Source organism: unidentified bacterial endosymbiont, assembly GCF_918797525.1.
GTDB lineage: Bacteria > Pseudomonadota > Gammaproteobacteria > Enterobacterales > Enterobacteriaceae > Enterobacter.
The window spans coordinates 3272034-3329704 of sequence record NZ_OU963893.1; the positions used below are offsets into that span (position 1 = coordinate 3272034).

Sequence of the window (57671 nt, forward strand, 5' to 3'; positions counted from 1 at the left end):
TCCGCGAAGTGCACCCGAAGGTGCTGGAGATAACCGGCCCGCACAGCTATGAGCAAGTGCTGGAACATGTTCATCACTATGTGCCCAAGCCAAAGCACAACCCGTTCCTGAGCCTGGTGCCGGAACAGGGCGTGAAGCTGACGCCGCGCCATTACGCCTACCTGAAAATTTCGGAAGGCTGTAACCACCGCTGCACCTTCTGCATTATCCCGTCGATGCGTGGCGATCTGGTGAGCCGTCCGATTGGTGAAGTGCTGGCAGAAGCCAAACGTCTGGCCGATGCGGGGGTGAAAGAGCTGCTGGTGATCTCTCAGGATACTTCTGCCTACGGCGTGGACGTTAAGCACCGCGCCGGGTTCCACAACGGCGAGCCGGTGAAAACCAGCATGGTTGGCCTGTGCGAGCAGCTCGCTAAACTGGGTATCTGGACGCGTTTGCACTACGTCTATCCTTACCCGCACGTTGACGACGTGATCCCGCTGATGGCCGAGGGCAAAATTTTGCCGTATCTGGATATCCCGCTCCAGCACGCCAGCCCGCGCATTCTGAAGCTGATGAAGCGTCCTGGCTCTGTTGACCGTCAACTGGCCCGCATTAAACAGTGGCGTGAAATCTGCCCTGATCTGACCCTGCGCTCAACCTTTATCGTCGGCTTCCCGGGTGAAACCGAAGACGATTTCCAGATGCTGCTCGACTTCCTGAAAGAAGCGCGTCTGGACCGCGTAGGCTGCTTCAAATACAGCCCGGTAGAAGGCGCAACGGCCAACGAACTGGCGGATCAGGTGCCGGAAGAGGTGAAAGAAGCGCGCTGGAACCGCTTCATGCAGTTGCAACAGCAGATCTCTGCAGAACGTCTGCAGGAAAAAGTGGGCCGCGAAGTTCTGGTGATCGTCGACGAAGTGGACGAGGAAGGCGCGATTGGCCGTAGCATGGCGGATGCCCCGGAAATCGACGGCGCGGTCTATCTCAACGGTGAAACCAACGTTAAACCGGGTGATATCATTCGCGTGAAGATTGAAAACGCCGACGAATATGACCTGTGGGGAAGCCGGGTTTAATACAATAGTGCCTTTCTGATGCGCTGAACAGACACCCACCCGGCCGGCATCGCCGGGTAGGTCCCTCTACCCCTTAATCCTCGGATCCAGCGCGTCGCGCAACCCATCCCCCAGCAGATTGAACGCCAGCACGGTCATAAAAATCGCCAGACTCGGAAAAATCGCCACGTGCGGCGCAATCACCATGTCCGCCCTCGCCTCGTTCAGCATCGCGCCCCACTCCGGCGTTGGAGGCTGAGCCCCTAAGCCCAGAAAAGAGAGGCTCGCCGCTGAAATAATCGACACGCCAATACGCATGGTAAAATAGACCACGATGGACGATACCGTGCCCGGCAAAATATGGCTGAACAGGATGGTGCTATCGCTGGCCCCCATGCTGCGGGCAGATTCAATAAAGGTCTGCTGCTTGAGCACCAGCGTGTTGCCACGCACGAGACGCGCAAAAGCCGGTATAGAAAACACCGCCACCGCAATAATCACGTTTGCCATACCACTGCCCATAATCGCTACCACGGCGATCGCCAGCAAAATGCCGGGAAAAGCAAACAACACATCGCAGATGCGCATGATGATGCGATCCCACCAGCCTTCGTAATACCCGGCAACCAGCCCCAGCACGGTCCCGATTGCCGCGCCGATCAGTACCGCAAAGACGCCGGCTGCCAGCGATATCTGCGCCCCCACCAGCACCCGGCTGAAGATGTCGCGCCCGAGAGAGTCCACGCCGAACCAGTGCATCATAGAAGGACCATCGTTAAGACGGTCGTAATCAAAGTAGTTTTCGGCATCGAAAGGAGCGACCCACGGGGCAATAACCGCCACCAGGATCAGCAGCAGGACAAAGAGCCCTGCCGTCATCGCGACGGGCTGGCGACGAAAACGCCGCCAGAATTCACCCCACGGCGTGCGGATATGGTCCGGCTTAAGCTCCGGCATAGCGTTTAAAAAAGCCTGACGACGCCAGTTCAACAATCGCATCTTACTTATACCTGATGGCCGGGTTAATGGCGGCGTAAAGCACATCCACCACTAAGTTGATAAGAATAAACTCCAGCGAGAAAAGCAGGACTTCCGCCTGAATCACCGGGTAATCTCGCATGTCGACCGAATCGACCAGCAAACGCCCCAGCCCCGGCCAGTTGAAAACCTTTTCCACCACAATAGAGCCGCCCAGCAGGAAGCCAAACTGCAGCCCCATCATCGTCACCACCGGGATCATCGCGTTGCGAAAACCGTGCTTGAGGATGACCCATTTCTCGCTTACCCCTTTCGCCCGCGCGGTACGGATGTAATCTTCGCTCAGCACATCCACGAACGAGGCGCGGGTGAAACGAGCCATCACGGCCGCAACGGCAGCGCCCAGGGTCATGGAAGGCAAAATATAATGTTTCCAGGTATCGGCTCCAACGGTCGGTAGCCAGCCCAGCTTCACCGAAAAGATCTGCATCAGCAGCATCCCCAGGGCAAATGCCGGGAAGGAGATCCCCGTCACGGCCAGCGTCATGCCCAGCTTATCCGGCCAGCGGTTGCGCCAGACGGCGGCGACAATCCCGGCCCCAAGGCCAAACAGCACGGCCCAGGCCATACTGGCAAGAGTTAACCAGAATGTGGGCATAAAGCGGCTGGCAATCTCTTGCGAGACGGGACGCCGTGAAACCAAAGAGGTGCCAAAATCCCCCTGAACAACATTGCCAATATAGTGCAGGAACTGCTTATACAAAGGCTGATCGAGGCCCAGCTGTTTACGCACCAGTTCAATGACGGTTGCATCCGCCTCTGGCCCTGCCACCAGCCTGGCCGGATCGCCCGGCAACATATGAACAAATAAAAACACCAGTACCGCCACAATCAGTAGCGTTGGGATCAACCCCAGCAGGCGTTTACAAACATAATTCAGCATGCCTTTCCCTCTCACCCCGCAGGCCGTCGCCTGCAGGCATGAGTTTTATTTTATCTCTGCGTCATCGAAGCTAAAGCCCGTATCCGGCATGATGTAGAACCCGGTCAGCGCCTTGTTATGTGCCGAAACCAGTTTTTCTACCACCAGCGGCACCCACGGCGACTCTTTCCAGATGACATCCTGCGCATCTTTATAGAGGCGCGCTTTCTCTTCCTGGTGGGTGGTTTTCAGGGCATCAGCCAGATCCTTATCCACCTGCGGATTGCTGTAGAAGGCCGTGTTGAAGAGCGTGGGCGGCCAGTTCTGTGAGGCAAACAGCGGCGACAGCGCCCAGTCCGCTTCACCGGTGGATGCCGTCCAGCCGGTGTAGAACATTCTCACCCCGCTCTCTTTCTGGCCTTTACCTTCCACCTCTGCCGCACGCTGTCCGGCATCCATTGCGGTAAGCTGCGCCTTAATACCAACCTGCGCCAGCTGTTGCTGGGTGAACTGCAACACCTTCTGCGCGGTACTGTGATTATGTGACGACCACAGCGTGGTGCTAAAGCCGTTCGGGTACCCCGCCTCTTTCAGCAGTTCACGCGCTTTGGCCGGATCGTAAGGCCATGGCTGATAACGTTGCGCGAATTCTATGGACGGCGGCACCACGCCCGTCGCCGGGGTGGCATAGCCCGCAAAGGCCACCTTCACCAGCGCCTGGCGGTTAATCGCGTAATTGATAGCTTCCCGCACCTTCGGATTATCAAACGGCTTTTGCGTGACATTCATGCTGATATAACGTTGCATGATAGACGGGCTGGCCACCAGCTCCAGCTTGCTGTTTTTCGCCAGAATCGCCGCCTGCTCATAGGGGATAGGGAAAGCGAACTGCGCTTCGCCGGTTTGCAGCATTGCCGCACGGGTATTGTTATCCACCACCGGACGCCAGGTAATGGTATCCAGCTTCGGCAACCCCTGCTGCCAGTACCCGGCAAATTTCTTCACCTTAACATAATCGGTCTGGTTCCAGGTCTGCAGCTCATACGGGCCGGTGCCGACCGGGTGGAAGCCTATCTCCTTACCGTATTTTTTCAGTGCCGCCGGTGAAATCATCGCCGTCGCCGGATGCGCCAGAATATTGATAAACGCCGAGAACGGCTCTTTCAGGACGATCTTCACCGTCGACGGGTCAACGACCTCGGTGCTGGCGATGTTTTTATACAGGTTGTAGCGCTTAAGGCTATTTTCCGGGTTACTGGCGCGATCGAGGTTCACCTTCACCGCTTCGGCGTTGAAATCGGTACCATCCTGGAACTTCACCCCGGTTCTAAGCTTAATGGTGTACTCCAGCCCGTCATCCGAGACGGCGTAGCTCTGCGCCAGCACGTTTTTTAGCTTCATCTCTTTATCCAGGCCAAACAGTCCCTGGTAAAAAGATTTGGCGACCGCCTGAGAGAGCGTATCGTTGGCGTCATAGGGGTCGAGGGTAGTGAAATTAGACCCGACTGCGATAACCACGTCTTTGGCAGCGAACGCGGGGGCGGCGGCCATGGCTGCCGTTACACTCGCGGCGAGTAGCCATGTACGAGCAACAAATTTAACCATTGTGTTCTCCTGCCTGTTGTAAGTTATAACCGCGAGAATGCATTGTCCTGCCGCGGGGGAGCGACAAAATGACCGGGACCCGCTTCACGTAGCGTCACCCGCTCCATTAGCTCGCCACGTTTACGAATATTGCCCGGCATTTCATCCTGCAACAGCACGCGCTGGCCGGGACGATGCGCAGGATCGGCAACCGGCACAGCGGACATCAATTTGCGGGTGTAAGGGTGCTGCGGGTTTTCGAATACCGCCCGTCGTGGGCCAATCTCAACGATTTGCCCCATGTACATCACCGCAACCCGGTGGCTGATGCGCTCAACCACCGCCATATCGTGCGAGATAAACAGGAAGGCAAGCCCCATATCTCGCTGTAAATCGAGCAATAAATTGATGATTTGCGCACGGATAGAGACATCCAGCGCTGAGACCGACTCATCGGCAATGACCACTTTCGGGTTCAGCGCCAGCGCCCGTGCAATACAGATACGCTGGCGCTGGCCGCCAGAAAACTCATGCGGATAGCGCCAGGCGTGTTCCGGTTTCAGCCCTACCCGCTCCAGCAGCCAGGCCACACGACGCTGCGCCGCGTCGCCGTCGAGCAGGTTATGCACCCGCAACGGCTCCATGATGGAATATCCCACCGTATGGCGCGGGTCGAGAGAGGCGTAGGGATCCTGAAAAATAATCTGAATGTCCCGGCGCACCGCCTGCAGCTTGCTGTCAGACAGAGTATCGATCCGCTCCCCGTCAAACGTGATGCTCCCCTCCTGGGACTCCACCAGCCTGAGCAGCGCCCGTCCGGTTGTCGATTTACCGCACCCGGACTCCCCCACCAGCGCCAGCGTCTCACCGGGCCATAAATCGAAACTGACATTTTCCACCGCGTACACTTCGCGCTTCACACGGTTCAACACCCCGCTGCGCAAAGGAAAACGGGTGACCAGGTTTCGCACTTCGAGAATAGGCCTCCCCTCTACCACGGTATCCTGCTCGGCTTCCTGAGGCCCCGCCTCTTCTGAAGCGGAGAGGGGAAAACGACGCGGCAAATCGCTGCCGTTCATCGCCCCAAGACGCGGAACGGCCGCCAACAGCGCACGGGTATAGGGGTGAACCGGCGCGTGGAAAATCTGATCTACGCTGCCCGTTTCCACCGCATTGCCCTGATGCATCACCAGCACCCGGTCGGCAATATCGGCCACTACGCCCATATCGTGGGTGATAAAAATCACCCCCATATCCATCTCCTGCTGCAACACTTTGATAAGCTGCAGGATCTGCGCCTGAATGGTTACATCCAGCGCCGTGGTGGGTTCATCGGCGATCAGCACCGCCGGACGGCACGACAGCGCCATGGCAATCATCACCCGCTGGCGCATGCCGCCAGAAAGTTGATGAGGATAACGTGCCAGAATGGTTTGCGCCTCCGGGATACGCACCCGCTCCAGCATCCGTTTAGCCTCGTCAAGCGCCTCATCGCCGTTCAGCCCCTGATGCAGGCGGATAGACTCGGCAATCTGCTCTCCTACCGGGAAGACCGGGTTCAGGGAGGTCATCGGCTCCTGGAATATCATGGCGATATCCGCCCCGCGTACACTCTGCATCTGTGAGGCGCTCATTTCAGGGAGATCAATCACCTGATGGTTACGGCGGCGTAGCAGCATTTTTTCGCAGGTGACCTGCCCGCCCGTCTGTTCAAGCAGACGCATCAACGCCAGAGCGGTCACCGACTTACCGGAACCGGATTCACCCACAATCGCCAGCGTTTCGCCACGATGAAGCGAAAACGATAAATTCTGTACTGCGGGGATGAACTGCCGCTCTTCCTGAAACGCAATATTCAGTTGATGGACCGCCAGCACTTCACGATTGTCCAGCTCTTCACTGTGCGGCACGTTTTGCCCTCTTGTTCACGATAAATTCCCGGACCGGGTTCATCCCCGTCAGCCCGATTGGCGGCTTTTTCTATAAATATCATTATCGTCGATGAATCATCAGATGATTTTTGAATATAGAAAGACGTAACAGTGATGTAAAGCGTACGCCCATCGGGTCATACAGTTAGCCGCACTTTTCTGCCATAATGAGCGCTTTCGTTGCTATTTTGCAGGAGCCCCCCATGGATTTTACCGCCGGACTGATGCCACTTGAGACGGCACTCACGCAGATGCTCGACCGCATTTCCCCGCTGCAAGATGTCGAGACGCTGCCATTGGGGCGCGGTTTTGGTCGTATCGCCGCGCGCGATATCGTCTCCCCGCTTAACGTGCCGGGGTTCGATAACTCGGCAATGGACGGGTATGCGGTACGCCTGGCGGATGTTGCAACGGGCAACGCCCTGCCGGTTGCGGGCAAAGCCTTTGCGGGTCAGCCGTTTAACGCTGCATGGCCTGTGGGCACCTGTGTACGCATCATGACCGGCGCGCCGGTTCCGGCGGGCTGTGATGCGGTGGTGATGCAGGAAGAGACCGAACAAACTGACGGCGGCGTGCGCGTTACCGCCAGCGTCAACGCGGGGCAAAACATCCGCCGTGCCGGAGAAGACATAACCCTCGGCACGGTTGTTTATGCCGCCGGGCAAAAGCTGACGGTAGCCGAACTGCCGGTGCTGGCTTCACTCGGCATCGCGGAGCTTGTAGTGGTTCGTAAAGTGCGCGTCGCCATTTTTTCCACCGGCGATGAACTGCAGCTTCCCGGCCAGCCGTTGCAGGAGGGGCAGATTTACGATACCAACCGTCTGGCAGTGCATTTGATGCTGGAGCAGTTGGGCTGCGAGGTGATTAACCTGGGCATCATTCCTGACGATCCGCAAAAACTGCGCGCCGCGTTTATTGAAGCGGACAACGCCGCTGATGTCGTGATTAGCTCCGGCGGCGTCTCCGTGGGCGAAGCGGATTACACCAAAATTCTGCTTGAGGAGTTGGGTGAAATTGGCTTCTGGAAGCTGGCCATCAAACCGGGCAAGCCCTTCGCCTTTGGCAAGCTGGCGCACAGCTGGTTTTGCGGCCTGCCGGGTAACCCCGTCTCTGCCGCGCTCACCTTTTATCAGCTGGTGCTGCCGATGCTGGCGAAGCTCTCTGGCAACACCGCCAGCCCGCTGCCGTTACGCCAGCGCGTACGGGCGGCGACGCGTCTGAAAAAATCTCCGGGTCGTCTCGATTTCCAGCGCGGCATTCTGACGCGCAACGCCGAGGGGGCGCTGGAAGTAAGCACCACCGGCCATCAGGGTTCGCACATTTTCAGCTCCTTCAGCCAGGGCAACTGTTTTATCGTGCTGGAGCGCGAGCGCGGCAATGTAGAAGCGGGCGAGTGGGTCGAGGTGGAGAGCTTTAACCACCTGTTCGGAGGCTAAGATGAGCGTGGAATTGAGCGACCAGGAGATGATGCGTTATAACCGCCAGATCGTTCTGCGGGGTTTTGATTTTGACGGCCAGGAGGCGCTTAAGGCGGCGCGGGTGCTGGTCGTCGGGTTAGGCGGTCTGGGCTGCGCTGCGGCGCAGTACCTGGCTGCAGCGGGCGTCGGCGGTATGACGCTGCTGGACTTCGATACCGTGTCGGTGTCAAACCTGCAGCGCCAGACGTTACACAGCGACGAGACGATTGGCCAGCCGAAAGTGGCATCTGCCCGCGCGGTACTCGCGCGGATTAACCCCAATGTTCAGTTCACCCTCATTGACGCCATGCTGGATGACAAAGCGCTGTTTGCGCAGATTGCGCAACACGATCTGGTGCTGGACTGCACCGATAACGTCGCCATCCGTAACCAGTTGAATGCAGGATGTTTTAGCCATAAAACGCCGCTGGTTTCCGGCGCCGCCATCCGCATGGAGGGGCAAATCAGCGTATTTACCTGGGCCGAGGGCGAACCCTGCTATCGCTGCCTGAGCCGCCTGTTTGGCGAGAACGCGCTCACCTGCGTGGAAGCCGGGGTTATGGCCCCGCTGGTCGGCGTGATTGGCTCCCTGCAGGCGATGGAAGCCATCAAGATCTTAACCCGCTACGGCACGCCTGTAGCGGGAAAAATCGTGCTCTATGACGCGATGACCTGCCAGTTCCGCGAGATGGCGTTGATGCGCAATCCGGGGTGCGACGTTTGTGGCCGGTAAAAAAGCCGGGTAGCGGCTTCGCCTTACCCGACAACCGCATCAGAGAGACGTCCGCCCAAACGCCTCCTGCCAGTCCTGCTCAAACTTCACCATCGCCGCATCCACCGCCGGTGAGGCAATAAACTGTTGCGCGACGTCCAGCGGCAGCGTGATGGACTGACACCCTGCCAGCAGGCAGTCCAGCGCCTGACGCGGCGTTTTAAAGCTCGCGGCCAGCACTTTTGACCGCGGCGCGTGCAGCGTAAGCAATTGCTGCAACTCAATAACCGTCTTGATCCCGTCTCCGCCCTGCGCGTCCACGCGGTTAACGTAAGGCGCAACATATTCTGCCCCCGCCAGCGCGGAGAACATCCCCTGGGCGGCGCCGTAAACTGCCGTACCCAGCGTCGGGATCCCTTCTGCTTTCAGCATCTTGATTGCCGCCAGCCCTTCGGCTGTGACCGGCACTTTTACCACCAGATCGTGGATTATCGCGCGCAGTTTACGCGCATCTTCCACCATCTCCTCGGCGGTGGTGGCCATCACCTGCGCAAACAGGCGTCCTTTCCCGCCCAGCGCGTCGTGTAGCTCTGGCAGCAGTACCTCCAGCGGCGTTTTTCCCGCCGCGACAATGCTTGGGTTAGTGGTCACGCCTGCCAGCGGAAAGATACGCGCCAGCTTTTTGACTGCCGCAACATCAGATGTATCGAGATAAAGTTCCATAAAGCGATCCTCAAAATTTGCCTGCAATAACCCTATCATGACAAAACCTGCTCAAGAGTTGACCTGCATCAAGATAACTTTCATTCGAAAGTATTTTAATCTTCGTATGCAATTAGAGGGCGAAAAAATGATCTTCAATATTCAGCGTTACTCTACCCATGATGGTCCCGGCATTCGTACCGTGGTGTTCCTGAAAGGCTGCTCGCTGGGCTGCCGATGGTGCCAGAATCCGGAAAGCCGCGCCCGCACGCGGGACGTGCTGTTTGATGCCCGTCTGTGCCTCGAAGGCTGCGACCTATGCCAACAGGCCGCGCCAACGTGCATTGAACGTGCGCTGAATGGGCTGGTGATTCACCGCCAAAAACTGAGCGAAGAAACGCTCAATGCCCTCACCGACTGCTGCCCGACGCAGGCGCTCAGCGTCTGCGGCGAAGAGCAACAGGCCGCGGAAATCATGGCGACTGTGCTGCGCGACAAGCCGTTTTACGATCGTAGCGGCGGCGGTATTACCCTCTCCGGCGGAGAGCCGTTTATGAACCCCGACCTGGCCCTGGCGCTGTTCAAACTAAGCCATGAGCACGCTATCCATACCGCCGTCGAGACCTGCCTGCACGTACCGTGGCACTATATCGAGCCCTCATTACCCTATGTCGATCTGTTCCTCGCCGACCTCAAGCATGTCGATGGCGCGATTTTCAAGCAGTGGACGGATGGCTCAGCAAAACGGATCCTCGATAACCTGAAACGCCTGGCGGCAGCCGGGAAAAAAATAACCCTGCGCGTACCGCTGATCCCAGGCTTTAACGCCGATGAAGCCTCCATTACCGCGATCACCAATTTCGCGGCCGACGAACTCAACGTTCACGACATTCATTTTCTGCCGTACCACACGCTGGGCATGAACAAATACGCCCTGCTCGGTCAACCTTACTCTGCTCCTGACAAACCGCTGGATAACCCTGCGCTACTGGATTTTGCTCAGCAATACGCCTGCCAGAAAGGATTAACCGCGACCTTACGAGGATAAAATTATGACGACCCTGAATCTCAACACCCTCAGCGAGCGCATTAAAGCGCACAAAATGGCGCTGGTACACATCGTTAAGCCACCGGTCTGTACCGAGCGTGCACAGCATTACACCGAAATGTACCAGCAGCACATGGATAAGCCGATCCCGGTACGTCGTGCCCTGGCGCTGGCGCATCATCTGGCGCAACGCACCATCTGGATCAAACACGATGAGCTGATCGTCGGGAATCAGGCAAGCATCGTGCGCGCCGCCCCGATCTTCCCGGAATATACCGTCTCCTGGATTGAGAAAGAGATCGACGATCTGGCCGATCGCCCTGGCGCAGGCTTCTCAGTGAACGAAGAGAATAAGCGCGTTCTGCATGAGATTTGCCCGTGGTGGCGCGGTCAGACGGTTCAGGATCGCTGCTACGGAATGTTTACCGACGAACAAAAAGGGCTGCTGGAGACCGGCATTATCAAAGCCGAAGGCAACATGACCTCTGGCGATGCGCACCTTGCCGTTAACTTCCCGCTGCTGCTGGAAAAAGGTCTCGACGGCCTGCGCGCGAAAGTGGCCGAGCGCCGCTCACGCATTAACCTGACGGTGCTGGACGACCTGCACGGCGACCAGTTCCTGAAAGCGATCGCTATCGTGCTGGACGCCGTGAGTCTGCATATTGAACGTTTCGCCGCACTGGCGCGCGAAATGGCCGCCGCCGAAACCCGCGAAAACCGCCGCGATGAGCTGCTCGCTATTGCCGAAAACTGCGACGTTATCGCTCACCAACCGCCAAAATCGTTCTGGCAGGCGCTGCAGCTCTGCTACTTCATCCAGTTGATCCTGCAGATTGAATCCAACGGCCACTCCGTGTCGTTTGCCCGCATGGACCAGTATCTCTATCCCTACTACCGCCGCGACGTGGAACTGAACCAGAGCCTCGATCGCGAACACGCTATTGAGCTGCTGCACAGCTGCTGGCTGAAGCTGCTGGAAGTGAACAAGATCCGCTCCGGCTCGCACTCAAAAGCGTCAGCCGGTAGCCCGCTGTACCAGAACGTCACCATCGGCGGCCAGACGCTGGTGAACGGTGAGCCAATGGACGCGGTGAACCCGCTTTCTTACGCCATTCTGGAATCCTGCGGCCGCCTGCGCTCCACCCAGCCCAACCTGAGCGTGCGCTATCACGCGGGCATGAGCAACGATTTCCTTGATGCTTGCGTGCAGGTGATCCGCTGCGGCTTCGGCATGCCCGCGTTTAACAACGATGAAATCGTGATCCCGGAATTCATCAAGCTGGGCATCGAAAAAGACGATGCCTACGACTACGCCGCCATTGGCTGTATTGAAACCGCCGTGGGCGGCAAATGGGGTTATCGCTGTACCGGCATGAGCTTCATTAACTTTGCGCGCGTGATGCTGGCAGCGATGGAAGGCGGCCGGGATGCCACCAGCGGCAAGGTGTTCCTGGCGCAGGAGCAAGCGCTCTCTGCGGGTAACTTTGCTAACTTCGAGGAAGTGATGGCGGCCTGGGATACCCAGATCCGCTATTACACCCGCAAATCCATCGAGATTGAGTACGTGGTGGACACCATGCTGGAGGAGAACGTCCATGACATTCTCTGCTCCGCGCTGGTAGATGACTGCATCGAGCGGGCGAAAAGCATTAAGCAAGGCGGCGCGAAATACGACTGGGTCTCCGGTCTGCAGGTCGGCATAGCCAACCTCGGCAACAGCCTGGCGGCGGTGAAAAAACTGGTCTTCGACCAGGGCATGATTGGCCAGCAGCAGCTGGCCGCCGCGCTGGCGGATGATTTCGACGGACTGTCGCACGAGCAACTTCGCCAGCGTTTGATCAACGGCGCGCCGAAGTATGGTAATGATGACGACAGCGTGGACATGCTGCTGACCCGTGCGTACACGACCTACATTGAAGCGCTGAAGCAGTACCACAACCCGCGCTACGGCCGCGGTCCGATTGGCGGAAACTACTACGCCGGGACATCATCCATCTCCGCGAACGTGCCGTTTGGCGCGGCGACCATGGCCACGCCGGACGGACGTAAAGCGCATACCCCGCTGGCGGAAGGGGCAAGCCCGGCCTCGGGTACTGACCACCTTGGCCCCACGGCGGTGATTGGCTCAGTGGGTAAACTGCCGACAGAGGCTATCCTGGGCGGCGTGCTGTTAAACCAGAAGCTAAACCCGGCAACGCTGGAAAACGACAGCGACCGCCAGAAGCTGATGGTGCTGATGCGAACCTTCTTCGAGGTGCATAAAGGCTGGCACATTCAGTACAACATTGTCTCACGCGAGACGCTGCTGGAAGCGAAGAAACACCCTGACCAGTATCGTGACCTGGTTGTGCGCGTAGCGGGTTACTCGGCGTTCTTTACCGCCCTGTCACCGGATGCGCAGGACGACATTATTGCCCGCACGGAGCACACACTTTAAAAAAACGCCCGGTGGCGTTGCGCTTACCGGGCTTTTCCCTTTCATTCGAAATTAAATTTGTGCTCCCCGTCACCTTGTTATTAGAATGTTTCAAACGCAGTGACTCAGGAGCGCAATGTATGACCATTAAAGTTATCGTCACAGACATGGACGGAACTTTCCTTGATGATGCCAAGCAGTACGACAGGGACCGCTTCGAGGCACAGTTTGAGCAGCTTAACGCACGCAATATTGAATTCGTGGTTGCCAGCGGCAATCAGTATTACCAGCTCATCTCCTTCTTCCCGACGCTGAAAGAGCAGATCTCCTTCGTGGCGGAAAACGGCGCGCTGGTGTTCGATCACGGCGAACAGATTTTCCACGGTGAGCTGACCCGCCACGAATCTCAAACGGTTATGGGCGAATTGCTGAAAGACCAGGCGCTTAACTTTGTGGCCTGCGGGCTGGAGAGCGCCTACATCAGCGACAAGGCACCGGATGATTTCGTGGCGCTGATGTCGAAGCACTATCACCGCTTAAAACGTATTAGTGATTATCGCGAGATTGACGATGTGCTGTTCAAGTTCTCCCTCAACCTGCCCGACAGCAATATCCCGAATTTGATCGACAAGCTGCACGTCTCGCTGGATGGAATCATGAAGCCGGTTACCAGCGGTTTTGGGTTTGTTGATTTGATCATCCCCGGCCTGCACAAAGCCAACGGTATCAGCCGTTTGCTGAAACTCTGGCAGGTCTCGCCACAGGCGTGTGTCGCAATCGGCGACAGTGGCAACGATGCAGAGATGCTCAAGCTGGTGAAATACTCCTTTGCGATGGGCAACGCGGCAGAGAGTATCAAAGAGATCGGCCGCTATAGCACCGACGACAACAACCGGCAGGGCGCGCTGAATGTTATTCAGGCCGTGCTCGACGCCCGGCCGCCCTTCGACGTCTGACCGCATTCCCGCCGGAGCACCACTCCGGCACCCCACTCTTTTTCCAGCCTGTGCTGCGCATCAAGTTTTTAAACTTGCATTCACCTATTTTTAACTTAAAGTATCATTTGTAGATACTTTTACTTTCGTATGAAAGATGCGAGGCGGTTATGACTTTTTCCAGTGAAATTTTGCCTGCGGACCACAACGCGGCAATCCGTCAGATGAAACGTGAGTTACGCGCGCAGATCGGCGACGTTCAGGCGGTGTTCGATAAGCTTAGCGATAACATTGCCACCCATGTGGCCGAAATTAATTCCCTGAAAACCCAAGGGGCGGATGTGTGGCCGGTTATCCCGTTTGCGGATGTGGCAAACGGCACCCTCACCCAGGCACAGCGCGAAGCGGTAAAAAGACGGGGCTGTGCGGTGATTAAAGGTCACTTTCCGCGCGAACAGGCGTTAGCGTGGGATCAATCGATGCTCGACTACCTTGACGTCAACCGGTTTGATGCGGTCTACAAAGGCCCGGGCGACAACTTCTTCGGTACCTTAACGGCCTCCCGTCCGGAGATCTTCCCGATCTACTGGTCGCAGGCACAAATGCAGGCACGCCAGAGTGAAGAGATGGCGCAGGTGCAGTCATTCCTGAACCGTTTATGGACATTCGAGAGCAACGGTAAACAGTGGTTCAACCCGGACGTGAGCGTGATTTACCCGGACCGTATTCGCCGTCGTCCGCCGGGAACTACCTCTAAAGGATTGGGCGCCCATACCGACTCCGGCGCGCTGGAGCGCTGGCTGCTGCCCGCATACCAACAGGTTTTCGCTCGCGTATTTGACGGCAATGTTGAGAAATACGATCCCTGGAACGCCGCGCACCGTACTGAAGTGGAAGAGTACACCGTGGATAACACCACTAAGTGCTCGGTGTTCCGTACCTTCCAGGGCTGGACGGCGCTGTCCGACATGATCCCGGACCAGGGCTTGCTGCACGTAGTGCCCATTCCGCAAGCGATGGCCTATATTCTGCTGCGTCCGCTGCTGGACGATGTGCCGGAAGATGAACTGTGCGGTGTCGCACCGGGACGCGTACTGCCGATTTCTGAAAAATGGCACCCGCTGTTAATCGAAGCCTTGACCAGCATTCCGGCGCTGGAAGCGGGCGATTCCGTGTGGTGGCACTGCGATGTTATCCACTCAGTCGCACCGGTTGACAACCAGCAGGGCTGGGGCAACGTAATGTATATTCCTGCCGCCCCGATGTGTGAAAAGAATCTGGCCTACGCGAAGAAGGTGAAAGCGGCGCTGGAAACCGGCGCGTCGCCGGGTGATTTCCCGCGTGAGGATTACGAGAAAAGCTGGCAGGATCGCTTTACCCTGGACGATCTGAATATTCACGGCAAGCGCGCCCTGGGAATGATTTAACTGTCATAAAGCCCCTCCCGCTCAACGGCGGTGCGTCGTTTCCCCTGACGTATCCGCCGTACTGACTCCCGCACGGTCAGCGTTCCATTAAGCAATAACGTTCCCACCGGCGCGTCCGGGCGCATAAGCCGCTGCTGGAGCATATGCACCGCTTCAGTGCCCAGCTCATCGCGCGGAACATGCACTGCCGTTAACGGAACATCCTGAATCGCCGCCAGATTAAAACCATCAATACTCATCACCGAAACGTCCTGGGGTACGCGTAACCCCTGCTTTTGCAACGCGCTGATGGCGCCCGCCGCCATAAAGTCGCCGCCAACTAAAAAGGCGGTGGGTAAGTCCTTTCCCTGCCGCTGGCTGAGCCAGATGCTAACCAGGTGCTCCGCTTCACGCGCGCTAAAGCTTGGCGCCACCAGCAGGTCCCGGTGGTCATTGAACGTCAGGTTATGCGACTGCCACGCATCACGGATCCCTGCCAGACGCAACTCCATGGTGTAACGCCGCAGGCAGAGCACCGTCATCACCTCACAGTGCCCCATTTCAAACAGGTATTCCGCTGCCCGCTCGCCGATGGCGCGGTGATCGGGTGTGATGGCGGGCAGACGCATGCGCCGGTCGCGGCAGTTAATGAGCATGCAGGGTTTACCGACGTCGACCGCTAAATCATGTATATGCGGATCGTCGATACCGAGAAGGATCGCCGCCTGGGTATCCGCTTCATTCATTCGCGCCAGGAATAGCTGTGCATCGCTGTCATTCTCTTCCAGCGCGCAGAAGCGTAATCGCACCTCATGCGACGCCAGTCCTTTACTGACGCTCTGAAGAACGCGGTAGTAAAAGATGTCGGACCGCTCGTCAAATGCCCGCTGCGGCGCAAATACCACCAGACTATTGAGCAGCAGGCGCCCCGCCGCGAGGCCGTCCATTACGCCTAACTCTCGCGCGCATTCCAGCACTTTCTGGCGTGCTTTTTCGCTAGTGTTGGCCTTCCCCGCCAGCACGCGCGAAACGGTGCTGATTGAGAGCTGGGTACGAGCGGCAATTTCAGTGATTTTTAGCCTTTTGTCCATTTTGTGATCTGGCTCCCTTTGCGAAATGACAAAATTTTCATAGCGTATTTATCAGGTCAGAGCTGATGTTCAATGCATCATGCCAAATGATTGATGTTAGTTATGAGAAATCTTGCACAAAATCCACTATTGCCCGTCCATTTTCTCCCTTAAGGTGAACCTGTCACACAGCTTCCATACTAGTTGTATGCCAAAGTAAAGCATTAAAACAGATAACTATCAACGTCATATAAATCTGTGTGATATCTGAACCGTCTGTCCCCTACCGTCCGTCTTGCGGAGAGTAAAATGAGTCAGGACATCAATAACACCGTTGCGACAAGCAAAACCCGTCGCGTCATTAAAAACCTGCGCTGGTATGTGCTGGTGCTGTTCTTACTGGGCGTGACTGTCAACTACATCACCCGAAACTCGCTAGGTATTCTCGCGCCGGAGCTGAAAGAGAGTCTGGGGATCACCACCGAGCAATACTCCTGGATCGTCGGCGCTTTCCAGATTGCGTACACCATTTTCCAGCCGCTGTGCGGCTGGTTGATTGACGTCATCGGCCTGAAAATTGGCTTTATGGTTTGCGCCGGGATATGGGCGCTGATGTGTATTTTCCACGCGGGCGCCGGAAGCTGGCTGCATCTGGCGATCCTGCGCTTCTTTATGGGGGCTTCAGAAGCCGCCGCCACGCCGGCAAATGCTAAAACTATTGGCGAATGGTTCCCGAAATCGGAACGTCCTGTAGCGGCCGGTTGGGCTGGCGTAGGCTTCTCTGTAGGTGCAATGCTGGCGCCGCCAATCATCTACTTCGCACACGCGTCGTTTGGCTGGCAGGGCGCATTTATGTTTACCGGTGTGCTGGCGCTGCTGTGGGTGATTTTGTGGTGGGCGTTCTACCATAATCCGGAACAACATCCGAACCTGGGCAAAGACGAGCTGGCGTTTATCCAGCAGGATAACGAACCGCCTGCGGTTAAACTGCCCTTCCTCACCGCCCTCAAAACCGTCTCCAGGAATAAACGTTTTTACGGTATCGCCCTCCCGGCCTTTATGGCAGAGCCAGCCTGGGCAGTGCTGAGCTTCTGGGTGCCGCTGTATCTCGCCAAAGAGCACGGCATGGATCTGAAGCAAATAGCCATGTTTGCCTGGCTGCCGTTCCTCGCCGCCGACCTCGGCAGCGTGGCGAGCGGCTATTTGACTCGCCTTTATACCCACATGTTCGGCTGCTCCCGCGTGAACGCCGTGGTTGCCAGCTCCGTGACCGGCGCGTTTTTGATGATCTCATTAGCCATTGTCGCCATTACCCGCGACCCGTACATCACCATCGTGTTGATCTCCATCGGCGGCTTCGGGCATCAGATAATCTCCTGCATGCTCAGCGCCCTCGTGGTGGAGTCGTTCGATAAAGGCCAGATGGCGACCGTTAACGGCATGCGCGGCTCGGCGGCCTGGATCGCCAGCTTCCTGTTCTCGCTTTTGATTGGGGTGACCGCCGATAAGATAGGCTTTAACCCGCTCTTCATTGCCATGGGGTTCTTTGACCTGATTGGCGCTGTTTTCCTGGTAGCATTTATTGCTGAACGTCGCGCCAAGCGCGCCTGATAGTGGATGTATTGCATATGAAAACCCTGAAAAACTGGACCCTGGATAAACAATCAGCCAACCACCTGGAACTGCTGGTCGATAATCAGCATCGTCTGTGCCTGTATGTGCTGGAAGAGAATCTGTTCCGCGTGCTGATTAAACGCCAGGGGGAATTGACGCTTGACCGCACCTGGAGCATCGCCCCGGATAAAGATGTGCCATGGGAAGGCCGCCATCGCGATGACGTGAGCGGTTTCTCCTGCCCGGCCTGGACGCTGGCGCAGCAGGATGATGTGTTGAGCGTCGCAACCGAACAGTTGCGCGTCACCGTGCATCAGCCGCTGTGGCTGGAGTGGCACTACCGCAATGAGGCCAGTGAGTGGCAGCCGCTGGTGACCGACCGCCCCACCAGCGCGTATCTGCTTAACGCCCACGGCGACGGGGTGGCACACTACCTCAGCCGCCGTCAGGACGAGCGTTTTTATGGGCTGGGAGAAAAGGCAGGTCATTTGCAGCGCAACGGTAACCGTTACGAGATGCGTAACCTTGACGCGATGGGCTATAACGCCGCCAGCACCGACCCGCTGTACAAGCATATTCCGTTCACCATCACCCGCCGCGATGACGTGAGTTATGGCCTGTTTTACGACAACCTGAGCAACTGCTGGCTGGATCTGGGTAATGAGATTGACAACTACCACACCGCCTATCGTCGCTGGCAGGCGGAAGCGGGCGATATCGATTACTACATATTTACTGGCAAACGCGTGCTGGACATCACCAAAGCCTTCGTGCGCCTGACCGGGAAAACGCTTTTCGGGCCGAAATGGAGCCTGGGGTATAGCGGTTCGACCATGCACTATACCGATGCACCGGACGCGCAAAACCAGCTGATGAACTTTATTCGCCTGTGCCAGGAGCACGCGATCCCGTGTGACTCGTTCCAGCTCTCGTCCGGCTATACCTCGATCAACGGCAAACGCTACGTCTTTAACTGGAACCACGACAAAGTGCCGCAGCCGAAGCTGATGAGCCAGGCGTTCCACGATGCAGGGCTGAAACTGGCGGCAAACATCAAGCCGTGCCTGCTGCAGGATCACCCGCGCTACAACGAAGTGGCGGAAAACGGGTTATTCATCCGGGATTCAGAAACCGATGCGCCAGAACGTTCCAGCTTCTGGGATGACGAAGGTTCCCACCTTGACTTTACCAACCCCAAAACGGTGCAGTGGTGGCAGGCGGGTGTAACCACCCAGCTACTGGAAATGGGTATCGACTCTACCTGGAACGATAACAACGAGTATGAGGTGTGGGACGGGGAAGCGCGTTGTTACGGCTTCGGCAAGGAAATTGCTATCAAGCATATTCGCCCGGTGATGCCGCTTCTGATGATGCGTGCCTCGCTGGAAGCGCAGCAGCGCTTTGCGCCGGGTAAACGGCCTTATCTTATCTCCCGCTCTGGCTGTGCCGGGATGCAGCGCTACGTGCAGACCTGGAGCGGTGATAACCGTACCAACTGGGACACCTTGCGTTTTAATACCCGCATGGGGCTGGGGATGAGTTTGTCCGGGCTGTTTAACATCGGCCACGACGTTGGCGGCTTCTCCGGCGATAAGCCGGATGCCGAGCTGTTTGTACGTTGGGTGCAGAACGGCGTGATGCATCCACGCTTTACCATTCACTCGTGGAATGACGACCACACGGTAAATGAACCGTGGATGTATCCGGGCGTCACGCCAGCCATTCGCAGCGCGATTGAGCTGCGCTACCGCCTGCTGCCGTATTTTTACACCCTGCTCTGGCAGGCGCACGTGGATGATGAACCTATGCTACGTCCGACCTTCCTCGACCACGAACACGATGTTCAAACCTTTGAAGAGTGCGATGACTTCCTGCTGGGCCGTGACGTGCTGGTGGTCAGCGTGGTGGAGGCCGGGCAGCGTGAGCGCCGAGTCTGGCTGCCGGATAACGAAAGCGGCTGGTATGATTTCTACACCCACGCGTGGTTCGCAGGCGGCCAGTGGATTGTCCTCAACGCACCGCTGGAAAAACTGCCGCTGCTGGTACGCGCCGGTGCCGGTCTGCCACTCAGCGAGCGCATCACCCACGTGAATGCTGCAAAAGATGATACCCGCGAGCTAAAACTGTTCCCGGTAAAAGGCGTGGGAACGACCTCTGGCCTGCTGTTTGAAGACGATGGCGAAAGCTGGGGCTACCAGAGGGGCAATGCGCTGTGGGTGGAGTGGGAAATGGTATGTGAGGGGGCAACCATCAACCTGAAGGTCCAGGCGCGCGGAGATTATCGCCCGGCATGGAAAGCGCTGAAGGTGTCATTACCGGCAGGAGAAAAACGGACGCTGCGGGTGAATGGTGTTAAAGGGGGTGAGTGGGTGATGTCATAGCCCCTCCCCCAGGAGCGAGGGTGAAAACCGCACTGAGCAGTCCCCTCTCCCCTATGGGGGGAGGGGAATTATTTTAGTTATCGATACCTTTACTGCGCAGGTAGTCTTCGTAGTTGCCGGTGAAGTCCACCACGCGCTCTGGCGTAATTTCGATCACGCGAGTCGCCAGCGAGCTAACGAACTCACGGTCGTGGGAAACGAAGATCAGGGTGCCCTGATACATCTCCAGCGCCATGTTCAGCGACTCGATAGATTCCATATCCAGGTGGTTGGTAGGTTCATCCATCACCAGAATGTTAGGTTTTTCCATCATCAGCTTGCCGAACAGCATGCGACCTTTTTCACCACCAGAAAGCACTTTAGCAGGCTTTTTAATGTCGTCCTGGCTGAACAGCAGTCGCCCCAGAATGCCGCGCACCGCCTGCTCGTCGTCGCCTTCCTGCTTCCACTGGCTCATCCAGTCGAACACCGTCAGGTCGTTTTCGAACTCAAACTCATGGTCCTGCGCGTAGTAACCAATCTGCGCATTTTCAGACCATTTCACGGTGCCGTTATCCGGCTGCAGTTCACCGACCAGGGTTTTCAGCATCGTGGATTTACCCACGCCGTTAACCCCCAGAATGGCAATTTTCTCGCCCACTTCCAGCAGCAGGTTGACGGTTTTGAACAGCGGGCCGCTCTCGAAGCCTTTCGATAACGCTTCCACTGCCAGCGCGTTACGGAACAGTTTTTTATCCTGCTCGAAGCGAATGAACGGGTTCTGACGGCTGGAGGCTTTCACTTCGTCAAGTTTGATCTTGTCAATCTGACGCGCACGAGAGGTTGCCTGGCGCGATTTAGACGCATTGGCGCTAAAGCGGCTGACGAAGGACTGCAGGTCAGCAATTTGCGCTTTCTTCTTGGCGTTATCGGCCAGCAGACGCTCACGCGCCTGGGTGGCTGCCGTCATGTATTCATCGTAGTTGCCCGGATAAACGCGCAGCTCGCCATAGTCCAGATCCGCCATATGCGTACAGACCATGTTCAGGAAGTGACGGTCGTGCGAGATGATGATCATGGTGCTGTCGCGGTCGTTCAGCGTCTGCTCCAGCCAACGGATGGTGTCGATATCCAGGTTGTTCGTCGGTTCGTCGAGCAGCAAGATATCCGGGTTAGAGAACAGCGCCTGGGCCAGAAGCACACGCAGCTTCCACCCCGGCGCAACTTCGCTCATCGGGCCGTAATGCTGCTCTACCGGAATACCGACGCCCAACAGCAGTTCACCGGCGCGCGATTCCGCAGAATAGCCGTCCATCTCGCCGTACAGCACTTCAAGATCGGCCACTTTATAGCCGTCTTCTTCGCTCATTTCAGCCAGGGCGTAGATGCGGTCACGCTCTTGCTTCACTTCCCACAGCTCCGCGTGCCCCATGATCACGGTGTCGAGCACGGTGAACTCCTCGAAGGCGAACTGGTCCTGACGCAGCTTACCGATACGCTCGTTCGGATCGAGCGATACGTTGCCAAGCGTCGGCTCTAAGTCGCCGCCGAGGATCTTCATAAAGGTGGATTTACCGCTACCGTTGGCACCAATCAGGCCGTAACGGTTGCCGCCGCCAAATTTGACGGAAATGTTTTCGAACAGCGGCTTACTGCCAAACTGCATAGTGACGTTGCTGGTAACTAACACGGGGAGATTCCTGCGAAAAGTGTGATAAACACGGCATTATGCCACAATTCCGAATTGAGATCCCGTGTTGCAGCTTTCCACTAAACTTTAACAAAACTGAAAAAAATGTGATTTCGTACACATCTGAATTCCCTGTTAACAGGAATGCACATATAATGCGCTCCCATCACAGATTCAGACTTATCAACCAATCGCCAGAGTGGCCAAGATACCTCGCATAACATGAACATGAAATTAACAACGCTTTTTGCGGCGGCGTTAGCCGTAGTAGGTTTTTGTAAGACTGCGTCAGCGGTGACGTATCCTCTGCCGACTGACGGAAGCCGTCTGGTAGGTCAAAACCAGGTTGTCACCGTTGAAGAGGGTAACAGCCAGCCGCTGGAATATTTTGCCGCGCAGTATCAGCTCGGCCTGTCCAACATGCTGGAAGCTAACCCGGGTGTCGATCCCTATCTGCCTAAAGCGGGAACCGTGCTGAACATTCCTCAGCAACTAATCCTGCCGGATACCGTTCATGAAGGTATCGTTATCAACAGCGCGGAGATGCGTCTGTATTACTACCCGAAAGGCACCAACACCGTGATCGTGCTGCCAATCGGTATCGGTCAGTTGGGCAAAGATACCCCGCTGAACTGGACCACCAAAGTTGAGCGTAAGAAAGCCGGCCCAACCTGGACCCCAACCGCGAAAATGCACGCCGAGTACATCGCTGCCGGTGAGCCGTTGCCAGCCGTCGTTCCGGCAGGCCCGGATAACCCAATGGGGCTGTACGCGCTGTACATTGGCCGCCTGTACGCAATTCACGGTACTAACGCTAACTTCGGTATCGGCCTGCGCGTCAGCCACGGCTGCGTACGTCTGCGTAACGACGATATAAAGTTCCTGTTCGATAACGTGCCGGTAGGAACCCGCGTCCAGTTCATCAACGAACCGGTAAAAGCGACCTCTGAGCCAGATGGCAGCCGTTACATCGAAGTACACAACCCGCTGTCTACCAGCGAAGACCAGATTAACAACAATGAAATCGTCCCTGTCACGCTGAACAGCGCGGTGCAGGCCGTGACGTCTCAGGCGGATGTGGAAACGACCATTGTTGACCAGGCCATTCAGAACCGCTCGGGTATGCCGGTTCGCTTGAATTAATCGCCTAAAATCACCAGGCGGGCGTTGATGCCCGCTTTTTTTATCCGTTATTGACGATGACGATCCCGCCGTGGTCGTACCGATAATGACAGTGGGCGTACTCCAGCGGCGTGCCATCTTCCAGATAGATAACCTGCTCCACCTCCAGCACCGGATCGCTTTGCTCACAGATCAGGTGCTGCATATCCAGCGCGTTCGATTTTAGCGCCCGCACCACCCGATACGACCCCATAATCTTTAGCCCCAGCGTCTCCTGCACATAGCCAAACACCGAGCTTTCAAGATGGCTTTTGTTCAGGCCAGGCACCAGGTTCAGCGGCATAACGGTTGAATCCAGCGACATTGGCTCGCCGTTAAGCAGGCGCAGACGAATAAAGTCATAGATCGGCGCATCTGCATTGATCATCAGCGACGCTTGCTCTTTTTCATTCGGAAAACGCAGTTCAAAATGGACCACCTGGCTTGTGACCGTGCCCAGATGCGCCCAGGTTTTGGTAGCGCCAAAGTAGTCGCTGCCGGAGAGATCCCACTGCGAGAGCTGCAGAAAATTTTTGCGGATGAACGTTCCCTGCCCCTGACGGGTATAAACCAGCCCTTCGACAATCAACTGACGCATGGCCTGCTGAACGGTCATTCTGCTGGTGCTGAACTCTGCCGCCAGCGCGAACTGGTCCGGAAGCGGTTCACTGGCGGCATACTGCTGGCTGATAATGCGTTTTTTAATTTCCCGCGCTATGGTGATGTACTTCGCCGCCATCGTCCCTTCCTTTAATTAGTTTCTATCCCACTGTTTTTTATAGCCACTCTCTCGGCAATTTTGAGGAAAGGCAGGTAGAAGAATACACCAAATATAATGATTGCCAACTGCACCACCACCGCTCGCCAGTCCCCCGCCGTGGCAAGCCAGGCGCTCAAAATGGGCGGTGTTGTCCACGGGATCATCACCACACAGCGCGACATTAACCCCAGGGTGGTACAGAGCCAGGCGACATAAATGCCAATGGCGGGCAGCAGAACAAACGGGATCATCAGCGGCAGGTTAAAGACCACGGGCAAGCCAAAAATCACCGGCTCGTTGATATTAAACAGACCCGGCGCCAGCGACAGACGCGCTACCTGTTTCGCCGATTTCTGCCGCGAGAAGATGAATATGGCAATCAGCAGCGAAATCGTACTGCCAGTACCCCCGACCATGCCAAACGTCGGTACAAAGATATTGTTGATGATATGCGGGATCGGCTGGCCGTTGGCAAAGGCCAGCATGTTCTCGTTGGTGTTGATAAGCAGGAACGGCTCCAGCACCACACTGTTAACGACCGACTGATGAATGCCCAGGGTGAACAAGAAGTTACCAAAACTGTAGATAAAAATCGTACCCGGCAGGCTGGTGTTAATCAGACGCAGCGGCTGCTGGATAAAGGTCGTGATCAGATGGATCAGATCCGTATGCAGCACGTTCGCGAGCACCGCCGCCAGAATAGCAAACAGAGAGAGCGTGAGCAGCGTTGGGATCAGCGCGGTAAAAGATTGACTGACCGCCGGCGGGACGTTGTCCCCCAGTGAAATCTGGAGTGCTTTGAGCCGGGAGATGGCGATAAACAGCTCCGTTGAGAGTAAGCCAATCAGTACCCCCGGCAAAAATGCCGGTCGAGCCGATATTGGCGAAGGTGAGCACCTAGGTCATATTCACCGCGGCGTCGCTGCCGACGGGGGTAAGCTGTAAGCGCATCGGCATCATGATGATAAAGCTACTGATGGCGATAACCACCGCCGAAACCGGGTTGTCGAAATCCTTGTTACGCGCCAGCGACCAGGCAATCATCGGGGCCAGCAGCAGTGCGGCAATATTCAACGTACCGTTGATAATCGCCTCACCCCAGACCTTAAACTGTATGAGCGTGTCGCCTTCAAAGATCCACGGGAACACCACGTTGTTCACCAGTACCGCCAGTCCGGCGAGGATAAAAATCGGCATTACCGTGGCGAAGGCGTCGCGCAGGGAACGAAGGTGCACCTGGTTTGCCAGGCGCGCCGAAAACGCTACAAATCCGTCGACAAAGGACTGCATCGCAGGTGTGATTTTTGTTTCAGACATAGCGGAACTTCCTGTTAATCAGTCACAAAAACGGCCCGGCAGCGTACGGCTTACATCTCGCGTCCGTTGGTATGGATAACCTGTTTCAACCACGCATAGCTTTTCTTCGGCACACGCTTCAGGTCTTTCAGGTCGTGATTTTCCCGGTTGACGTAGACCACGCCGTAGCGCTTGCGCATGTCGCCCTGTGAGCTAAGAATGTCGATCAAGCCCCAGCCGAGATAGCCGATGACCACTGCCCCGTCCTCAAACATCGCCTCTTTCATGGCCTCGATATGTGCCCGGTGATACTCAATACGGTAGGTATCCTCAATCGGGTTAACGCCATCCCAGGATTCAATCACCCCAATGCCGTTTTCAATCGGGAATACCGGCATTCGCCAGTCGTTGGCATAGCGGGTGATGATGGTACGAAAGCCCAGCGGATCGATCTGCCAGTTCCACTCCGTGGCGTTCAGATATGGATTGTTTTTCTCGCCGTGCAGCAGGTAATAATTAACCGGCGTCCCTTCAGGAATGGCATCGCTGTCCAGGGTTTTACTGGCGTAGTAGCTGAAGGCCATGTAGTCGTTTTTAGTGCGTGCCAGAAGCTGAAGGTCTTCAGCGCGGTAAATATCAGCGAACCCTTGCTGTTCAACAACCGCCATCACCGCCGGGCTGTATCCCTGGCCAGCAAAGACGCGCAGCAGGTTCTGGTTGAGGAATTCGTCGTATTGCTGGGCACAGAAGATATCGCGCGGTTTGCAGGTGGCCGGGTAGATCAGCTGATGCGCCAGCATTCCGCCCATCAGTTGGCCCGGTTTGGTCTGATGGAGATAGTCAGTCAATGCCATGTGCGCGACCATGGTGTGATGCTGCAGCTCGTACAGCTCGCGCAGGGTTTTCTCCCCTTTCATGTAACCTGAAATCCGGAAGGCTTCCGGCATATGGAAGATGTTTTGTTCGTTGAAGGTCAACCAGTACTTAACACGGTCACCAAAACAGTCGATCATTTTTTTACCGTAGCGAATGAAGGCATCCATCACCCGGCGATCGTTGAAACCGTTATACTCCTGCGCCAGCGCCAGGGGCATATCGAAATGGTAAAGGCAGATCATCGGCTCAATGCCGCGGGCAATCAGATCGTTAATAAAACCATCGTAAAAGGCGATCCCTTCGTCATTAAAGTCGCCGTCGCCCTGCGGGCAAACGCGGCTCCACGAGATCTGGAAGCGGTAGCAGTTCATGCCCAGATCCTGCATTAAATCGAAATCTTCACGATAGCGGTGGAAGGCGTCAGTAGCGACTTTCCAGTCAGAAATATTTTCCCCGGCTTCGCGGATGTCGTACACCGACATCCCCTTTCCGCCCTCATTCCATGCCCCTTCCGTTTGCATGCTGGATACCGAGTTACCCCAAAAAAATTTGGCTGGCAGTGTTAGCTTCATGGTCGCTCCCTATATGACTAGTCATTTAATATTCATGACTAGTCATATAAGTGAGGATGCAAAATCAAGCAAAGAGAAGGATCGTTTTTTGTGAGATGGACAGGAAAAAACCGGGTGAGGTGGATACCGGATTTCGTTATTGACGGCGCCTGGGAAGTCATTCATAACTCAGAAATCAAATGCGGCTGTCTGGCAGGACAAAACTGTATTATCGTGCCTTCCCCTGCACCTGGGCCAAAAAATGACTCTTCACAGCAGGTGACGCTGACAATAGGCCTGTTTTTTGATGGCGCAGGACAGCGCAATTATCGCCGCCATTCGTCAGGGGCTGCCGGGAAAAGAGGATTATTGATTGGCTAATTGACCACGACGATACTCGCCCTGCCGCTCCAGCATCCAGCCCGGATATTCGCGCGGTAAGGCGCTGACAGCATCCAACTGTTTACGCTCTTCCTCGCTTAAGCGGACATCCGTTGCAGCAATATTATCATCCAGTTGATCGACGCGTTTTGCGCCAATAATTACGCTGGTTACCGCTTTTTGATGCAGCAGCCACGCCAGCGCAATTTGTGCTACCGACACGCCCTTGCTCTCAGCAATGGTGCGCATCACCTCCACGTCTCCTTCACGCTGCTGATAATGTGATAACGCGAGCTGCCGCGCGAGTTCACTCCAGCGGTCCCCGTTTCGCCAAAGACTTTGGTGGCGACAACCACCTTTTTCACGCGGAATTTTCAGGTTTTTCAGCGCCTGGCCGACGATCTCCTCCGCACGCCCTTCGGAATAGACGTCAGCAGTGTCGATGAAGTTAATCCCGGCATCCAGTGCGCGGCCCACCAGTTGCTCGGCTTCGCTCTGCTGTAGCTGACCAATCTTACCCCACATACCGCCTTCGCCGCCGAAGGTCATGGTGCCAAGGCACAGCTCAGACACAAACAGACCGGTGTTGCCCAGTTTTTGATAACGCATAAGGTACTCCTCGCATGTCGATTGGGTATCCATTAGTTATACCCGCCCCACAGCCATTGCGAATGTGCTGTTCCTGTCCGTTTCTTGCCCAAATCTCTGAATCTTTATCCGCACGGGGCGTCGCCAAAGACGGGGTAATCCAGATCGCGCGCGCTCTGCTGGGCACGCGCCACCTTCACGCTGGAGAGCCAGGAAAGAAGCCCTTCGAACTTTCTGGCCAGTGGCAGCGGTCCTGTCAGTGAGCGGCATCACGCTATGCCGTTCACTAAAGCCAGGACGTTTGTACATTTACAGGAAAACGGACAAATAGCGCACTAAATGAGAAGAAATAGTCCGTAACCGACTGACGCGGCCCATAACAGCATCGGGATCGACCAGAGATGGAAGCGCCACCAGATGCGGCGGTCGTTAGCCATGCGCAGGGCAATCAGGTTCGCAAGCGACCCTGGCAGCAGCCCGAAGCCGCCAATATTGACCGCCCACGCCAGCAGCATGTTAGCGGGAACATAATTGAGCAGCAAAATCGTGGACGGGACGTTACTGATAAACTGTGAAAGGCCTATCGCCGTCAGCCACAATTCAGGCTGTGAAAGCCCGCTGACGCCGTGCAGAACGGTTTGCAAAACCGGTAGCTGAATGAGTAAATGCACATCGATAAACATCGCCACAAATACCAGCAATAGCGTCCAGTCCACGCTTATCAACACGCGTCTTGCCAGCACCAGGAAGCCTGCCGCCACCAGCAGCACGCCGACAAGCTCAACCTTCAACTCAAGCGCGGCAAGAAAGACGATGTAAAGCGCGAGGCAGCTCCAGACCAGATGGGGCTGCCACTGCGGGCCGGTGCTGCCGCTATGGTAATGCAGTTTTTTATCCGGGAATGCGAACCAGCAAACTACCAGTAGCGACATCATTATCACCAGCGCCAGCGGCGCCATCTGCCAGGTAAAAGCCGCGAAGGACAGCCCGGAGCGTCCCCAGAGAAGGATATTTTGCGGGTTGCCGATGGGGGTCAAAAGGGAACCGGCGTTCACGGCCAGGGCTTCGAAGATGATGAGCCAGGATACCGGGATCTCGCACAGCTTACGCAGCGTAAGCGTGAGCGGCACGATGATGAACAACGCCACATCGTTGGTCAGGAAGGTCGACAGCACCGCCGCCGCCAGCACCATAAACAGTGAAAGCCTGCGCTCGGTGGCAAACCGACGCACCATTTTGCGCCCCAGCACGTCAAAATACCCGCTCAGTTCCACCCCTTTGGTGAGCATCATCAGCCCGCTCAGGGTAATAATCGTGCGCCAGTCAATGGCGGCGGGCCAGTCGTGAGGGGCAAAGGGCACAAAGAAGCTTAACCCTGCGCCAATAATAAGTAACAGATGAAAAAAGCGATCGCCAGCCAGCGCCCGCAATCCAGGGATTGTCATTCAGCAGCAGGCCCGTACTTGAGAGTAAATTCACGGAATTTCACCAGCGTCTCTTCACTGACGTGGTGTTCCATCCCTTCCGCGTCCCGGCGGGCGATCTCCTGGCTTACGCCCAGCACCAGCAAAAAGTTTTCAACAATCTGATGACGCTCGCGGCTCTCCTGGGCCAGCTTCTCCCCTTGTGCCGTGAGAAATACGCCGCGCCAGGGGATCATTTCGATCAACCCCACCGAGGCAAGACGCTTTAACATCTTGGCGACGGTAGGCTGAGACACCCCAAGGCGCGCGGCCATATCTACCTGACGCGCCTCGCCGACTTCACGAATTAAATCGGAAATCAGTTCCACATAGTCATCAATCAGCTCGCGCCGGTGCGCTTCACGTACCTGGCGGAATCCTTCGACATGCTCTTCAACATTCACCAGTTGCGTCGTTTTTTTTGTTGTTGGCTTACCTGCGCGACGGTTCATTGTGGTTCCTCAGTGGGGGTGACGCTTCCAGCGCCCTGTAACGGAGCGCACAGTGTAAACCATAGCTCTGCAAGCACAAAAAATTAACGAATTAGCCGTAGCTATACAATATAGCCTGTGCTATATCTGTATGTAATGCAGTCACCCTTCATGGATCGAAGGGATCAAATATCAGGAGGTCCAATGAATGAATTCAAGAGGTGTATGGCCGTGTTTACTCACTCTCCTTTTAAAGTACGATTAATGCTGTTGAACATGCTGTGCGATATGTTTACTCACAAATCGCAGCAGGAGGATAATTCATCTCACTAAGCGGCGTCGCGGTACGCCGCTTCATCTTTGCGTCACATGTCCTCTGTAAACTGGCCTCTCGCCGCCTGATCCCCGATCTTTTTCACGGATTTGTAATCCCTCTCGCAAAACATACGTTTAACTTCTGTTGACCTTATTTCGCGCTCGCACTATCTTCTTGCAGCCCTGCACAATTTGCGGCTCGCTGAAGCGGACCCTCATGCCCTCTCCACGCACTGTCAGGCAGGTTATGACCCTTGGCGCCAGGGTGAGCACATGGCGTTTTCATGCATGATAGTGACCTATGAATTTAACCCTGATCGACACCGTTGTGACCCGCAGTCGGGCCTTGAACCCGTGGACGGGGTTCTACTTTCTGCAATCGTTATTGATTAACTTTGCGCTCGGCTATCCATTTAGCCTGCTCTACGCCGTTGCCTTCACCTGCATTCTGCATTTACTGTGGCGAAACGCGCCGGGCGTGCAAAAAGCGTTTCTCGGGGCCTGCTCTCTCATCGCGGCCCTCTACTTCCCGTTCAGCCAGGCTTACGGCGCCCCCAACTTTAATACCCTGCTGGCGCTGCACTCGACCAATATGGAAGAGTCAACGGAGATCCTGACCATCTTCCCGTGGTACAACTACGTTGTTGGCCTCTTTATCTTCGTCACTGGCGTCATTGCGGTTCGTCGCAAAGCAGAAGAGAAAAAAGCGTGGAGAAAAATTGAAAGCCTGTGCCTGGCGTTCAGCGTGGCGACCTTCTTTGTGGCGCCGGTGCAAAATCTGGCCTGGGGTGGCGTTTTCAGGCTAAAAGATACGGGCTACCCGGTATTCCGCTTTGTGAAAGACGTGGTGGTCAATAACCAGGAAGTGCTGGACGAACAGAGCCGTATGGCCGAGCTTTCCACGATGAAAGACACCTGGACGGTACTGGCGGTGAAACCGAAATACCATATCTATGTGATGGTGATCGGCGAAAGCGCGCGCCGGGATGCGCTGGGTGCTTTTGGCGGCCACTGGAATAACACGCCGTTTGCCAGTTCGGTCAACGGCACGCTGTTTACGGATTACATCGCAGCCAGCGGCTCTACGCAGAAATCACTCGGTCTTACGCTTAACCGCGTCGTCGACGGTAAGCCGCAGTATCAGGATAACGTTGTTACGCTGGCAAACCGCGCCGGTTTCCAGACGTGGTGGTTTTCCAATCAGGGACAAATTGGTGAATACGATACGGCGATCGCCAGCATCGCTAAACGGGCTGACGAAGTGCAGTTCCTGAAAAACGGTGATTTTGAAGCCGATAAAAACACCAAAGATGAAGCGTTGCTGAAGATGACCGCGCAGGTCTTCGCCACTCAGCGCACCCAGCCGCAGCTGATTATCCTGCACTTGATGGGGTCACACCCGCAGGCATGCGATCGTACCCAGGGAAAATACGCAGAGTTTGTGCAGTCCAAAGAGACCTCTTGCTACCTCTACACCATGACCCAAACCGACGATCTGCTAAGCAAGCTGTACGCCCAGCTTCGCAATACGGGCGTCACATTCTCGCTGGTCTATTTCTCCGATCACGGTCTGGTCTTTAAAGAGCGCGGTAAAGAGGTGCAATATCTGGCGCACGATGACCAATTCCAGCAGAACTTTCAGGTGCCGTTTATGGTGCTGTCGAGTAATGACAAACGGCATCGCATTATCAAAGCGCGTCGTTCAGCCAATGATTTCCTGCAGTTCTTCTCGCAGTGGACGGGGATTTCTGCCAGGCAGATAAAAAATGATTACCCATTTATCTCGGATAAGAAAGCTCCCCGGGCTTATATTACCAACTTTAAATTACAGAAAGTTGACTACACTCATCTTGGGATGGATGTGTTTGATGTTAACAACCAGTAGTCCGTGGGTGCTTCTCAGTAAAAAAAACGGGATAAACAGCAAAAAAAATCCGCCACGTTGGGCGGATTTTTATGAGCTCACCGAAGTGATTAGAAGCGGTAACCTACGCCTGCGATCCAGGTGCCAACGTCAACGCTGCGGATACGGCTCTGCTCATAGGAGAAGTCCAGAGCAACGTTTTCGATTGGGTTGAACTGCAGACCAGCGCCATAAGAGAAGCCGTAGTCGCTGGTGCTTGCAGTGCGGTCAGCAGAATCGTTAGCCGTCTGCTGGGTTTTACCGTAGCCAACACCCACAACACCGTAGATGCTTGCCCAGTCGTTCAGACGGAAAGCAGGACCTGCAGTGACGCCGTAATATTGAGCTTTGTTGTACAGGCCGTTATCAGAATCATTTTTTTCGGTGTAGGTGAAAGAACCGATCACGCCCAGCGGGTTGTTATCCTGCTCGTAACGATACTTCAGGTTGAAACCGCTAGCTTTGTTCATCACGCCCTGATAGTCGCTCTGAGCGTAACCACCAGTAACGGTAGAAGTAGCAGCTACTGCGGTACCTGCGGAAACGGCCATAACAACAGCCAGTGCTGAAAGACATGCAATTTTTTTCATAACCACCTCAAATGTGCTTCAAGTAAGTCCGTAAGTTTTAAATATATCAAAAAATCTTTTGAAACTCTTTGAGAATAGTAATGTCTAATGAAATTTTTCCTGTAACAAAATATTTCCAACATCAGCTATCTCTCTAAAATCTCGCAGATTTTCCTCTTTTAAATGCTGATTTTGCGCGTCAATGGCACCGCATTCATCCAGATTATTCCTAAACTGAACGCTGCGAAATCCACCAAAGCTTTACCATTCTACGCATTTAACCGCGTTTTTTTTCAACGGCGACTCAACCGTTGCAGCATATTTACATTACACTGCTGCTTTTACGTTGCCTGACATAAATTGACAGGAGAAAGGATGCCAGGGTTATCCCGCAAAACGCCGGTCTGGATGCCGGTTGCTATAATACTGATTGCCATGCTCTCCATTCAAAGCGGTGCCTCGCTGGCAAAATCGCTTTTCCCCGCTGGTGGGCGCTCCTGGTGTTACCGCGCTGCGTATCGCGCTGGGCACCGCTATCCTGGTGGTCATTTTCAAACCGTGGCGTTTACGCTTCAAAAAGGAACAGCGCGCGCCGCTGCTGTTTTACGGGCTATCGCTGGGTGGAATGAACTATCTGTTCTATCTCTCTATCCAGACCATCCCACTGGGGATCGCCGTTGCGCTTGAGTTTACCGGCCCGCTGGCGGTGGCGCTCTTTTCTTCCCGCCGCCCGGTGGATTTTATCTGGGTCGTGCTGGCCGTTCTCGGGCTGTGGTTTTTACTCCCGCTGGGCCAGGATGTCTCGCATATCGACCTGACGGGGGCCGCACTGGCGCTGGGCGCTGGAGCCTGCTGGGCGATTTATATTCTTTCCGGGCAGCGCGCCGGGGAAGAACACGGCCCGGCGACCGTCGCGCTGGGTTCGTTGATTGCCGCCATTATCTTTGTGCCAGTCGGTATGGCGCAGGCGACAGATTCCATCTGGCAATGGTCGATTCTGCCGGTAGGGCTCGCCGTTGCGATCCTCTCTACGGCTCTCCCCTACTCTCTGGAGATGATTGCCCTCACCCGCCTGCCGACGCGTATCTTTGGCACGCTGATGAGCATGGAGCCCGCCCTGGCCGCCGTTTCTGGCATGGTGTTTCTGGGGGAGACCTTAACGCTGACCCAGACGCTGGCGCTCTGCTCCATCATCGTGGCCTCTATGGGATCAACATTGACAATGCGCCCGGAGCCAAAAGTACAAAAAGTCGACATCAATTAATGCCGCCGCTTCTGCATGGCTTAACGGCCATGCAGAATAAAGGCCATTTCGGGCTTAATAATATTTACTTACAGGTGATGGGTTGTTTCTTAAATAGCCTCTGTACCAGCAGAGCGTAAAGTAAATTAAGATTGCTCTGCATCATATTCAATCATACATATAAAAATCATACAGTTATAAATTCAACAACCTTGACGCTATTAAACCAATAGGCGCCACCAAACCGCAGGCAAAAATTTGGTGCTATACTGAATCCCGTAATTACCTGGGACACTAACATCAAGAGGATATGAGATTATGAGTACCGCTAAACTGGTGAAAACGAAAGCGTCTAATCTGCTTTATACCCGTAACGATGTATCGGATAGCGATAAGAAAGCGACCATTGAGTTGCTGAATCGCCAGGTGATCCAGTTCATCGATCTTTCGCTGATCACCAAACAGGCCCACTGGAATATGCGCGGTGCAAACTTTATTGCCGTTCATGAAATGCTTGACGGCTTCCGCACAGCACTGGTGACCCACCTTGATACCATGGCCGAGCGTGCCGTACAGTTAGGCGGAGTCGCGCTGGGTACCACGCAGGTGATCAACAGCAAAACGCCATTGAAAAGCTACCCGCTGGATATCCATAGCGTTCAGGATCACCTGAAAGAGCTGGCTGACCGTTACGCAATCGTCGCCAACGATGTCCGTAAAGCCATCGGCGAAGTCAAAGATGAAGATACAGCAGATATTCTCACCGCTGCTTCTCGCGACCTGGATCAATTCCTGTGGTTCATCGAGTCTAACATCGAATAATTCCTTCCGATGTTTCCTCAAACCCTCGCTCCGGCGGGGGTTTTGCACATTTATGGTGCGCAGTTTTCACCTGCACGCCTGCGAAAGTGAGCAAAATGTAATAATTACCTCACACAACCGTTAACGGAAGATTGTTTTTCCGTCAAAATATGCGCTAAATACCCGATTGTCAGCGACCCATAACGATGTGCACCAAAACGGTGCTCCATCATGGTGCAATAAAAGATCCTTGCTCTGTTTATTGTGCAATGCGTGACATCCTCCCCTATGCAAAACAACAGGTTGTAAAGTTGGCACGATTTTTTCATGCTGCCTGTCGTTCTCGCAGGGGATCGCCCCGTGGATATAAAAGGAAATGCTATGAAGTCTGTATTTAACGTTTCACTGGCTGCACTTACCCTGGCTTTTGCGGTGTCTTCACAAGCCGCCGACAAACTTGTTGTGGCGACGGACACGGCGTTCGTTCCGTTTGAATTTAAACAAGGTGATAAATACGTTGGTTTTGACGTAGACCTGTGGGCCGCTATCGCTAAAGAACTCAAACTGGATTACACCCTGAAGCCTATGGATTTCAGCGGCATCATCCCGGCGCTGCAAACCAAAAACGTGGACCTGGCGCTCGCAGGCATCACCATTACTGACGAGCGTAAAAAAGCGATCGACTTCTCTGACGGCTACTACAAAAGCGGCCTGCTGGTGATGGTTAAAGCCGATAACAACGACATCAAAAGCGTGAAAGACCTCGACGGCAAAGTGGTTGCGGTGAAGGGTGGCACTGGCTCTGTTGACTACGCGAAAGCAAATATCAAAACCAAAAACCTGCGCCAGTTCCCTAACATCGATAACGCCTATATGGAACTGGGCACCAACCGCGCTGACGCGGTACTGCACGACACCCCGAATATCCTCTACTTCATTAAGACAGCGGGTAACGGCAAGTTCAAAGCAGTAGGTGATTCTCTGGAAGCTCAGCAGTACGGTATCGCGTTCCCGAAAGGCAGCGACGATCTGCGCACCAGGGTTAACGGCGCGCTGAAAACCCTGAAAGAGAATGGCACCTACAACGACATCTACAAAAAATGGTTCGGTACTGAGCCAAAATAATTCAGCCTGATCGATCAGGTACTGTAAAGCCCGGCGGCGCTTGCGCCTACCGGGCCTACAATTTTAGTCATCCCTCTGGCTAATTTTTTGTTCTCATCACGGTATACAGGAATACATCATGCAGTTTGACTGGAGCGCCATCTGGCCAGCCATTCCTCTGTTGCTTGAAGGCGCCAAAATGACCCTGTGGATTTCGGTCCTCGGTCTGGTTGGCGGGTTGATCATCGGTCTTGTCGCCGGTTTCGCCCGCACCTACGGCGGCTGGATTGCCAACCACATCGCACTGGTTTTCATCGAAGTGATCCGCGGCACGCCGATTGTCGTACAGGTCATGTTCATTTACTTCGCCCTGCCAATGGCCTTTAACGACCTGCGCATTGACCCGTTCAGCGCCGCCGTCGTGACCATTATGATCAACTCGGGAGCTTATATCGCGGAAATTACCCGTGGCGCGGTCCTGTCGATTCATAAAGGTTTCAGCGAAGCCGGTCTGGCATTGGGCCTTTCTCGTCGCGAAACCATCCGCCACGTGATTCTGCCGCTGGCGCTGCGTCGCATGCTGCCACCGCTGGGCAACCAGTGGATCATCAGTATTAAAGACACCTCGCTGTTTATTGTAATCGGCGTTGCTGAACTGACCCGCCAGGGCCAGGAGATTATTGCTGGCAACTTCCGTGCGCTGGAAATCTGGAGTGCGGTGGCCGTTGTCTACCTGATAATCACGCTGGTTCTGAGCTTTGTACTGCGTCGTCTTGAAAGAAGGATGAAAATCCTGTGATTGAATTTAAAAACGTTTCCAAGCACTTTGGTCCAACCCAGGTGCTGCACAATATCGATTTGAACGTTAAACAGGGTGAAGTGGTGGTGATTATCGGGCCATCCGGCTCCGGTAAGTCCACGCTGTTGCGCTGCATCAACAAGCTGGAAGAGATAACCAGCGGCGAGCTGATCGTCGACGGTCTGAAGGTCAATGACCCGAAAGTCGATGATCGTCTGATTCGTCAGGAAGCGGGCATGGTGTTCCAGCAGTTCTATCTCTTCCCGCACCTGACGGCGCTGGAAAACGTGATGTTTGGCCCGCTGCGCGTGCGCGGCGCCAACAAAGCGGCAGCGCAAGCGCTGGCGAAAGACTTGCTGGCGAAGGTCGGCCTGGCCGAACGTGCGCATCACTACCCCTCGGAGCTTTCAGGTGGCCAGCAGCAGCGCGTAGCCATTGCCCGCGCGCTGGCGGTTAAGCCGAAGATGATGCTGTTTGATGAACCAACCTCCGCGCTCGACCCGGAGTTGCGCCATGAAGTCTTGAAAGTCATGCAGGATCTGGCCGAGGAAGGGATGACAATGGTTATCGTGACGCACGAAATCGGCTTTGCTGAGAAGGTCGCCTCTCGGCTGATCTTCATTGATAAAGGCCGCATCGCAGAAGACGGTAACCCGCAGGCGCTTATCGCCAACCCGCCAAGCCAGCGTCTGCAGGAGTTTCTGCAGCACGTCTCCTGACAGCCCTCTCCACATCAAGCCGGGCATGCCCGGCTTTTTTACGCCAGATTGTTCCCAAAAATCCCCCCGCGCTCCTCGCCCTCTATACTTATCATTTTGTTGCACATTTTCACTGGAGAGTGCCGTGCCGTGGATCCTGTTGTTACTTTGCCTGTTTAGTGCGCCCTCGCTTGCCGTGGCGATCCCCGGTGTCACCACCGGAACGACTGCCACCCAGGAGACAGCAACGCCAGCCGAGCCGGACGTTGAAAAGAAAAAAGCAGCCTACACCGCCCTTGCTGATGTCCTTGAGAACGAGACATCACGCCAGGCGTTGATTGGTCAACTGCGCAAAGTCGCCGCCACGCCGACGCAGGAAAAGGTGCCCACCATTACGCCGCCGGAGGTTGAAGAGCAGAAAACGGTTCTGGAGAATGTGACCGACGTAGGCCGCCACTACGGCGAAGCCCTCTCCTCGCGCTTCGCCCAGCTCTACCGCAACCTGATTGGCTCGCCTCACAAGCCGTTCAATCCGCAGACATTTTCAACCGCCGCCAGACAGTTTTTGATGCTGGCCGGGGCAGTCTTTATCTTTTACTGGCTGGCACGCCTGTGTGCCTGGCCGTTCTACAAAAAAATGGGCCACTGGGGGCGAAAAAAGAACCAGCAAAAGAGCAGCTGGCTACATCTGCCCGCAATGATCACAGGGGCTTTTATTATCGATTTACTGCTGCTGTCCCTGACGCTGTTTGTCGGTCAACTGGTGGCGGACAGCCTTAACGCCGGAAATAAAACTATCGCCTTCCAGCAGGCGCTGTTCCTTAATGCTTTTGCCCTGATTGAGTTCTTTAAGGCGTTGCTGCGGGTGATCTTTTGCCCACGCGTGCCGGAATTACGGCCTTTTGCCATCAAGGATGATAGCGCCAGATATTGGGCCTTACGGCTTAGCGTGTTAAGCGGGCTGATTGGTTACGGTTTGCTGGTGGCGGTGCCAATCATTTCCAATCAGGTCAACGTGCAGTTCGGCGCACTGGCAAATGTATTGATTATGCTCTGTATTACCGTCTGGGCCCTGTACCTGATCTTCCATAATAAAAAAGCCATCACCGAGGGGTTGTTACACCTTGCCGACCGCTCTCTCTCCTTCTTTAGCCTGTTTATTCGCGCTTTTGCGCTGGTATGGCATTGGCTGGCGAGCGCTTACTTTATTGTGCTGTGCTTCTTCTCCCTGTTCGATCCCGGCAATAGCCTGAAATTTATGATGGGGGCGACGTTTAAAAGCCTGGCGATTATCGGTATTGCGGCGTTTGTCTCTGGCCTGCTTTCCCGCTGGATCTCAAAAACGATCACCCTGTCGGCGCCGGTCCAGCACAGTTACCCGGAGTTGCAAAAACGGGTCAACGGCTGGATGTCGGTATCGCTCAAGGTGGCGCGCATTCTCACCGTCTGCGTGGCAGTTATGTTGCTCCTGAACGCCTGGGGATTATTTGATTTTTGGAACTGGCTACACAACGGTGCTGGTGAAAAGACCGTCGATATTTTAATTCGTATTGCGCTGATCCTCTTCTTCTCCGCCGTGGGCTGGACGCTGCTGGCAAGCCTTATCGAGAACCGCCTGGTGTCTGATATTCACGGCCGGCCCCTGCCGAGCGCGCGTGCTCGCACGTTACTGACGCTGTTTCGCAACGCGCTGGCGGTCATCATCAGCACCATTACGATAATGATTGTACTCTCAGAAATCGGCGTCAATATCGCGCCGCTGCTGGCGGGTGCGGGTGCGCTGGGGCTGGCTATCTCTTTCGGTTCGCAAACCCTGGTGAAAGACATTATCACCGGCATCTTTATTCAGTTTGAAAACGGGATGAATACCGGGGACCTGGTAACCATTGGGCCACTCACCGGTACGGTTGAACGGATGTCCATCCGCTCCGTTGGCGTGCGCCAGGACACCGGGGCGTACCATATCATTCCGTGGTCATCAATAACGACGTTCGCCAACTTTGTCAGGGGCATTGGTTCGGTGGTAGCCAACTACGATGTTGATCGCCATGAAGATGCAGATAAAGCAAAACAGGCGCTGCGTGACGCGGTCGAAGAATTGATGGCGATGGAGGATATTCGCGGTCTGGTGATTGGGGAGCCTTCATATGCCGGCATTGTGGGGTTAACGAATACGGCGTTTACCTTGCGCGTGTCATTCACCACTCAGCCTCTGAAACAGTGGACGGTACGCTTTGCCCTCGACAGCATGGTGAAAAAACACTTTGATCTGGCAGACGTGCGGATGCCGGTACAGACGTACCAGGTGTTACCGACGCCGGCAACGCCGCTACCACCACAGGCACCGACGTTATAATCCGGGTAGTGGCCGGGCTTATTTACGGCGCTTGTTATCATCCATGAAGGACCAGCCGATAAAGCGGCTCTGTTTTTGGCCCTGCGCCATCTCTTTTTTCACCACTTTTACCGCACCCGCCTCGGTCAGTGCCCGGTATAGCGGCGGCAGGTTATCACCGCGAGAGACCAGCGTGGTAAACCATTTGACCTGACGGCCAAAGGCTTTACTTTCCGCAATCATGCGCAGGATAAACGCCACTTCGCCGCCGTCGCACCATAGCTCATGCTGCTGACCGCCGAAATTCAGTGCCCCATCTTCCGCCTGGCCCAGGTTACGGCGTTTGCGCTCGCTGCCCGCGCGCGCGGCGGCGGCCGAATCATGAAACGGGGGGTTACACATGGTGGCATCGTAGCTTTCGTTTTTATGAATAATGCTGTTGAAGATAGACGGGGCCTCTTTCTGACGACGTAAGCGGATCGCCCGGCTTAAGCCCGGGTTCGCGCTGATGATAGCCTGGGCGCTGGAAAAGGCTTCTGAGCCAATTTCACTTCCGGTAAAACGCCAGTTGTACTCGTGAGCGCCAATCAGCGGATAGATCAGGTTCGCCCCCGTACCGATATCCAGCACAGTGGCCTGCTGTGGGAGGATACCATTGTTCTCTTCAGCCAGCAGGTCTGCGAGATGGTGGACATAATCCGCGCGTCCCGGCACCGGCGGGCAGAGGAAGCCTTCAGGAATGTCCCAGTGCGCCACACCGTAGTAGTGGGCCAGTAGCGCCCTATTCAACGTTTTAACAGCCTGTGGATCGGCAAAATTAACCGAAGGTTCACCGCCCGGCGTCTGTACGATAAAATTCTGAAGTTCCGGGCAACTCAGGCACAGCGCCTGCATATCGTAACGACTGCGGTGGCGATTGCGCGGGTGCAATCCCGGCTTTTGGGAAGTCATGGCATTCTCCTTTAAACAGCGGCGTAAGATACCCTTTGCAGGCCCAACGGTAAATATCTCTGTGCAATGCTCGAAAAAGCCCCTCAAATCAATCACCTTTATGTCTATGATTTGTAAATGAATTGTCAGTATTTATCGTTCAAAAAATAAGCAGATGATCATCAAATTTTTGCGCTAAATCACCCTCAACAAGCTTCTAAACTTAGGAGGTATTACCCGTTGTTTCCTCCAGAGGATGTGATTATGAAAAAATATCTTACTGTTGCTGTTTTTGCAGGTACCCTCGCAACCGCGTCGTTTTCAGCCTGGTCAGTGCAGAGCCTGACGGATAGCACCGATACCCGTCAGTTACGTCCGGCAGGCACGGTTTCTGTTACCGGCGCGGCAAACCTGGACGATCTCCAGAGCAAACTTGCCGAAAAAGCGCGTGAACAAGGGGCTAAAGGTATTGTGGTCACCTCAGCCAGCGGCGATAACCGCATGTTTGGTACCGCCACCCTCTATAAATGAGTTCCCTGCAAAGATAGCGCCGCATCTGTAGCCGAGATGCGGTGGCTTCCATCCCGCTTGATTGTCCCTGTTTCCCCCCCATATTATAAAAACACGTCACTGAACATGAGGAGAATGCTATGGCTTCTGGATGGGCGAATGATGATGCCGTAAATGATCAAATCAACAGTACAATTGAAGATGCGGTAGCCCGGGCCAGGGGTGAAATTCCGCACGGTGAAAGTTTGTCTGAATGCGAGACGTGCGGCGAGCCTATCGCCCAGGCACGCCGTAAGGCCATGCCTGGGGTACGGTTATGCATTCGCTGCCAGCAGGAGAAAGATTCAAAAAAAACCTCACAAGCAGGATATAATCGTAGAGGATCGAAAGATAGCCAGTTACGTTGACTTTCCTTTACCTGAGATCAACGCGCAAGCGGTTTTCTTTACGCTCACGAATTTCTCTAATTCACGTAGCAAAATGTGCGCTTGGTTACTCGTCTGTAAAGCGAAGCGACAAGAAGTGTAAATAGAGGTTGTGTATTTATTAATATTCAATATGTTATTTGTCATTCAAATTTTTTGATTAACCACGTCAATTCTCTTCGATTTTATCTTCCGCAAAAAAACGTGATACTTATCACATCGACGGAACAACGTCCCTGAATCAGAATAAACTGCGAGAGATAAACTATGAAAACCATCAAATATGCTGTTGCCGCTGTTGCCCTGTCTGCTCTGTCCTTTGGCGCATTTGCCGCAGAATCAGTTTCTCCGGCACAAGCGCAGAGCATGAACAAAATCGGTGTGGTCAGTGCAGAAGGCGCAACCACGCTGGACGGCCTGGAAGCAAAACTGGCAGAGAAAGCAGCAGCAGCGGGTGCAAGTGGATACACCATTACCTCCGCTAACAGCAATAACAAAATGAGCGGTACTGCGGTTATCTATAAGTAACAGTTTGCATAAATGTTTTACCCTCGCTAAACCCTCTGGCGAGATGCTCCAACCCTCATTGACCTGTGTTACCCTTTGTTTGCCCGTCCGCCACCGGACGGGCTTTTTTTACCTAAAAAGCGTGCTGAATGCGCTGCATTCCTGCCTCTACCGTTTCGACTTGCCCCGCGGCCAGCATGCAGCAGGCCATCTGCCGCTTAATCGAGTCTGGCACAGGAACATTGCCCGCCAGGCACTCTTCTGTCCACCGGGCGGTGGTATGCGGATCTTTTGCCTGCGGCAGAAGAAGATCGCGATGTTCTTTCCCACGTTCCAGCACGGCACGCGCGCCGGAGGAATCGATGAGTAAGAGCTGCGGACAGCGCTGCGGATTGGCGTAAACCTCTCCTTCAGTTCCGTGCATCAAAAGGGCTCGCCCGCCAATTTCTTCGAAGAAGGTCCCGACACGCGTGACATACTCCGGGTGCGAGACGCTGGAAAGGCGAAGAGCAGCGTCTTCTGCAAACGGCGTCGCCAGTTTCGCCAGCGTATGGGCACTGTTTCGCACCCCCATGCGCCAGCGCATTTCCAGCTGTTTTTCCAGTGGCGGACACAACGCCTTAACCGGAATATAGACTGGCTGATGCCCGTCCAGCTTCGCCTGGGCTTGTCCGGCATGAAGGGTTGGTTCAATGCCCAGCAGCTCAAAAATAGTTTCCGTGAGGACGCGGGTAGGATCTTCACTGACGCCGTGTACCACTACCGGAAAGCCGAGCTTATGCAACAGAATAGCCAGCAGCGGCGTCAGGTTAGCCTGCTTGCGCGCGCCGTTATAGCTGGGGATCACCACCGGCATCGCCCTGCCCGCAGGCGGCGTCAGGCGCAACGTTTGCGCTTGCATGGCATCATAAAAGCCACGCATTTCCGCCTCGCCTTCGCCCTTAATACGTAGCGCAATCAGGATCCCGCCCAGCTCAAGTTCCGGGACATCGCCGTTAAGCATATGGGTGTACAACGCCCGGGCTGTTTCCCGGTCAAGATCGCGGGCGTGGTTTTTCCCACGGCCTACCTCTTTGATAATTTTGCGATAATCCACGATATTTCTCCCGAACACACGTTACCGTCACTATAGCGCTGATAAATGTTCAAGGACTACTCATTTCCTTGAGCCGGATCGCCTGAAGGATGTTTTGCCAGGTTTTCGTTGCAGTTCCGGAACCTCCGGCTGCTCAATGGGAAACACCGGTAGGGCATTAAGCAACCGTTGACCGTAGCTTTTGGTGAGCAGACGCTTGTCGTAAATAACAATCTCGCCCCAGCAACCGTGGCTTCGGATCAAACGTCCGACCTGCTGAATCAGGTTAAACGACGCCGCAGGCAGGCTCTGAACCTCAAAGGGATAGCGATTTAGGCTTTTAAGCCACTCCCCCTCGGTGATCACCACCGGGCTATCGATGGGCGGAAAGGCAATTTTATGGATATGCACCTGCGTCAGGTAGCCACCTTTCAAATCCAGACCTTCAGCAAACGACTGTAGCCCCACCAGCACACTGCGCTCGCCGTTGTCGATACGCTTGCGATGCAACTCTACCAGCCGATAGCGGGGCTGATCGCCCTGCACCAGCAGCAGTAAACGGAGATCGGTAACGTGCTCCAGAAAGCGCTGCATCGCTCGTCCGCTGGCGAATAACACCAGCATGCCCGGATATTTTTTGCTCTCGAGCTGTTCGCGGAAAAAGGCCGCCATTTCAGCGATATGCTGCTCTTCGTTTTCCATCAGCGGCGCATACTTCATGCGCGGGATCACCAGCTTGCCCTGCTCGCAGTGGTTAAACGGCGAGTCCAGCGCGACAAAGCGGTCGCCCGCTTTATCTTTCAGACCGCTCATCTCCTGCAGTCTGGAGAAACTGTTCAGGGACCGTAACGTCGCGGACGTCATTACCACATGCGGCACGCTGCGCCAGATAAGCTTCTCCAACTGATCAGCAACGCGAATGCCCACACAGTGGAAAAAGAGGTGCGCCTGCCCGTCTTTCGCTTCACGGGTTGCCCATTTGGTGACCGGCGCGCCGGAGGCCTGGGCCATAGCGGCCAGACGCCAGAGCTTACTTTGCGATTCGAACATCCCCAGCGCGCGGTTCATCTGCAACAAAACGCGGTGCAAACGCACCACGTCATGCGAACCGGTTTTCCTCGCTGAGATCGTTTAAGAACATCTCCGCCAGCCCACGCAGCTTCTCAAGATGCTTCGCCAGTTGCTGGCAAATCGCCATTATCTCCGGTGGCAATTCACCCATTGCAAAGCGGTGTTCCGCTTCCAGGGCTGCAGGAAGATAGAGATTGAGGATGTTATTGAGAGAAGAGATGAGGCTGTAGACCTCTTCGCAGTGTTCGCTCAGGCGCTCGGGTACCGCCAACGGCGGCGGGTTTTTGGGGCGAAACTGCTCCATGCAGGTTGCCACCAGCTTGCAGAAGAGATCTAACTGCAGGCGAAACCAGGGAGCGGTAATTTCAGCACTCATCTCCAGCGCATCGCGCGCCACATCTGGCAGGTGATGGCCTTCATCCAGCACCAGCAGCAGGTTTTTCGGCTCCGGAAGCACCGCTTCGCTCTCCAGGGCCGCCATTACCAGCGCGTGGTTGGCGACAACCACCTCCGCTTCCTGAATTTCACGCCGCGCGACAAAGAACGGGCACTCGCGGTAATAGTGACAGTTGCGGTTCAGGCAGCTGGCTTTATCGGTGCTGAGCCTGCGCCAGAGCTCGTCCGGGATCGCCTGGCTGGTGTGGTCGCGCAGTCCGTCCCACTTATAGCCATCAAGATCGCCCTTTAGCTTCGCGCACTGTTCCTGTTCGGCTTTATTATTAGGGGTGAGTTCATCATCCAGAAACGCCAGTAAATCCTGCTGGGACGGTTCACTGCTGGCGAGCGCCGCCAGATTACGCGGGCAGACATAACGCCCGCGGCCAAACGCGGCGGTAAAGCGCAGGTCTGGGATAATTTTGCGCAGCAGCGGCAGATCTTTACTGAAGATCTGATCCTGCAGCGCCACGTTAGCGGTGCTGACCACCAGCGTCTTTTGTTCTTCCCGCGCAATGGCAATGCCGGGGATCAGATACGAAAGGGTCTTACCGACGCCCGTTGGGGCTTCAATCGCCAGATGGCGCCCGTCGTCCCCGGCGAGCGTTTTAGCGACATCGGCAATCATCTGCCGCTGCGGGGCTCGGGGGATAAAGTCGGGGATCTGCTGTTGCAGTGCCTTATACCAGGCACCAATTTGCGCTTTCAGCGCCGCGGTTAAAGCCATCGGAAAACCTGAAATACTGTATAAACAGCCACTATTGTGGCACTTTCTCTTTGCTGCCGCAAAAAGAAAAGCCCGGCTTTACGACCGGGCTTCCAGATTACTGCGAACTGGCAGGTTTGCGCGGACGGCGTCGACGCTGCCCTTCCCCGGCGGGTTTACCCTCGCCGCTGCGCCACGGGTTTTCACCGGCCGGTTTGCTGTCGCTGTTACGACGCGGCGGTTTGCCCGAGGATTTCGGTGCGCCACCTTCGGCACGACGCGGCTGCTGACCACGACCACCGCCACCCTGACCACGTCCGCCGCCCTGGCGACCGTTTTGAATCGGCTCGGCTTTGATAGATTGGTCTACTTCATATCCTTCCAGAGCAATACGCGGGATCTCTTTCTTCAACAGACGTTGGATATCGTGCAGCAGCTTGTGCTCATCGACACAGACCAGAGACAGCGCTTCACCGGTTGCCGCCGCGCGACCGGTACGGCCGATACGGTGAACGTAATCTTCCGGTACGTTTGGCAACTCATAGTTCACCACGTGCGGCAGCTCTTCAATGTCCAGACCGCGCGCCGCAATGTCGGTTGCCACCAGCACGCGAATATCGCCGGATTTAAAATCGGCTAATGCGCGAGTACGGGCGCCCTGGCTTTTGTTGCCATGAATAGCCGCACTGCGAATGCCATCTTTGTTCAGTTGTTCAGCAAGGTGGTTAGCGCCGTGCTTGGTACGGGTAAAGACCAGCACCTGCTGCCAGTTACCCTCGCCGATCATCTGGGACAGCAGTTCCCGCTTGCGCTTTTTATCCACAAAGTGAACGTGCTGGCTCACCTGCTCAGAAGCGGTATTGCGGCGCGCCACCTCAATTTCCAGCGGATTACGCAGCAGTTTTTCTGCCAGGCCTTTGATCTCATCCGAGAAGGTGGCAGAGAATAGCAGGTTCTGACGTTTCGCAGGCAGCCTGGTCAGTACGCGGCGAATGTCGTGGATAAATCCCATGTCCAGCATGCGGTCTGCTTCATCAAGAACCAGAATTTCAACCTGATCCAGCTTAACCGCGTTCTGGTGTTCCAGGTCCAGCAAACGCCCCGGCGTCGCCACTAACACGTCAACGCCACTGCGCAGCTTCATCATCTGCGGGTTGATGCTAACCCCGCCGAAGACCACCAGCGAACGGATGTTGAGGTAGCGGCTATACTCACGCACGTTCTCCCCGATTTGTGCTGCCAGCTCACGGGTTGGCGTCAGGATCAGCGCACGCACCGGGCGACGGCCCTTCGCATGCGGCTCTTTTTTTACCAGCAGTTCCAGCAACGGCAGGGTAAAACCGGCGGTTTTGCCGGTGCCCGTCTGGGCGCTGGCCATCAGGTCACGGCCCTGCAACACCGCAGGAATGGCCTGTTTCTGGATTGGGGTTGGCTCAAGGTAGCCCTGTTCTGCGATGGCACGCAGAATTTCCGGGTTCAGGCCAAGGGAATCAAAAGACATAAAAACTCCGAACCGCCCCGACCATCACAGGTGTAGTTTTCAGGGAGATATAACGAATAGGAGAGGACAAAAACCACAATGTCGTGAAGTTGCGCAGTGTAGCAGATTTTGTGATGTGACGCATAAAATATCCTTCAACGGCCCCTTTTCACGCGATGCGCTAACTGGACAAAATCGCGATCTGTGCATAATGTTAATCAATCGATTGATTAATTTTCAGAAATTCTATGAATACGACCCCGACAACCTCTAAAGGCGAACAGGCAAAAAGCCAGCTTATTGCCGCCGCCCTGGCTCAGTTTGGCGAGTACGGCCTGCATGCCACCACGCGTGATATCGCCGCGCAGGCCGGGCAAAATATTGCGGCCATTACATACTATTTCGGGTCAAAAGAGGATCTGTACCTCGCCTGCGCCCAGTGGATAGCGGATTTTATCGGCACCCATTTTCGCCTGCACGTGGAAGAAGCTACCGTGCTGTTCAGCCAGCCTGAACCCGATCGCGACGCCATCCGTCAGCTTATCCTCAACGCCTGCCATAATATGATCCGCCTGCTGACGCACGACGATACGCTGAGCCTGAGTAAGTTTATCTCACGCGAGCAGCTCTCGCCCACGGCCGCCTACCAGCGGGTTCACGAACAGGTGATTGACCCAATGCACTCGCACCTGACCCGGCTTATCGCGGCCTATACCGGACGCGAGGCGAATGACACAGAGACTGTTTTGCATACCCACGCTCTGCTGGGTGAAGTGCTCGCCTTCCGTCTGGGGCGGGAAACCATCCTGCTGCGCACCGGCTGGATACACTTTGATGAGGAAAAAGCCGCACAGATTAGCCAGGTCATCACCTGTCATGTCGATCTGATCCTGCAGGGCTTAACGCTAAGGAGCCTGAAGTCATGAAAAAACCTGTTGCCATCATTCTGGTGGTTGTTGTTTTACTTGCTGCCGGGATTGGCGGCTGGCTGTGGTATCAGGGCCAGCAGGTCAAGGGCCTGACGCTGTACGGCAACGTCGATATTCGAACCGTCAACATCAGCTTCCGCGTGGGGGGCCGTCTGGCGTCGCTGAGCGTTGACGAAGGCGATGCCATTAAAAGCGGGCAGACGCTGGGTATGCTGGATAAAACCCCGTTCGAGAATGCGTTGATGCAGGCAAAAGCAGGGGTGTCCGTCGCCCAGGCGCAGTATGACCTGATGCTGGCAGGCTATCGCGACGAAGAGATCGCCCAGGCCGCGGCCGCGGTTAAACAGGCGCAGGCGGCCTATGACTATGCGCAAAACTTTTATGCGCGTCAGCAGGGGCTGTGGAAAAGCCGTACTGTTTCTGCTAACGACCTGGAAAATGCGCGATCCTCGCGCGACCAGGCCCAGGCCACGCTGAAATCCGCACAGGATAAATTAAGCCAGTACCATACCGGTAACCGCCCGCAGGATATTGCCCAGGCCAAAGCCAGCCTTGAACAGGCGCAGGCGCAACTGGCCCAGGCGCAACTGGATCTGCACGACACCGTGCTGATTGCCCCGTCCGACGGCACACTACTGACCCGCGCCGTGGAGCCGGGCAGCATGTTAAGCGCGGGCAGCACCGTCCTGACGCTGTCGCTGACCCGTCCGGTGTGGGTCCGCGCCTACATTGATGAGCCGAATCTCGGCCAGATGCAGCCAGGCCGCGAGCTGTTGCTCTACACCGACGGCCGTCCGGATAAGCCGTATCACGGCAAAGTGGGCTTTGTCTCGCCCACCGCCGAGTTCACCCCTAAAACCGTTGAAACGCCGGATCTGCGTACCGACCTGGTCTATCGCCTGCGCATCATCGTAACCGATGCGGATGACGCCCTGCGCCAGGGCATGCCGGTTACCGTAAAATTCAACGACGGGGAACGACATGAATGACGCGGTTATTCAACTCAATAATCTGGTAAAGCGCTTCACCGGAATGGACAAACCGGCCGTAGCCCCGCTCAACTGTACGCTTCATAAGGGCTATGTGACCGGGCTGGTCGGCCCCGACGGTGCCGGCAAAACCACACTGATGCGCATGCTGGCGGGCTTACTCAAGCCGGATGAAGGTACCGCCAGCGTACTCGGCCTTGATCCGATAAAAGACGACGGCGCGCTGCATGCCATGCTGGGCTATATGCCGCAGAAATTTGGTCTGTATGAAGATTTAACGGTGATGGAAAACCTGAATCTTTACGCCGACCTGCGCAGCGTGACCGGTGAAACCCGACAAAAAACCTTCGCCCGTTTGCTGGAGTTCACGTCACTTGGCCCCTTTACCGATCGGCTGGCGGGTAAGCTCTCCGGCGGGATGAAACAAAAGCTGGGACTGGCCTGCACGCTGGTCGGCGAGCCGAAAGTCCTGCTGCTGGATGAGCCGGGGGTCGGCGTTGACCCTATCTCGCGCCGCGAGCTATGGCAAATGGTGCACGAACTGGCGGGTGACGGGATGCTGATCCTCTGGAGCACCTCTTACCTTGATGAAGCGGAACAGTGCCGCGATGTGCTGCTGATGAATGAAGGCGAACTGCTCTATCAGGGCGAGCCGACGACGCTGACGCAAAGCATGGCCGGACGCAGTTTTTTGCTGCATAGCCCGCAGGCCTCCAACCGCAAGCTGCTGCAGCGGGTGCTGAAACTGCCGCAGGTTAGCGACGGCATGATTCAGGGCCGCTCGGTGCGGGTGATCCTCAAAAAAGAGGCCACCGCTGACGACATTCGTCATGCCGGAGGGATGCCTGAAATTGAGATAGCAGAAACGTCTCCCCGTTTTGAGGATGCGTTTATCGATCTGCTTGGCGGCGCAGGCACTTCGGAATCGCCGCTGGCGGCCATACTGCACAGGGTAGAGGGGACGCCGGGGGGAAACGGTAATCGAAGCGAAATCCCTGACCAAAAAATTTGGTGAGTTTGCCGCCACCGATAACGTCAACTTCGCGGTAAAACGCGGTGAGATTTTTGGTCTGCTCGGGCCAAACGGCGCCGGGAAATCCACGACCTTCAAAATGATGTGCGGCCTGCTGGTCCCCACCTCCGGCAAGGCGCTGGTGCTGGATATGGACTTAAAAGTCAGTTCCGGCAAAGCGCGTCAGCATCTGGGCTATATGGCACAAAAATTCTCGCTGTACGGCAACCTGACGGTCGAGCAGAACCTGCGTTTTTTCTCCGGCGTGTACGGTCTGCGCGGGCGGGCGCAGAACGAGAAAATCAGCCGGATGAGTAACGCGTTCGGCCTGACCAACATTGCCTCACACGCCACAGATTCACTGCCACTCGGCTTTAAACAGCGGCTGGCGCTGGCATGCTCGCTGATGCATGAGCCCGATATTCTGTTTCTGGATGAGCCGACATCCGGTGTTGACCCGCTTACCCGCCGTGAGTTTTGGTTGCATATCAACAGCATGGTGGAAAAAGGCGTTACGGTGATGGTGACAACCCACTTTATGGATGAAGCCGAGTATTGCGATCGTATCGGGCTGGTCTATCGCGGCAAAATCATCGCCCACGGTACGCCGGACGACCTGAAAATGCAGGCCGCAGACCAGGACGTACCGGACCCAACCATGGAGCAGGCGTTTATCACCCTCATCCAGGACTGGGATAAGGAGCATGCCAATGCGCAGTAATGCCATTTCATGGCGCAGGGTGCGCGCGCTGTGCAATAAAGAGACGCGCCAGATTGTGCGAGACCCCAGCAGTTGGCTGATAGCCGTGGTGATCCCCCTGCTGCTGCTGTTCATCTTTGGCTACGGCATTAACCTCGACTCCAGTAAGCTCAGGGTGGGGATACTGCTGGAACAACAGAGCGAAGAGGCGCTGGATTTTACCCATGCCATGACCGGATCACCTTATATTGACGCCACCATCAGCGATAATCGCCAGGAACTGATCCAAAAGATGCAGGCCGGGAAAATTCGCGGGCTGGTGGTGATCCCGGTGGTTTTTGCGGCCAATATGGCCCGTGCAAAAGCCGATGCCCCCATTCAGGTGATTACCGACGGTAGCGAACCCAATACCGCTAACTTCGTTCAGGGTTACGTGGAAGGTATCTGGCAGCTCTGGCAGATGCAGCGTGCCGAAGACAGGGGCGAATCGTTTGAACCACTGATTGACGTGCAGACACGCTACTGGTTCAACCCTGCCGCCATTAGCCAGCATTTCATTATTCCAGGTGCGGTTACCATCATCATGACGGTGATTGGCGCGATCCTGACCTCGCTGGTGATTGCCCGCGAATGGGAGCGCGGCACCATGGAAGCGTTACTTTCCACCGAAGTGACACGCGTTGAGCTGCTGCTCTGTAAGCTGATCCCCTATTACTTCCTCGGCATGCTGGCGATGCTGCTGTGCATGCTGGTCTCGGTATTTATCCTCGGCGTGCCCTATCGCGGCTCGCTGGTGCTGTTGTTTTTCATCACCAGCCTGTTTTTACTCAGCACGCTGGGGATGGGGCTGCTCATCTCCACCATAACCCGTAACCAGTTTAACGCCGCCCAGGTGGCGCTCAACGCCGCGTTTTTACCCTCGATAATGCTGTCCGGCTTTATCTTCCAGATAGACAGCATGCCTGCGGTGATCCGCGCCGTGACCTACATTATTCCGGCGCGCTACTTCGTGAGCACCCTACAAAGCCTGTTCCTGGCGGGGAATATTCCGGCGGTGTTGATTATCAACATTCTGTTTTTGATGGCATCGGCAGTGATGTTTATCGGGCTGACATGGATGAAAACCAAACGGCGATTAGATTAAGGAGCGCGTATGTTTTACCGCTTATGGACGTTGATACGCAAAGAGCTGCAATCGCTGCTACGAGAGCCACAAACCCGCGCCATTCTGGTATTGCCGGTGCTGATTCAGGTGCTGCTGTTCCCGTTTGCCGCAACGCTTGAGGTGACTAACGCCACCATCGCTATCTATAACGAAGACAACGGCAAACATTCCGTCGAGCTGACGCAGCGCTTTGCCCGGGCGAAAGCCTTTACCCATATTTTGCTGCTGAACAGTCCGCAGGAGATCCAGCCCACCATCGACACGCAAAAAGCGTTGCTGCTGGTGCGTTTCCCGGCCGATTTCTCGCGCAACCTGGACACTTTGCGCACCGCGCCGATGCAGCTAATCCTCGACGGGCGAAACTCCAACAGCGCCCAGATCGCGGCCAACTATTTACAGCAGGTGGTCAAAAATTACCAGCAGGAGCTGATGGAGGGCAAAGCCAAACCCAATAATAGCACGCTGGTGGTGCGCAACTGGTACAACCCAAATCTGGACTACAAATGGTTCGTGGTGCCGTCGCTCATCGCGATGATCACCACCATCGGCGTGATGATTGTCACCTCGCTGTCCGTGGCCCGCGAACGCGAACAAGGAACGCTCGATCAACTGCTGGTCTCCCCGCTGGCCACCTGGCAGATTTTCGTCGGTAAAGCGGTTCCAGCGCTGATTGTCGCCACTTTCCAGGCCACAATCGTGCTGGGGATCGGGATTTGGGCCTACCAGATCCCCTTTGCCGGTTCGCTGGCGCTGTTTTATTTCACGATGGTGATTTACGGGCTCTCGCTTGTGGGGTTTGGTCTGCTGATTTCGGCCCTCTGCTCGACCCAGCAGCAGGCGTTTATTGGGGTGTTCGTCTTTATGATGCCGGCGATTTTGCTCTCAGGCTATGTCTCCCCGGTCGAGAATATGCCGGTGTGGCTGCAAAACCTGACGTGGATAAACCCGATTCGACACTTTACGGATATCACCAAACAAATTTATCTCAAGGATGCGAGTCTGGATATTGTCTGGGGAAGTTTGTGGCCGCTACTGATCATCGCGGCCACGACGGGGTCAGTGGCCTACGCGATGTTTAGACGCAACATTGCGTAGCTTTTTCTCTTTAGTCAGTAAAGAGACCACCGCAGGCCCTGCAAGGATAACCAGACCGGCCAGGGCCAGCAGCAGGTTGTTTTGCAGCACGCGTGACAGCAACCACAGTACGATCATCGCGGCACCAAAATACCAGGTGGTGGTGAGCTCCTCGAGCACATCACCCACCTCACGCCAGCGCGCTTCATGGTGGCGCTGCAGGAACAACATCGACAGCACGGTGACGCCGTACAGGACACATAGCCCTAAGCCAACCCGCACCAGCGTGCCGCTCATCCAGCCCATCACTAGTACGGCCACGACCAGTAAATGCAACATTATCTGCCAACAACTTAAACCTGTTGCGACACGAACACGTTGTTGCCACTTCATGGCTTCTCTCCTGAAGGATTTTTATCTGCTAGTTCAGACTACCGCACTTTACGGAAAATTCCGTAACACCGCATCTTTTTGTGACGCCGACTACACTTTATTTTCATCGGGATAGTCACCCAGGAAGGTGTTTATGGCCACAAAAACGCAGCATTTCTCACTTAAAGTGCTGACGATTAATATTCACAAAGGCTTCACAGCATTTAATCGCCGCTTCATTTTACCGGAGCTGCGCGATGCGGTACGTACCGTCAAAGCAGATATCGTCTGCCTCCAGGAGGTGATGGGCGCCCACGACGTTCATCCCATGCACGTTGAAAACTGGCCCGACACGCCGCACTATGAATTTCTGGCCGATACGATGTGGAGTGATTACGCCTACGGGCGCAATGCGGTCTACCCGGAGGGGCATCATGGCAACGCGGTCCTGTCGCGTTTTCCTATCGAACATTATGAGAACCGGGATGTTTCCGTTGGGGAAAGCGAAAAGCGGGGGTTGCTCTATTGCCGAATCACCCCGCCCGGGCTTGCATTTCCCGTTCACGTTGGCTGCGTCCATCTTGGCCTGCGGGAAGCACACCGTCAGGCGCAGCTCCGGATGCTGGCCGACTGGACAAACGCCCTGCCCGAGGGCGAACCCGTAGTCGTCGCGGGAGATTTCAACGATTGGCGGCAGCGAGCCAACCATCCGCTGAGGGTCAACGCCGGGCTGGAGGAGATTTTCACCCGCGCACACGGTCGCCCCGCGCGCACATTCCCGGTGCGCTTCCCCTTGCTACGACTTGACCGCATCTATGTGAAAAATGCTCATGCCAGCAGCCCAACCGCGCTGGCGTTACTCAACTGGCGACATCTATCAGACCATGCCCCGCTCAGCGCGGAGATCCACTTATGAAATGTTCATGGCAGGAAGGGAATCTAATTACGCTTCTGGAAAATGGCGATAACTATTATCCGGCGGTCTTTGAGGCCATTAGCCGCGCACAGCAGAAAGTGATCCTTGAGACGTTCATCTGGTTTGAAGATGACGTCGGTAAACAGTTGCATAGCGTGCTGCTGCGTGCCGCCCTTCGCGGCATTCAAATCGAAGTATTGCTGGATGGCTATGGTTCACCGGATCTCAGCGATGCGTTTGTCAACGAACTCACCGCTGCCGGTGTCGTTTTTCGTTATTACGACCCGGGTCCGCGACTTTTTGGCATGCGCACCAACCTGTTCCGCCGGATGCATCGCAAAATTGTCGTCGTGGATGAGACGGTGGCGTTTGTTGGCGGCATTAACTACTCCGCCGAACATATGTCCGACTATGGGCCTGAAGCCAAGCAGGATTACGCCATTCGCATTGAAGGGCCGGTGGTGCAGGATATCCTGCTTTTCGAACTGGAAAACCTGCCGGGCAAAGAGGCCGTTCGCCGCTGGTGGAAGCGTCGCCATCGGCCGGAAGAGAACCGTCAGCCAGGCGAAGCGCAGGCACTGTTTGTCTGGCGGGATAACGGCGAACACCGGGACGACATAGAACGTCATTACCTGAAGATGCTGGCGAATGCGAAGCGCGAGGTGATTATCGCCAACGCTTATTTCTTCCCGGGCTACCGTATTCTGCATGCGATGCGCAATGCTGCCCGGCGCGGCGTGCGCGTGAAGCTGATTGTGCAGGGTGAACCGGATATGCCCATTGTGAAGGTCGGCGCGCGCCTGCTTTACAACTATCTGGTGAAAGGCGGGGTGCAGATCTACGAATATCGCCGCCGCCCATTGCACGGCAAGGTCGCGCTGATGGACGATCACTGGGCGACGGTTGGCTCCAGCAATCTCGATCCGCTGAGCTTGTCGCTTAATCTGGAAGCGAACCTGATCATCCACGATCGTCAGTTCAACCACACTCTGCGCGATAACCTTCAGGGGTTGATCGACAACGACTGTGTGCGGGTCGATGAATCGATGGTCCCCAAACGGACCTGGTGGAACCTGGGCATTGGCGTAGTGGTATTCCACTTCCTGCGTCACTTCCCGGCCATGGTGGGCTGGCTACCCGCCCACACGCCGAAACTCGCGCAGGTGGAGCCGCCCGTCCAACCCGAACTAGAAACCCAGGACCGCGTTGAAGCGGAAGATGGAGGGAAAACCTGATGGCAAAATCGCATCCCCGCTGGCGTCTGGCGAAGAAAATCCTTACCTGGCTCTTTTTTATTGCCGTCGCGGTGCTGTTAGTGGTTTACGCGCAAAAGGTCGACTGGGAAGAGGTGTGGAAGGTTATCCGCAACTATAACCGGATGGTGCTGCTGGGCGCGGCTGGTCTGGTCATTGTCAGCTACCTGATTTACGGCTGCTATGACCTGCTGGGACGCGCTTACTGCGGCCATAAGCTGGCAAAGCGACAGGTGATGCTGGTATCGTTTATCTGCTACGCCTTCAACCTGACGCTCAGCACCTGGGTCGGCGGCATTGGCATGCGCTACCGACTCTATTCCCGCCTTGGCTTGCCGGGCGGGACCATCACCCGTATTTTCTCGTTGAGCATCACCACCAACTGGCTGGGCTATATTCTGCTCGGCGGGGTAATTTTCACCATCGGCGTCGTGCAGTTGCCTGCCCACTGGTATATTGATGAAATCACGCTGCGGTTTCTGGGTCTTGTGCTGCTGCTGATCGTCGCGGTCTATCTGTGGGGCTGTGCTTTTGCCAAACGCCGCCATATGACCATCAAAGGTCAAAAGCTGGTACTGCCTTCGTGGAAGTTCGCGGTACTACAGATGGTGGTCTCCAGCGCCAACTGGATGGCGATGGGCGCGATAATCTGGTTGTTGATTGGCGAAGACGTGAATTACTTCTTCGTGCTGGGCGTGCTGCTGGTGAGCAGTATTGCGGGGGTGATTGTCCATATTCCGGCGGGGATCGGCGTGCTGGAAGCGGTGTTTATCGCCCTGCTCGCCGGAGAGCACGTTTCTCAGGGTACGATTATCGCCGCCCTGCTGGCGTATCGCATGCTCTATTACTTCCTGCCGTTGGCGCTGGCGACAGTCTGTTATTTGCTGCTGGAGAGTCGGGCGAAGAAATTGCGGGCAAAAAATGAGAAGGCGATGGCGAAGTGATTCCGTGCAGGTCGTCCCTCTCCCCAAAGGGGAGAGGGACTGTTTTAACGGCGGTTGCCCAGAATACGCAGCAGCATCAGGAACAGGTTGATAAAGTCCAGATACAGCGTCAATGCGCCCAGAATCGAGTATTTGCGCAGCGTTGAGGCGTCGCGGACGTCTATCTGTTGACCAATATTTTTCAGTTTTTGCGTGTCATAGGCGGTTAGCCCGACGAAGACAAGCACCCCGATATAGGTCACAGCCCACATCAGCGCTTCGCTTTTCAGCCACAGGTTCACCAGCGAGGCCAGCACAATACCGATCAGCCCCATAAACAACATGCTGCCGAAACCGCTCAGGTCGCGTTTGGTGGTGTAGCCGTAAAGGCTCATCGCGCCAAACATCCCCCCGGAGACCACAAACGTGCTGGCGATGGAGGAGTAGGTATAGGCGATGAAGATACTGGACAGCGTCAAACCGGTCAGTGCCGAATAGAGCATAAACAGCGTGGTTGCCATTCCGGCACTGAGCTTATGCACCATGCCCGAAAGAACGAAGACCAGCGCAAGCTGAGCAATGATCAGCCCAAAGAAGGTCATTTTGCTGGAAAAGATAAACATCATCAGATCCGGCGTGTTTGCGGTATACCATGCAATAAATGCGGTAAGCAGCAGGCCCACCGTCATCCAGCCATAGACCTGAGCCATATACGTCTGCAGGCCGCTACGGGTCTGCTGTACTATCGAATCGGAACGCGGAAATCGGTCCATGATTCACTCCTGGTTAAGTAAACACATACGTTAAGATTAACACATCACTATAAACCTGTTACCACCGGCTGGCCGCCTGTTTGTCGCTGTCGCGAGTTTCCACCCAGCGCTCCCCTTCCGGCGTCGCTTCACGCTTCCAGAAAGGCGCCTGGGTTTTAAGGTAGTCCATAATGAACTCCCCTGCGGCGAACGCGCTACCGCGGTGGGCGCTGGTCACGCCAACAAAGACAATCTCTTCGCCGGGCCACATCTCACCGATACGGTGGATAACCGTTATTCGTCCAAGCGGCCAGCGATCCCGCGCCTCTGCCACTATCCCGGCCAGCGATTTTTCAGTCATGCCCGGGTAGTGTTCCAGGGTCAGGGCTTTGACGCTGTCGCCGAGGTTGTGGTTGCGCACTTTACCGGTGAAAGTGACAACCGCGCCATCTTCGTCGCGCTCTGCCAGCCATTCATACTCGCGACCCACGCTAAAGCGCTCGGGAGTGACCAGTATTCGGGTTTCAGCCATCTTAGCCCCCCGTGACCGGCGGAAAGAAGGCCACTTCATCCCCTTCAGTCAGCGGATGATTGAAGTCCACCAGCGTCTGGTTAACGGCAGCCAGCAGCTTGCCTTCGTCCAGCGCCAGCGCCCAACGGTCGCTTTGCGCAGCCAGATGCGCACGCAGCGCAGCCACGTTTACAAACGTGCCATCAAGCGTCAGGCTATCGGTATTAACCAGCTCGCGGACCTGGGCAAAAAAGAGAACCTTAATCATGGCTATCCACCTGAAAATCACCCGATTTGCCGCCGCTTTTCGCCAGCAGGCGAACCGGGCCAATCACCATGTCTTTTTGCACCGCTTTGCACATATCGTAGAGGGTTAACGCAGCAACAGACGCCGCCGTCAGGGCCTCCATCTCGACCCCAGTTTTACCGGTCAGGCGACAGAGCGACTCAATACGCACGCGGTTATGCGCTGGCTGCGCCAGCAGCTTTACTTCCACTTTACTCAGCATCAGCGGATGACACAGCGGGATTAACTCCCAGGTACGTTTTGCCGCCTGAATACCGGCAATACGCGCGGTAGCAAAGACATCGCCTTTGTAATGGCTGCCGTCGATAATCATCGCCAGTGTTTCCGGCAGCATAGTGACGAACGCTTCGGCGCGTGCCTCGCGCACGGTTTCTGCTTTGGCGGAGACATCCACCATGTGTGCTTCGCCTGCGGCGTTAATATGGGTCAGTTGCGACATAGCTCACTTCTTTACATGAGAATGGAAATTACACGGACGGGTGCGGGCATCAAG

Annotated in this window: 50 protein-coding genes and 4 pseudogenes (2 of these 54 cut by a window edge); 30 read left to right on the forward strand and 24 right to left on the reverse strand. The window is 55.5% G+C overall.

All coding sequences use genetic code 11. The features are described 5' to 3' along the window. A protein-coding gene (gene rimO, locus NL510_RS15565) for a 30S ribosomal protein S12 methylthiotransferase RimO (protein ID WP_253378022.1) crosses the window boundary here: on the forward strand, positions 1 to 1058 show its 3' portion. Its footprint begins 250 nt before the window's first position; 1058 of the gene's 1308 nt are visible here — the last part of the coding sequence; the start codon falls outside the window, past its left edge; its stop codon occupies positions 1056 to 1058. A gap of 66 nt (positions 1059 to 1124) precedes the next feature. Here the strand turns inward: rimO and gsiD are convergent, their stop codons facing one another. From gsiD to gsiA, 4 genes are read right to left on the reverse strand one after another with little or no spacing between them, the layout of a single operon-like run. Further along, positions 1125 to 2036 carry a glutathione ABC transporter permease GsiD gene (gene gsiD, locus NL510_RS15570; protein WP_253378023.1) on the reverse strand — a complete coding sequence of 304 codons (912 nt, stop codon included), beginning with the start codon at positions 2034 to 2036 and terminating at the stop codon, positions 1125 to 1127. 1 nt (position 2037) lies between these two features. Then, positions 2038 to 2958 (reverse strand): glutathione ABC transporter permease GsiC, encoded by a 921-nt coding sequence (gene gsiC / locus NL510_RS15575; protein WP_253378024.1) that lies wholly within the window; start codon positions 2956 to 2958, stop codon positions 2038 to 2040. Between the two features lie 45 nt (positions 2959 to 3003). Further along, on the reverse strand, positions 3004 to 4542 hold the full coding sequence (gene gsiB / locus NL510_RS15580; protein ID WP_253378025.1) for a glutathione ABC transporter substrate-binding protein GsiB: 1539 nt from the start codon (positions 4540 to 4542) through the stop codon (positions 3004 to 3006). A gap of 23 nt (positions 4543 to 4565) precedes the next feature. Further along, on the reverse strand, positions 4566 to 6431 hold the full coding sequence (gene gsiA / locus NL510_RS15585; protein ID WP_253378026.1) for a glutathione ABC transporter ATP-binding protein GsiA: 1866 nt from the start codon (positions 6429 to 6431) through the stop codon (positions 4566 to 4568). A gap of 224 nt (positions 6432 to 6655) precedes the next feature. On the opposite strand from gsiA, the gene moeA reads away from it, so the two are divergent. Next, entirely contained in the window at positions 6656 to 7888 is a 1233-nt protein-coding gene (gene moeA / locus NL510_RS15590) for a molybdopterin molybdotransferase MoeA (protein ID WP_253378027.1), read from the forward strand. 1 nt (position 7889) lies between these two features. After that, a complete protein-coding gene (moeB, locus tag NL510_RS15595) occupies positions 7890 to 8642 on the forward strand; it encodes a molybdopterin-synthase adenylyltransferase MoeB (RefSeq protein WP_253378028.1) in 753 nt (250 codons plus the stop codon). Positions 8643 to 8681: 39 nt separating this feature from the next. On the opposite strand, the gene fsa is transcribed toward moeB, so the two are convergent. Next, positions 8682 to 9344, reverse strand: a complete 663-nt coding sequence (gene fsa, locus NL510_RS15600) for a fructose-6-phosphate aldolase (protein WP_253378029.1) — start codon at positions 9342 to 9344, stop codon at positions 8682 to 8684. Between the two features lie 127 nt (positions 9345 to 9471). On the opposite strand from fsa, the gene NL510_RS15605 reads away from it, so the two are divergent. The 4 genes from NL510_RS15605 (at position 9472) to NL510_RS15620 (ending at position 15149) form a co-directional block, all read left to right on the forward strand. Further along, positions 9472 to 10371: a glycyl-radical enzyme activating protein gene (locus NL510_RS15605; RefSeq protein ID WP_253378030.1), complete on the forward strand. Its 900-nt coding sequence runs from the start codon at positions 9472 to 9474 to the stop codon at positions 10369 to 10371. Positions 10372 to 10375: 4 nt separating this feature from the next. After that, on the forward strand, positions 10376 to 12808 hold the full coding sequence (locus NL510_RS15610) for a formate C-acetyltransferase/glycerol dehydratase family glycyl radical enzyme (RefSeq protein ID WP_253378031.1): 2433 nt from the start codon (positions 10376 to 10378) through the stop codon (positions 12806 to 12808). Between the two features lie 119 nt (positions 12809 to 12927). Then, the gene (locus NL510_RS15615; protein ID WP_253378032.1) at positions 12928 to 13743 is read left to right on the forward strand and encodes a Cof-type HAD-IIB family hydrolase; all 816 of its coding nucleotides are present in this window, start codon (positions 12928 to 12930) and stop codon (positions 13741 to 13743) included. A 149-nt stretch (positions 13744 to 13892) separates the two neighbouring features. Continuing rightward, positions 13893 to 15149: a DUF1479 domain-containing protein gene (locus NL510_RS15620; protein ID WP_253378033.1), complete on the forward strand. Its 1257-nt coding sequence runs from the start codon at positions 13893 to 13895 to the stop codon at positions 15147 to 15149. Here the strand turns inward: NL510_RS15620 and NL510_RS15625 are convergent. Continuing rightward, entirely contained in the window at positions 15146 to 16219 is a 1074-nt protein-coding gene (locus NL510_RS15625; protein ID WP_253378034.1) for a LacI family DNA-binding transcriptional regulator, read from the reverse strand. The genes NL510_RS15620 and NL510_RS15625 overlap by 4 nt on opposite strands. A gap of 288 nt (positions 16220 to 16507) precedes the next feature. Between NL510_RS15625 and NL510_RS15630 the strand changes: the two genes are divergently transcribed. Next, positions 16508 to 17809 carry an MFS transporter gene (locus tag NL510_RS15630; RefSeq protein WP_253378035.1) on the forward strand — a complete coding sequence of 434 codons (1302 nt, stop codon included), beginning with the start codon at positions 16508 to 16510 and terminating at the stop codon, positions 17807 to 17809. Between the two features lie 17 nt (positions 17810 to 17826). Next, entirely contained in the window at positions 17827 to 20193 is a 2367-nt protein-coding gene (locus NL510_RS15635) for a glycoside hydrolase family 31 protein (RefSeq protein WP_253378036.1), read from the forward strand. A 73-nt stretch (positions 20194 to 20266) separates the two neighbouring features. Here NL510_RS15635 and NL510_RS15640 read toward each other — a convergent pair whose 3' ends face one another. Further along, a complete protein-coding gene (locus tag NL510_RS15640) occupies positions 20267 to 21862 on the reverse strand; it encodes an ABC-F family ATPase (RefSeq protein WP_253378037.1) in 1596 nt (531 codons plus the stop codon). Positions 21863 to 22084: 222 nt separating this feature from the next. Here NL510_RS15640 and ldtB point away from each other — a divergent pair, with 222 nt between their 5' ends. Continuing rightward, positions 22085 to 23005: a L,D-transpeptidase gene (ldtB, locus tag NL510_RS15645; RefSeq protein WP_253378038.1), complete on the forward strand. Its 921-nt coding sequence runs from the start codon at positions 22085 to 22087 to the stop codon at positions 23003 to 23005. Positions 23006 to 23045: 40 nt separating this feature from the next. Here ldtB and NL510_RS15650 read toward each other — a convergent pair whose 3' ends face one another. The 3 genes and pseudogenes from NL510_RS15650 to NL510_RS15660 all read right to left on the reverse strand — a co-directional run bounded on the left by NL510_RS15650 (position 23046) and on the right by NL510_RS15660 (position 26527). Beyond that, complete coding sequence (locus NL510_RS15650; protein WP_253378039.1) at positions 23046 to 23762, reverse strand: GntR family transcriptional regulator; 717 nt, start codon at positions 23760 to 23762, stop codon at positions 23046 to 23048. Positions 23763 to 23773: 11 nt separating this feature from the next. Next, positions 23774 to 25100, reverse strand: a pseudogene (locus NL510_RS15655) (PTS sugar transporter subunit IIC). 50 nt (positions 25101 to 25150) lie between these two features. Beyond that, positions 25151 to 26527 (reverse strand): glycoside hydrolase family 1 protein, encoded by a 1377-nt coding sequence (locus tag NL510_RS15660; RefSeq protein ID WP_253378040.1) that lies wholly within the window; start codon positions 26525 to 26527, stop codon positions 25151 to 25153. A 114-nt stretch (positions 26528 to 26641) separates the two neighbouring features. Here NL510_RS15660 and NL510_RS15665 point away from each other — a divergent pair, with 114 nt between their 5' ends. After that, positions 26642 to 26887, forward strand: coding sequence for a hypothetical protein (locus NL510_RS15665; RefSeq protein WP_253378041.1), 246 nt, complete (start codon positions 26642 to 26644; stop codon positions 26885 to 26887). Here the strand turns inward: NL510_RS15665 and NL510_RS15670 are convergent. From NL510_RS15670 to mntR, 3 genes are all read right to left on the reverse strand, one after another. Next, positions 26873 to 27496, reverse strand: a complete 624-nt coding sequence (locus NL510_RS15670; protein ID WP_301308568.1) for an aldo/keto reductase — start codon at positions 27494 to 27496, stop codon at positions 26873 to 26875. The two genes, NL510_RS15665 and NL510_RS15670, sit on opposite strands and share 15 nt — an antisense overlap. 314 nt (positions 27497 to 27810) lie before the next feature. Continuing rightward, a complete protein-coding gene (locus tag NL510_RS15675; protein WP_253378042.1) occupies positions 27811 to 28920 on the reverse strand; it encodes an anion transporter in 1110 nt (369 codons plus the stop codon). Next, positions 28917 to 29390 carry a manganese-binding transcriptional regulator MntR gene (gene mntR / locus NL510_RS15680; protein ID WP_253378043.1) on the reverse strand — a complete coding sequence of 158 codons (474 nt, stop codon included), beginning with the start codon at positions 29388 to 29390 and terminating at the stop codon, positions 28917 to 28919. The genes NL510_RS15675 and mntR overlap by 4 nt, the downstream gene beginning before the upstream one ends. A 183-nt stretch (positions 29391 to 29573) precedes the next feature. On the opposite strand from mntR, the gene mntS reads away from it, so the two are divergent. Continuing rightward, positions 29574 to 29702, forward strand: a complete 129-nt coding sequence (gene mntS / locus NL510_RS15685) for a manganase accumulation protein MntS (protein ID WP_253378044.1) — start codon at positions 29574 to 29576, stop codon at positions 29700 to 29702. A gap of 283 nt (positions 29703 to 29985) precedes the next feature. Continuing rightward, positions 29986 to 31569 (forward strand): phosphoethanolamine transferase, encoded by a 1584-nt coding sequence (locus NL510_RS15690; protein WP_253378045.1) that lies wholly within the window; start codon positions 29986 to 29988, stop codon positions 31567 to 31569. 89 nt (positions 31570 to 31658) lie between these two features. On the opposite strand, the gene ompX is transcribed toward NL510_RS15690, so the two are convergent. Further along, the gene (gene ompX / locus NL510_RS15695) at positions 31659 to 32177 is read right to left on the reverse strand and encodes an outer membrane protein OmpX (RefSeq protein ID WP_253378046.1); all 519 of its coding nucleotides are present in this window, start codon (positions 32175 to 32177) and stop codon (positions 31659 to 31661) included. 354 nt (positions 32178 to 32531) lie between these two features. On the opposite strand from ompX, the pseudogene rhtA reads away from it, so the two are divergent. From rhtA to ybiO, 6 genes and pseudogenes are all read left to right on the forward strand, one after another. Continuing rightward, positions 32532 to 33420, forward strand: a pseudogene (gene rhtA, locus NL510_RS15700) (threonine/homoserine exporter RhtA). Between the two features lie 297 nt (positions 33421 to 33717). Continuing rightward, positions 33718 to 34221: a DNA starvation/stationary phase protection protein Dps gene (gene dps / locus NL510_RS15705; RefSeq protein ID WP_253378047.1), complete on the forward strand. Its 504-nt coding sequence runs from the start codon at positions 33718 to 33720 to the stop codon at positions 34219 to 34221. 360 nt (positions 34222 to 34581) lie between these two features. After that, entirely contained in the window at positions 34582 to 35325 is a 744-nt protein-coding gene (gene glnH, locus NL510_RS15710; protein WP_253378048.1) for a glutamine ABC transporter substrate-binding protein GlnH, read from the forward strand. 118 nt (positions 35326 to 35443) lie between these two features. Further along, positions 35444 to 36103, forward strand: coding sequence for a glutamine ABC transporter permease GlnP (glnP, locus tag NL510_RS15715; RefSeq protein WP_010428919.1), 660 nt, complete (start codon positions 35444 to 35446; stop codon positions 36101 to 36103). Next, a complete protein-coding gene (glnQ, locus tag NL510_RS15720) occupies positions 36100 to 36822 on the forward strand; it encodes a glutamine ABC transporter ATP-binding protein GlnQ (protein WP_253378049.1) in 723 nt (240 codons plus the stop codon). The genes glnP and glnQ overlap by 4 nt, the downstream gene beginning before the upstream one ends. A 124-nt stretch (positions 36823 to 36946) precedes the next feature. Beyond that, positions 36947 to 39157, forward strand: coding sequence for a mechanosensitive channel protein (gene ybiO, locus NL510_RS15725; RefSeq protein WP_253378050.1), 2211 nt, complete (start codon positions 36947 to 36949; stop codon positions 39155 to 39157). Positions 39158 to 39175: 18 nt separating this feature from the next. On the opposite strand, the gene rlmF is transcribed toward ybiO, so the two are convergent. Further along, positions 39176 to 40087 (reverse strand): 23S rRNA (adenine(1618)-N(6))-methyltransferase RlmF, encoded by a 912-nt coding sequence (rlmF, locus tag NL510_RS15730; protein ID WP_253378051.1) that lies wholly within the window; start codon positions 40085 to 40087, stop codon positions 39176 to 39178. 243 nt (positions 40088 to 40330) lie between these two features. Here rlmF and mcbA point away from each other — a divergent pair, with 243 nt between their 5' ends. From mcbA to ybiJ, 3 genes are all read left to right on the forward strand, one after another. Beyond that, complete coding sequence (gene mcbA / locus NL510_RS15735; protein ID WP_253378052.1) at positions 40331 to 40597, forward strand: DUF1471 family periplasmic protein McbA; 267 nt, start codon at positions 40331 to 40333, stop codon at positions 40595 to 40597. Positions 40598 to 40716: 119 nt separating this feature from the next. Next, a complete protein-coding gene (locus NL510_RS15740) occupies positions 40717 to 40983 on the forward strand; it encodes a DksA/TraR family C4-type zinc finger protein (RefSeq protein ID WP_253378053.1) in 267 nt (88 codons plus the stop codon). A 285-nt stretch (positions 40984 to 41268) separates the two neighbouring features. Then, positions 41269 to 41529: a DUF1471 family protein YbiJ gene (gene ybiJ, locus NL510_RS15745; protein ID WP_253378054.1), complete on the forward strand. Its 261-nt coding sequence runs from the start codon at positions 41269 to 41271 to the stop codon at positions 41527 to 41529. A 112-nt stretch (positions 41530 to 41641) separates the two neighbouring features. Here ybiJ and ybiB read toward each other — a convergent pair whose 3' ends face one another. The 3 genes and pseudogenes from ybiB to rhlE all read right to left on the reverse strand — a co-directional run bounded on the left by ybiB (position 41642) and on the right by rhlE (position 46296). Next, positions 41642 to 42604 (reverse strand): DNA-binding protein YbiB, encoded by a 963-nt coding sequence (ybiB, locus tag NL510_RS15750; protein ID WP_253378055.1) that lies wholly within the window; start codon positions 42602 to 42604, stop codon positions 41642 to 41644. Between the two features lie 60 nt (positions 42605 to 42664). Then, positions 42665 to 44816, reverse strand: a pseudogene (gene dinG, locus NL510_RS15755) (ATP-dependent DNA helicase DinG). Positions 44817 to 44913: 97 nt separating this feature from the next. Further along, complete coding sequence (rhlE, locus tag NL510_RS15760; RefSeq protein ID WP_253378056.1) at positions 44914 to 46296, reverse strand: ATP-dependent RNA helicase RhlE; 1383 nt, start codon at positions 46294 to 46296, stop codon at positions 44914 to 44916. Between the two features lie 227 nt (positions 46297 to 46523). On the opposite strand from rhlE, the gene cecR reads away from it, so the two are divergent. The 5 genes and pseudogenes from cecR to NL510_RS15785 all read left to right on the forward strand — a co-directional run bounded on the left by cecR (position 46524) and on the right by NL510_RS15785 (position 52165). After that, complete coding sequence (cecR, locus tag NL510_RS15765) at positions 46524 to 47201, forward strand: transcriptional regulator CecR (RefSeq protein ID WP_253378057.1); 678 nt, start codon at positions 46524 to 46526, stop codon at positions 47199 to 47201. Further along, complete coding sequence (gene hlyD / locus NL510_RS15770) at positions 47198 to 48193, forward strand: secretion protein HlyD (RefSeq protein ID WP_253378058.1); 996 nt, start codon at positions 47198 to 47200, stop codon at positions 48191 to 48193. The genes cecR and hlyD overlap by 4 nt, the downstream gene beginning before the upstream one ends. After that, positions 48186 to 49926: pseudogene (locus NL510_RS15775) on the forward strand (ATP-binding cassette domain-containing protein). The gene hlyD and the pseudogene NL510_RS15775 overlap by 8 nt, the downstream one beginning before the upstream one ends. Beyond that, positions 49916 to 51049: an ABC transporter permease gene (locus NL510_RS15780; protein ID WP_253378059.1), complete on the forward strand. Its 1134-nt coding sequence runs from the start codon at positions 49916 to 49918 to the stop codon at positions 51047 to 51049. The pseudogene NL510_RS15775 and the gene NL510_RS15780 overlap by 11 nt, the downstream one beginning before the upstream one ends. A gap of 9 nt (positions 51050 to 51058) precedes the next feature. Then, entirely contained in the window at positions 51059 to 52165 is a 1107-nt protein-coding gene (locus NL510_RS15785) for an ABC transporter permease (protein ID WP_253378060.1), read from the forward strand. Here NL510_RS15785 and NL510_RS15790 read toward each other — a convergent pair. Next, positions 52127 to 52537 (reverse strand): YbhQ family protein, encoded by a 411-nt coding sequence (locus tag NL510_RS15790; protein WP_253378061.1) that lies wholly within the window; start codon positions 52535 to 52537, stop codon positions 52127 to 52129. The two genes, NL510_RS15785 and NL510_RS15790, sit on opposite strands and share 39 nt — an antisense overlap. A 133-nt stretch (positions 52538 to 52670) precedes the next feature. Between NL510_RS15790 and NL510_RS15795 the strand changes: the two genes are divergently transcribed. From NL510_RS15795 to NL510_RS15805, 3 genes are read left to right on the forward strand one after another with little or no spacing between them, the layout of a single operon-like run. Next, entirely contained in the window at positions 52671 to 53432 is a 762-nt protein-coding gene (locus tag NL510_RS15795; RefSeq protein WP_253378062.1) for an endonuclease/exonuclease/phosphatase family protein, read from the forward strand. Then, positions 53429 to 54667, forward strand: a complete 1239-nt coding sequence (clsB, locus tag NL510_RS15800) for a cardiolipin synthase ClsB (RefSeq protein ID WP_253378063.1) — start codon at positions 53429 to 53431, stop codon at positions 54665 to 54667. Before NL510_RS15795 ends, clsB begins: the two co-directional genes overlap by 4 nt. Then, the gene (locus NL510_RS15805; protein WP_253378064.1) at positions 54667 to 55629 is read left to right on the forward strand and encodes a lysylphosphatidylglycerol synthase transmembrane domain-containing protein; all 963 of its coding nucleotides are present in this window, start codon (positions 54667 to 54669) and stop codon (positions 55627 to 55629) included. Before clsB ends, NL510_RS15805 begins: the two co-directional genes overlap by 1 nt. Positions 55630 to 55673: 44 nt before the next feature. Here the strand turns inward: NL510_RS15805 and NL510_RS15810 are convergent, their stop codons facing one another. The 5 genes in view from NL510_RS15810 to moaB are tightly spaced (at most 58 nt apart) and all read right to left on the reverse strand, a layout consistent with a single transcriptional unit that may run on beyond the window. Continuing rightward, entirely contained in the window at positions 55674 to 56381 is a 708-nt protein-coding gene (locus NL510_RS15810) for a Bax inhibitor-1/YccA family protein (RefSeq protein WP_253378065.1), read from the reverse strand. 58 nt (positions 56382 to 56439) lie between these two features. Further along, positions 56440 to 56892, reverse strand: a complete 453-nt coding sequence (moaE, locus tag NL510_RS15815) for a molybdopterin synthase catalytic subunit MoaE (protein ID WP_253378066.1) — start codon at positions 56890 to 56892, stop codon at positions 56440 to 56442. Between the two features lies 1 nt (position 56893). After that, positions 56894 to 57139: a molybdopterin synthase sulfur carrier subunit gene (gene moaD, locus NL510_RS15820; protein ID WP_253378067.1), complete on the reverse strand. Its 246-nt coding sequence runs from the start codon at positions 57137 to 57139 to the stop codon at positions 56894 to 56896. After that, positions 57132 to 57617 carry a cyclic pyranopterin monophosphate synthase MoaC gene (moaC, locus tag NL510_RS15825; protein WP_253378068.1) on the reverse strand — a complete coding sequence of 162 codons (486 nt, stop codon included), beginning with the start codon at positions 57615 to 57617 and terminating at the stop codon, positions 57132 to 57134. Before moaC ends, moaD begins: the two co-directional genes overlap by 8 nt. Before the next feature lie 3 nt (positions 57618 to 57620). Beyond that, a protein-coding gene (gene moaB, locus NL510_RS15830) for a molybdenum cofactor biosynthesis protein B (RefSeq protein WP_253378069.1) crosses the window boundary here: on the reverse strand, positions 57621 to 57671 show its end. Its footprint extends 462 nt past the window's final position; only the last 51 of its 513 coding nucleotides appear in the window; the start codon falls outside the window, past its right edge; its stop codon occupies positions 57621 to 57623.

Excerpts from the sequence above, each read along its gene's own strand:
- moaE (WP_253378066.1), bottom strand. The coding sequence starts at position 56,892 with ATGGCTGAAACCCGAATACTGGTCACTCCCGAGCGCTTTAGCGTGGGT.
- gsiB (WP_253378025.1), bottom strand. The coding sequence starts at position 4,542 with ATGGTTAAATTTGTTGCTCGTACATGGCTACTCGCCGCGAGTGTAACG.
- ldtB (WP_253378038.1), top strand. The coding sequence starts at position 22,085 with ATGAACATGAAATTAACAACGCTTTTTGCGGCGGCGTTAGCCGTAGTA.
- NL510_RS15805 (WP_253378064.1), top strand. The coding sequence starts at position 54,667 with ATGGCAAAATCGCATCCCCGCTGGCGTCTGGCGAAGAAAATCCTTACC.
- NL510_RS15660 (WP_253378040.1), bottom strand. The coding sequence starts at position 26,527 with ATGAAGCTAACACTGCCAGCCAAATTTTTTTGGGGTAACTCGGTATCC.
- NL510_RS15615 (WP_253378032.1), top strand. The coding sequence starts at position 12,928 with ATGACCATTAAAGTTATCGTCACAGACATGGACGGAACTTTCCTTGAT.
- cecR (WP_253378057.1), top strand. The coding sequence starts at position 46,524 with ATGAATACGACCCCGACAACCTCTAAAGGCGAACAGGCAAAAAGCCAG.
- NL510_RS15620 (WP_253378033.1), top strand. The coding sequence starts at position 13,893 with ATGACTTTTTCCAGTGAAATTTTGCCTGCGGACCACAACGCGGCAATC.
- NL510_RS15605 (WP_253378030.1), top strand. The coding sequence starts at position 9,472 with ATGATCTTCAATATTCAGCGTTACTCTACCCATGATGGTCCCGGCATT.
- NL510_RS15740 (WP_253378053.1), top strand. The coding sequence starts at position 40,717 with ATGGCTTCTGGATGGGCGAATGATGATGCCGTAAATGATCAAATCAAC.
- NL510_RS15780 (WP_253378059.1), top strand. The coding sequence starts at position 49,916 with ATGCGCAGTAATGCCATTTCATGGCGCAGGGTGCGCGCGCTGTGCAAT.
- hlyD (WP_253378058.1), top strand. The coding sequence starts at position 47,198 with ATGAAAAAACCTGTTGCCATCATTCTGGTGGTTGTTGTTTTACTTGCT.
- NL510_RS15785 (WP_253378060.1), top strand. The coding sequence starts at position 51,059 with ATGTTTTACCGCTTATGGACGTTGATACGCAAAGAGCTGCAATCGCTG.
- NL510_RS15610 (WP_253378031.1), top strand. The coding sequence starts at position 10,376 with ATGACGACCCTGAATCTCAACACCCTCAGCGAGCGCATTAAAGCGCAC.
- mntS (WP_253378044.1), top strand. The coding sequence starts at position 29,574 with ATGAATGAATTCAAGAGGTGTATGGCCGTGTTTACTCACTCTCCTTTT.
- rlmF (WP_253378051.1), bottom strand. The coding sequence starts at position 40,087 with ATGACTTCCCAAAAGCCGGGATTGCACCCGCGCAATCGCCACCGCAGT.
- NL510_RS15625 (WP_253378034.1), bottom strand. The coding sequence starts at position 16,219 with ATGGACAAAAGGCTAAAAATCACTGAAATTGCCGCTCGTACCCAGCTC.
- rhlE (WP_253378056.1), bottom strand. The coding sequence starts at position 46,296 with ATGTCTTTTGATTCCCTTGGCCTGAACCCGGAAATTCTGCGTGCCATC.
- fsa (WP_253378029.1), bottom strand. The coding sequence starts at position 9,344 with ATGGAACTTTATCTCGATACATCTGATGTTGCGGCAGTCAAAAAGCTG.
- mntR (WP_253378043.1), bottom strand. The coding sequence starts at position 29,390 with ATGAACCGTCGCGCAGGTAAGCCAACAACAAAAAAAACGACGCAACTG.
- ompX (WP_253378046.1), bottom strand. The coding sequence starts at position 32,177 with ATGAAAAAAATTGCATGTCTTTCAGCACTGGCTGTTGTTATGGCCGTT.
- ybiJ (WP_253378054.1), top strand. The coding sequence starts at position 41,269 with ATGAAAACCATCAAATATGCTGTTGCCGCTGTTGCCCTGTCTGCTCTG.
- moeA (WP_253378027.1), top strand. The coding sequence starts at position 6,656 with ATGGATTTTACCGCCGGACTGATGCCACTTGAGACGGCACTCACGCAG.
- NL510_RS15790 (WP_253378061.1), bottom strand. The coding sequence starts at position 52,537 with ATGAAGTGGCAACAACGTGTTCGTGTCGCAACAGGTTTAAGTTGTTGG.
- glnH (WP_253378048.1), top strand. The coding sequence starts at position 34,582 with ATGAAGTCTGTATTTAACGTTTCACTGGCTGCACTTACCCTGGCTTTT.
- mcbA (WP_253378052.1), top strand. The coding sequence starts at position 40,331 with ATGAAAAAATATCTTACTGTTGCTGTTTTTGCAGGTACCCTCGCAACC.
- NL510_RS15670 (WP_301308568.1), bottom strand. The coding sequence starts at position 27,496 with ATGCGTTATCAAAAACTGGGCAACACCGGTCTGTTTGTGTCTGAGCTG.
- NL510_RS15630 (WP_253378035.1), top strand. The coding sequence starts at position 16,508 with ATGAGTCAGGACATCAATAACACCGTTGCGACAAGCAAAACCCGTCGC.
- NL510_RS15690 (WP_253378045.1), top strand. The coding sequence starts at position 29,986 with ATGAATTTAACCCTGATCGACACCGTTGTGACCCGCAGTCGGGCCTTG.
- NL510_RS15635 (WP_253378036.1), top strand. The coding sequence starts at position 17,827 with ATGAAAACCCTGAAAAACTGGACCCTGGATAAACAATCAGCCAACCAC.
- clsB (WP_253378063.1), top strand. The coding sequence starts at position 53,429 with ATGAAATGTTCATGGCAGGAAGGGAATCTAATTACGCTTCTGGAAAAT.
- NL510_RS15795 (WP_253378062.1), top strand. The coding sequence starts at position 52,671 with ATGGCCACAAAAACGCAGCATTTCTCACTTAAAGTGCTGACGATTAAT.
- moaD (WP_253378067.1), bottom strand. The coding sequence starts at position 57,139 with ATGATTAAGGTTCTCTTTTTTGCCCAGGTCCGCGAGCTGGTTAATACC.
- moaC (WP_253378068.1), bottom strand. The coding sequence starts at position 57,617 with ATGTCGCAACTGACCCATATTAACGCCGCAGGCGAAGCACACATGGTG.
- NL510_RS15810 (WP_253378065.1), bottom strand. The coding sequence starts at position 56,381 with ATGGACCGATTTCCGCGTTCCGATTCGATAGTACAGCAGACCCGTAGC.
- NL510_RS15675 (WP_253378042.1), bottom strand. The coding sequence starts at position 28,920 with ATGACAATCCCTGGATTGCGGGCGCTGGCTGGCGATCGCTTTTTTCAT.
- gsiC (WP_253378024.1), bottom strand. The coding sequence starts at position 2,958 with ATGCTGAATTATGTTTGTAAACGCCTGCTGGGGTTGATCCCAACGCTA.
- dps (WP_253378047.1), top strand. The coding sequence starts at position 33,718 with ATGAGTACCGCTAAACTGGTGAAAACGAAAGCGTCTAATCTGCTTTAT.
- glnP (WP_010428919.1), top strand. The coding sequence starts at position 35,444 with ATGCAGTTTGACTGGAGCGCCATCTGGCCAGCCATTCCTCTGTTGCTT.
- gsiD (WP_253378023.1), bottom strand. The coding sequence starts at position 2,036 with ATGCGATTGTTGAACTGGCGTCGTCAGGCTTTTTTAAACGCTATGCCG.
- NL510_RS15650 (WP_253378039.1), bottom strand. The coding sequence starts at position 23,762 with ATGGCGGCGAAGTACATCACCATAGCGCGGGAAATTAAAAAACGCATT.
- moeB (WP_253378028.1), top strand. The coding sequence starts at position 7,890 with ATGAGCGTGGAATTGAGCGACCAGGAGATGATGCGTTATAACCGCCAG.